Origin of the sequence: Haloarcula sp. CBA1122 (assembly GCF_009741785.1) — an archaeon.
GTDB lineage: Archaea > Halobacteriota > Halobacteria > Halobacteriales > Haloarculaceae > Haloarcula > Haloarcula hispanica.
In genome coordinates this window covers 1-50,292 of the sequence record NZ_WPCB01000024.1, presented here as the reverse complement: position 1 = coordinate 50,292, position 50,292 = coordinate 1, and the positions used below count along the sequence as shown (strand labels likewise).

Below are 50,292 nucleotides of genomic sequence, written 5' to 3'. Positions count from 1 at the left end.
GCAGCGGTGGCGGCGGCAGCGAACTCACGGACACCGCCGAGCAACTGCTGGCCCGCTTTCAGCGCCTGCAAGCCGAGTTCGACGGCGTGGCGACGACAGCGGAGACGGTCCTCCGAGGGACCGTCGTGGACCGCGACGGCGAACTGGCGACCGTCGAGACGCCGCCGGGAACGGTCCGGGCCATCGTCGACACCGACGCCGAAGCCGGCGACACCGTAGAAGTCGGCATCCGCGCCGACACGGTGACGCTGAACGCACCACCCGCTGCGCCCGAACCGGCGGGAACGAGCGCGCGGAACCAGTTTGCGGGCACCGTCGAGCGTATCGACGAAGGTGACTCTATCGCGCTGGTCGCATTGGCAGTCGACCCGGACACGACGCTGTCGGCGGTGGTGACCGATACGAGCCTCGACAAACTCGACATCACCACGGGCGCGGAACTCGTCGCCTCGTTCAAGGCAACCGCGACCGTCGGCGTCATTCCCGCTATCGAACAGTCGGGGCCGGATGAGTCATCGTAAGCGAGTGAAACACGGTGACTTCGAAGGGGCGCCTCAGAGACCCCAGTTAGACGGCAGCAGCTCGGACTGGCAGGCACTACAGGCAACCATCCCATCGTCGTCGATACACTGTCGCCGTTCGCCACACAGGTCACATTCCGCGACCGTCCCGCGTGTATTGAAACTGCGCCTGTCCTGGTCACCGTTCGGGGTCATATCGAACAGTATTATGCGCGAAAGACGGATAAACGTTGGTCGGCAGGCCGTCACACGGGTTCTCCGGGTCGAAGGGCCTATCGAGCGAGCGGAAGCGAGTAACTCTTCTCACGTTCGATGACGGCGTCCCACGTCGCCTCGCACTCGCAACTCACCTGCTCGAACACCGACGGGTCCTGCCGGAGGTCGAAGTCTTTGATAGCGCGCTGGACCTTGTCGTCACACTCGCCGCAGTTGTGCGGGCCGCGGTCGCTGCCGTGGCCGACCGGGTCGGAGACGACGATGACATCCTCGTCTGCGGTCGACTCCAGCACGTCGGCGACCGACCAGAGCCACGGCGGTCGGTAGCCGCCGTCGTGGTACAGTTCCTCGACCATCGTGTAGCGCTGGACGTTACAGGGGTTCATCGACACAGTGTGACAGCCCTCGACGGCCGCACAGCGCCGTACGGACCGCTTCATGTCCTCGACGGCCTCGGCTTCCGAGAGGAACGGCGGTTTCATCAGCAGATACGCCTTGACGCCAGCGCCGGCCGCCTGCGCCGCCTCGGAGGCTTCCTCGAAGTCGGCGAAGTCGAAGTACTTGTTGACGCAGTCGTGGCGCACGCGGTCGGTTGCGGTCTCGAGGCCGACGGCTACGTCCGTCTCCAGGCCCACATCGACGAAGTCGCCGACTGTCTCCTCGTCGACGAAGTCCGGCAGCGACTCGACGACGATACGCTCGCGGTCCGCGAAGGTTTCGGCGATGGCCCGGCGCGTCTCCGCCGGCACCTCGCGCTCGTCGAGGAAGCTCCCGGAGGTGTAGATCTTGATGAGGCCGCTTTTGTCGTCGCTGTTCTCGCTCTCGTGGTCCAGACAGTGCTGGATCTGGGCCATGAGGTCCTCGTGGGCGACGCTGCCGCCCTCGACGCTTTCGGCGACGTAGCCACACATCGTACAGCCGCCGGCACGCGCCCACCGGCAGCCGCCGGTGTTCAGGATGATGGTCAGGCTCTGGTAGACGCCGTCCGGCGTGTTGTCCTCGTCGAGCCACACGCGGGTCGGCTCACAAGGGTCGTAGGTCGAGTCGTTGCGCGACCTGATGTCACGCATCACGGAGTTGTGGGCGTCCATGCCCTTGCCCTCCTCGTAGACTTCGGGACTGGGCTTGCTCATTGCGGCGAGGTAGCCGATGAGCGCGTAAAGCCGCTTCGTTACTGCCGGGATCGTGGGTCGGTTCGGTCCGAAAGTGCGCCGGAGCGGTGGGCCACGAGCCACGCCAGTCCGGCCAAAACGGCCCCGACAGCGTTGGCCACGAAGTCAGTACCGCTCACACCGCGTGACGGGACGAGCCCCTGTAGCAGTTCGACTCCCGCCCCGTAGCAGACGGAGACGGTCACGAGTGCCACAACTGTGGTCACATCGCGGGCCTGTCGACCCCACGCGAGCAGTGCCGCCAGTAGCCCGTAACTCGCCGCGTGAACCCACTTGTCCAGCCTAAAACCGAGGAGTGCTGGGACCTGCTCGCCCGCCCCTTCAGGAACCGGGAGAAGCGAGGTGACGAGTAATAACAGCGAAAACCCGACAGCGGGCAGGTAGCGGCGGAATCCCGACCAGTCCATACTGTCGGTACTCCCGTTCGGCAGATAAGTCGCGTGGTCAGGCGGCGCACAGTCTAATCCGGTGACCGGCAGAGACGGCCCTACTGCTCGTCGACGTGACGCATCTGGACGGCGATACCCCGCGTCGAGGACTGCATTTCCGGGCCGCTCATCTGGGCGCGACCGACGCCGAAGGCCGCGTCGCCCTGAATCACCACTCGTCACCGACGCGGATATCGTCGCTTGCGTCCGTGATTCCCGGTGCAAGCACCGAACCGTGGGGGACGAACGGCTCGATTTCGACCGTTTTGGTGTGAACGTCACTCTCGACCCAGCGGCGCGCCCCGGCGGTGGTCAGCGAGAGGACCCCGTACTGCTGGGCCAGCGCCGCCAGCTGTTCGCCGTCGGCGTCGTCGGCGCGCAGTTGCGGATACCGGCCCTGCGTCGACAGATCGTCGAACAGTTCGTCGCCCGCGCCTCGCCGAACTGGTAGTCCGCGACGGCGCGGATGGTGTTGTGTTCGCGCTCCCGCTTCGGATAGCGGTCCCAGCCTTCCAGTTCGGCAGCGAGGTTCCCCAGCGAATCCGCCGTGGTCGGGTGGTCGGTGACTGTGTAGGTGAACTCCCGGCCCAGCGAGTCGGCCACGCGCTCGCAGATGTCGCGGTAGCCTTCGCCGGGTACGTGGGCAATAATTTTCGGGTAGTCGGTGCCTTCTAAATACCGTTCAAGCACGCGGCTGACGAACTCGATTTCGGTGGCGGTCCAGTTGCCCGTCACCACGGAGTCGTAGTGCTGGGCGGGGTAGGTGAGTTCGAGTTCCTGGGGCACGACGCCGATGGGCGAGGTCATCGAGACGACGTGGGCGCGCCACTTGATCGCGTCGTGGTACTGCTTGTGGCTCTGGGAGTCGCTGTAGGGTTTGCGCGCGGAGCAGGGGACCAGCACAAGCGGGCGGTCGTCGAAGCGCGGCACGTAGCGGTCGGTGACGCGCTCGGCGAAGCGCTGGATTTCGACGCGGCGCAGCGAGTCGTCACTGGCTGCCGAGAGGTCGGCCCGCCGGATGAGCGGCGTGCGCTCCTCCAGGTAGCTGTACCGCTGGTCCAGTTGCCGGAACGTCGCGGTGAGCCAGTTGTCCTGTCTGGCCTGTCCCTCGACGTAGTCCCGAAGCCTACCGTCACGGATGCGGCGGCGGACGCGGCGGAGTTCCGCAGCGAGGGCGTTGACGTTGTGTTCGACGCAGTCCTCGCGGTCGAACTGCTCACGCGGTTTCTGGCAGGCTGGACAGGCACACGGGAGTTCGTCGAGGTCTTCGAGGAAATACGCCTCGTCGGTCGTGAGATACCGACCCTCAGTCCCGCGGACGACGGCGCGGTCGGGGTCCACGAGGTCCACGCCGGCGTAGACGAGCGTCGCGACGTTTCGCGGCGTGGCGACGCCAGGCAGGTAGAGCGCGGTGTCGGCGGGGATAGCCTCCCGGACGGTCGTGACGGCGTCGACGAACGCCGACGCGTGCCCGACGTAGCCGGGCGCGCCGGCGAGTACGTAGGCGTCACTGCCGTGGTCGGTCGCGGTATCGGGCGAGACGACGGCCGCGCTCGGGAACGACACGTCGGGATAGTCGACGGCGAAGGCCTCGGCGACTTCGTCCGGCGTGCCAGCGGGGAGTCCGCGGTGGGGCAGGACAGTGAGCAGCGAGTCGTCGCCATCGGGGGCGTCTTGCTCGGTGGGCCAGCGGCTTCCGGCGTCGTCGAGGACGTGCCGGCAGTCGCCCGGCGTTTCTGTGTCCACGTCGTCGACCAGCGCCGGCGTCGTCACGGAGTCGGCGAGGCGTAACTCACCCACTCGCGCGGCGCTGTCGCGCTCGTGGATCTCGAAGTAGTCGGTCATGCAATGGCGTCAGCCACGCGCGACCAACTATCTTGCCTTTGTACCAGCACCGGCCTCGGTGGCGACCGAAGGTACGTTCAAACGCTCCATACTTCGTCCCAGTCGACAGTTATGTAGCCATGATTATCGCGGACAGGTCGCTATCCGCTGATTAGCTGGGCCCTAACTAAATCTATAGGGGACGACTGACCGTTCGTGCAGCGACAGACACGACGAGACGTGTTGCTCGCCCTCTCGGGGACAGCCGTAGCGCTGGCGGGCTGTTCGACCGGCCTCTCCTCAGGGGACTCGGACGCGAGGGCCGCGTCACACGAGACGGAGCCGACACCGACGGAACAGGTCGCCGAGTCAACAGTGGAAAGCGGGCCCGCAATGTTCGTCCATCTCGATACACTGGATGCGATACAGTCCCGTATCGAGAACGGAGACAGCCCGTGGACAGGGGCCCACGAAGCCTTCATGGACGATGTCCGCGACGCGATGGCAGCGGATCCCGAGAGCGTCACGGACAACGGCGACGGCCACGAGTTCAAAACGAAAGGCCCCGAGGACCCCGGAGCGCGCAAGGACTACGTTGCCGCCATCAGGACAGGGGACAGAATACGGGACCTGGGCCTCGCCTACCAGTACACCGGTGCGGATCAATACGCCGAGAAAGCCGTCGAACTGCTGGACCACTGGTTCCTGAGCTCGGAGACCTATATGGCCCCTGTGAAAACGAACAGCATCGAGCAGTTCATTACGCTCCCGAAAATGTGGTGGGGCGCGGAACTCGTTCGCGGCCACGAGGCGTGGACCGACGACGGCGTCGGCACGGAGGCCGACCTGCAGGAGTGGGTCCGAACGTTCCTAGACGATGTCGGTCATAACATTCCGACCGAGATGGGGCAACAGAACATCTTCAACTGGCAGGAGATGACCCACGCCGCCGGGTCAGTGTATCTCCGGGATTGGGATCGCTTCCGTGATGCCATCCAACGGAACCGCGAGACCGGCTTCAACCAACTCCGCGAGGACGGCCTGCTGGAAAACGAGATTATTCGTGCGTCGAGTCTGGCGTACTCGCTGTACGCGGCGAAGGCACTGGTCACCGCCGCGGAACTCAGCCGACTCTACGCCGACAAACTCAGCGGCCCCACACTGTACGAGTACCAGAAGTTCGACGGTGACAGGGGTGCCATCGAACGTATTCTTGACGCCCACGCACCGTACGTGGCTGACCCGGAGGCCTGGGAAGCGATGGGCGAGGGAGCCCCTGATCGGTTCGTCAACAACGACGGCTTCCCCGCCAGAAAGCAGGAGGCTGCGTCCTCGCTGTACGAGGTGGCCTACTCGTACTACGAGAAAGACACCTATCTGGAAACGCTCAAACAGAGCGGCCAGCCGGTGAAGAACGTCCCGACGTACGTCTCGGCCCAGCAGGCGGCAATCGATAACCCCGACCGACCGCATCGCGACGAGCGCATCCTCGGCTGGACGACGTTCACGCACGGTGAGCGGTTCCGGCTTGACCTGTAGCGAGTCAATCGGACACCAGTCCCGGAAACGCAACCACACCACCACGCTTTGGATGCCAGCAGCCACAGTGCAGGTATGGATGTTGTCGTAACCGGCGGCCGTGGGAGTTCCGGGCGCTGGATCGTCGACCGCCTCGCCGGACCGCATGACGTGACAGTGCTCGACCGCCGCCTCCCCGACGATGGGGGGCATCCGGCCGTCGGGTACCGAGCGCTTGACCTGACGGACGCCGGGGGCGTGTTCGACGCGCTCACCGCCATCGACCCGGATGCAGTGGTCCACTGGGCGGCGATTCCGGTCGCCGGGAACCACCCGGGGGTAGACCTGTTCCGGAACAACACGCTGGCGGCACACAACGTGCTCTCGGCGGCCGGCCGCGTCGGCGCTGACGTGGTGCAGGGCTCCTCGGATGGCGCGTACGGCTTCTTTTTCGCCGAAGAGACACCGGTTCCTGACGAACTCCCGATTACGGAACAGCACGCGCTTAGGCCGGAGGACGACTACGGGCTCTCGAAGGTCGTCACCGAGGAAATCGGGAAGACAATCGCCCGCCGGGACGGCATCGCTGTGGCGTCGATTCGCCCCTCCTGGATACAGATTCCCGGAGAGTACCCCTGTCGGGACGAGGGGTACGTCAACGACCTCGCGGCCGGCGCAGGCAACTACTGGTCCTACGTGGACGTGCGAGACGTGGTCGACCTCGTTGAGGCCGCGCTCGCGGGCGAGGTTTCGGGCCACGAGGCGTTCAACTGCGTCGGCCCCGACAACGCGCTGGGCCGGCCGCTGGTCGAACTCATGCGCGAGCAGTACGGTACTGTCCCGGACGATTGCACGGTCGAAGGAGACGCTGCGGCGTATTCGACGGCCAAGGCCACGGAACTGCTGGGCTGGGAGCCGACCCGTTCCTGGCGCGAGGCGGCCGACGAGAACGTGGCCGTGCCGACAGTCTGACCGGCAGCGGCCGAGACAACTGCGCCGTCAGTCGCGGGCGTGCAAGTCGCGCAGGCGGACGCCGTCGGGAACACGGTCGAGCGCCGTCGCCGGCCAGTCGTCGTGGACCAGCGTGAAGGACACGTCGGGATGGAGTTCGACCAGCCGCCGAACACCGTCTGCTGCGGCCTCGTAGGCCGCCCGGTCGGTCCGGTCCGGCGTTTCCGCGGTCAGCGGATAGGTGTCAGCGAGTTCGCGCGGGTACGGACCGAACGGGGGCAGGACGCCCCAGCTCTCGTCATACTGTGCACTGGAACTGCCTTCCGTCAGCAGCACTTCCTCGCCCTCGACCGGGAGGCGCTCCAGTCGGTCCTGATGGCGTCGGACCTCGGGCCGGCGGGCGCTTTCAGTCGAGGTGTAGAAGAACGCGTCCTTCGAGACCGGGTCGGTGCGTTCGAGTTGCTCTGAGTGGTCGAGCAAGGCGCGGTAGCCGTCGAGCATCTCCGGATGACCACGGGCGCGGCTGTCGACCAGTTCCATGAGATTGCCCGAGCGGATCGCCTGCTTGACCGTCCGGATTTCGCCGTAGGTGACATGCAGGTTGTGTCTGGCGAGCAGCTCCTCGCGCTGGTCGGCGTCCATCGCGTCGAGTTCTGCCGGCGTGTGGTCGGTACAGACTGGGCAGTGACACGGGAAGTATGTCAGTTCGGACAGCAGTTCTGTCCCCTGAACCGTGAGATAGCGGTCGTCGCGAGCGTACAGCGCATACGCCGCCGAGTCGAACAGGTCACAGCCCAGCGCCGCTGCCATCGCAAACATCATCGGGTGGCCCGCACCGAACAGGTGGACCGGGCCGACCTCCCCCAGCCCGCGCTTGCAGGCCGCGACGACGTCGGCGAGGTCGGCATAGCGGTATTCGTTCATCAACGGGACGACGGCCCCCAGCGGAAACACGTCCAGTCCGGTTGAGACAGCGTCTGCGGCGGCCCGCTCTCGTAGGTCCGGGTACGTCGCACCCTGAACCGGTGCGCTGACGAGCATCTCGCCGGTGTCGACGGTGGCAGCGTGTTCGAGCCGCTTCTGGGTCGTGTTGAGTTCCTCGGTCGCCCGCTCGCGGTCCACGTCCGGCGGCGTCGGGATGTCCACCGGCGTCCCGATGTCAGAGCCAATTTCGTGCTGGAACTCCAGAATCTCCTCGGTAGTCACGTCGATGTCGCCGTATTCGGCGAGCTGGAAGGACCCCGAGTCGGTCATGATAGCTCCGTCGAACCCGAGCAGGTCGTGGAGGCCCTGCTCCAGCACCGGCTCACGGAGATCGTCAGAGCCATGCAGGATGTAGCTGTTCGTGATGAGTATCTCCGCGCCGAACTCCGACGCCAGCGTCGCCGGCGCGACCGTCTGGACGTGCGGATTGACCACCGGCAGGATGGTCGGTGTCTCGACGGTGACGCCGGCCCGTGGCACCGTTAGCTCGCCCAGCCGGCCCGCGGCGTCGTACTGGCGGACCTCGAAATTCGTCATTACACGTCGTCGTCGGTCAGCGCGCCTAAGGGTTGTGTTCCCCCGTGAGCGCAACCGTTCGAAATCGGGGGCAGCAGTGGACAGAGCGACGCGCCGGCCGGCACAGCGCCGCTATTCGTCGGGTCGGTCCGCCCCGCCGGGAACCAGTTTCCGTTCGGGTCGGTGGACGGTCCCGGAGTCCTCGTCGGCGACGTACGCCTGTGACGTCCGGAACATATCGACCACCTCGTCACGGGACCCGTAGGCGTCCTCGACAAGCCGTTCGAGCAACTCCGCCCGCGAAATCGGGTGGCCGGTCTGACGGCGGACAGCCGCGCGCAGTTTGTCCAGCCGGCGTTCCGTCTGTTTGTCGAGTTCGATCGATGCCATATGTTAGATGGTACCACCCCTCAGGTTTTCAAACTGTCGTCAGTTCAGCGCTCGAACAGGGCATAGTACATGATACCGACGGCAGACCGACTGTCACGGAGCGTCCCGTCGCGCACCGACTGGACTAGCGAGTCGAAATCAGCAGTGTCGACCCGGATCGATTCGTTGTGGTCGAGGTCCTGGTCGGCCGTGGCCGCACACCCGCGTGCGACGTAGTAGTGGAATACGTAATCGGTGTTGCCGTTGGCCGGTTCGCCCGTGTAGAGATGGTCGAGCGTGTCGGCCTCGTAGCCCGTCTCCTCGCGGAGTTCGCGGGCGGCGGCGACGGTCGGGTCGTCGTCTCCGTCCTCCATCGTCCCGGCCGGCAGGCCGCGGTTGACCCGTCGAACCGGCTGTCGCCACTCCTCAATGACGACCACGTCGCCGTCGGCGGTAAACGGGAGCACGATGACGCTCTCGCCGTGTTGCACGTAGTCGAACTCCTCCTCGGTTCCGTCGGGCAGGCGCACGTCCTCGCGGACGACATCGAATCCCGGACAGGCGTAGGCGGTTTCGGCACCGAGCGTTTCCCAGGTGAGTTCCTCGTCCATATCGGCAGTGTGGCCCCCACTGGCAAAACCGGCACGGGTCCACGAATATACAGGCACCAGACGGATACGACGTGGTGTGCTATGTGTAGTTGGAATGAGAATATCGACGTTCGGCCTCCTGCTCGGTGTCGTGTTGTTCGTCCTCCCGGTCCCCGGAACGTTCATCGCCGGGGGACTGGTGCTCGTCGCCGGCGCGCTAGCCCGCTGGGGCGGGCTCTGAGCGCAGGGGAAGAACTTACAGTTTGTCGGCGGCCTGCGCCTGCTCGGTCCGCCGCTCGGCCTGATCGAGGCGCTTCCGGGCCGCGTTCGATAGTGGGTCCGAAAGGTCGTCGTTGGCGTCCTCGATTCTGGTCGCGACGCGCTGGAGTCGGTCGGCGACGGCCTGGAGTTGTTTGTCAGCGTTCCCGCGGTCACCGGCCTCGGCGCGTTCCGTCGCCCGCTTGGCGGCCTCGACGACAGCGGCGAGTGCCCGTTCGAGGCCCTGGATAGCGTTCTCGGAGCCACCGCTGCCGCTGTTTCCGTTCTCTGTCCCGTCATCGTCGTCATCATCGTCGTCCACCTGGTCGGCGACCACCTGCCGCGTCTCCTCGGCAATATCGGCGAGGAACGACGCCAGCGACGCCTTTCCAGTTCGGGGTTCGTCGATTGTTGCGGCAGTCTCGGCTTCGGGGTCCGGGTTGACGCGGAACGCACCGATCTCGTCGTCGCTATCCCGGACTTCCGTCGTGTACGCGCCGCCGCCGTGGACGTAGACGGCATCGGGCTCCGAGAGCGGGGCGTCGTACAGCCGGCCCGCGAAGTCGTCCTCGACGGCCAAGTCGGTGAGGTCGCTGTCGGCTCCCGACGGATCGACTTCGAGGCGGGTCGCGTTCTCCCGGGCGACCAGGGGGAGTTCTCCATCGACTCCGGCTCGCGTCGGCCCGTCAGCCGACTCCGAGTCGTGGACCGACACCGTCTCGCTGTGTGGCGCGACGCCGGCCCCGTTGACGGTGAACCGGTGGTCGCCTTCGGGCACGTCCTGGACCACGGCCAGTCCAGAAAAGGTCGGGACGGCCTCGGGGTCGCTCTCTAGCAGGGCGACGGACTCGACGGCAGTGTCCTCGGTCGTCAGTCCCTCGTCTTCCGGTGCGTCGTCGTTCGAGACGGCTTCCGAGAGGCTGGCAACGACGGTCCGTATCTCCGCCGGTGCCCCGATGGCGTCGTATCGTTCAGCCAGCGCCGCCCGGTGGTTGGGCTCGGAGATGTCCGCGGCGGGGTTCTCGTATCGCGGCTGGTTCCAGGGTGCGCCCGTCGTCGTGATGTGGCCCGAGACGACGTCCTCGGCGAACTGGGGGACGGCGAACTCGAAGCTCAACTGCGGGCCGGTGAAATCGGCGATGTGCTCCAGTTCGCTGCTCGGCACGAGATCGTACTCGATGTCCGGGTCGGCCTCGCCGCGGTCAGTGTGCTGGAAGACGAGCCCCGTCTCCCGCGTCGGCAGGTCCGTCGGTGGTTGGGTGAGACTGTCGAACGAACGGATCGTGAGCGACTCCGAAATGAGGTCCTCGCGGCTGACCGACGGGAGCCGCTCGTGTTCGTACAGCGGCGCGCCCTCGTACTCCGGAACGAGGTAGGGGAGCCGGGACCCCTCGTCGCGCGGGAGCCCGTAAGCGACGGGGATCTCCGCGAGGTCTTCGATGGTTTCGACGGCGCTGTTCGTGATGTCCGCGAACCGGTCGCCCTCCGGCAGCCGGGTGAACCGGTCGCGAGCGTCGTTGACCGACAGCGCGCTAGAGTGTGACCCCAGTTCCGAGAGGATGCGTGGGACCATCTCCGGGTCGGGGTCGAGGAACTCGTTGTTGGGTACCTTCCGGGAGTGCGAGCTGGCGACGTACAGTTGCGGGTCGCCCGTCCCCGTGTCGACGAACACATGCAGGACCTCCCAGTCGTGCCAGTGGAAGTTCGTCGTGAACTGGTCGAACGCCGAGTAGAACCAGAACTGGACGACGGCGAGCGACGAGTTCTCGTACTCGACAACGTTGTAGAACGCCGTCGGGTCCGGCGGCTCCCCGTCGGTCATCCGCTCGTGATACCCGTCGAAGGCGTCGAACCCGTCGACGACGGTTTCCCCGTCCTGTTCGCTGGTGTACGGACGCGGGTCCGTCGGGAACCACGGCTCCGCCTGATCGAAGTACAGCGTCGGCGCGAACCGGCGCGCGAGTTCTTCGGCCCGTTCGCCCTCGACTGTCGAGGCCGCGTCGTCGCTCCCGCCTTCGAACGCCGAACAGCCGGCGACGGACGCGAGGCCGGCTCCGGCGACCGTCTGCAGAACCGCACGGCGGGACAGCGCGCCCCGGTCAGTCATCGATCCCTCGTCGCTTCCATACGTCGTCCGACAGCGCGACCCGTCGCTGTCTCCGAGCCCAATGATCCCATACACTATTCAGCGAACCGCGGAGGAAAACCCTTCTGGCAGTCACCCAGTGTGCCCCGTCAGTACTGCTCGAACCCGTCCGTATCGAGGTAGTTGTGCGCGACCGTGATCGAGTGGTCAGCGTGGAGGGCCTTCGGCCCGAGCGAGACGCGCTCGTCCGCGCGGTCGGCCAGCAGCGTCGCTTCCTCGTCCCGGAAGTCGTGATGGTCCGAGAGGACGAACACCGGGTCCGACGGCGGTGCAACGTCGACGATGGGGTCGCCGTCCTCGTGCAACTGGACGACGGTTCCGCGGCTCGCCGCGTCGTCGAGCGTCCCCTCGAACCCCCGTCGCGTGAGCGACACGCCCGGCGAGGTTTCGACTGGGATGTGGCCGATAGCTTCCTCACGCTCTTCCAGCGCCTTGCGGATCAGCGCCGCCGTGGACCGTTCGTCCGGGTTCAGTCGGCGGAGGTCGCTCCCCTCGAACGTGACGGTGTACTCGTCCGCCAGGATCAGGTGGACCCGCACGTCTTCCCGGATGGCATGGCTCAAAAAGAACGCGCTGGTGACACACCGACAGAGCACGTCGAGCCGGCCGGCAGCGCCGGCCAGATCGTCGAGCGAGAACTCCGGCGTCGTCGGGGCGTCGTGACCGATGATGACGAACTGACGCATACCGGTTCGAGGCTGGTCGGCGACTTACGTGCATCGACAGCCGAACGACACGCGGCCAGATCCGGACAATGAACCACCCGGACGCAGGACTCACAGTTCGGCAACCGAGGTGAACAGCCGGTTGGCCCAGTCGGCCTCCGCTCGCGGCGTCGGCCCCTCACCGCCGTGTTCGATTGCCCGTGCTTCGCGACGGACGACCGGCGTATGTGTGTCGTGGGTCGAGTACGACGACGAGAGCCACGTCTTGACTGTCTCACGGACTGCGCTGGCGGTCGTACGGGCCGCGTTTCGCAGGTCGGTGAGCGCCCCGGTAAGCATCGGCAGGTCGTACGGCGAGTTGGGGCCGTAGCCGTGGCGGTGGTACTGGAGCGATTGTGTCCCGATGTCGACGGTGAGGTGTCCGCACTCCGCGGTAAAAACGACGCGACGGCGGTCAGGCACGTTCGAGTGGTGCTGTATTGTACAGGTGACATCCTCGGCCGTCACGAACGAGACGGCGATGCCATCGAACGCAACCCCGTCTGCGGCCGTGTTACACTGTTGGATGGCGACCGAGGCGTCGTCCGCGGGATTGCCCGCCGCGCGCAGCCCCACGTATATCGGATGAACGATGCCCTCGCCGAACTCGCCGCCGGGGAGGTCGAGCACCCAGTCCCCGCGGCCCGGAACCGTCGGGTCGATGTCCTCCGCCCAGTGAACGGCGACGCTGTGGAGCCGCCCGAGGTCGCCACGCTTGATACGCTGAAGTGCGGTCTGTAGCGGCCGGTAGTACACCTGGTTGTGGACGACTGTCGCCCGAACGCCAGCCCGGTCTGCAGCAGCGGTAAGCCGTTCGAACTCCGCTCTGGTGGCGACGAAGGGTTTCTCGACCAGCACGTGGACCGACGCGTCGATACAGGCCATCGCGAGGTCGAAGTGGGTCTGCAGCGGCGTACAGACGTGGACCCAGTCGACCGCTTCGGACGCCACCAGCCGCTGCAGGTCGGTGTACCCAGACACGTCCCATGCGGCAGCGACGCGCTCGGCTCGCTGTGAATCGATATCGGCGACCGCAGTCAGGACTGCACCGGGAGTCGTCTCGATTGCGGCCTTATGCCAGTGTGCGACATCGCCCAAGCCGACGATTGCGGTCCGCAGCATAGTTCGTGTTTGTGAGCCGACAGGCATACGCTCTGGCATGTGCCAACGCGGGACAGATGTGGCCCTGAGCGACCAGCGTGTCGCAGACTGAACCGTCGCGTGGTCGAGTGTGGGAAACGCGGTGTCGGCAGTGTTGGGAACGGTCTGACCGCCGTCAGTTCGCGGTCACGACCCTAAGCTCTCCCCCGCCGTGCCTACTTCCGACTGCGGGTCAAAGCGATGGTATGCCTATGTCAGAGTTCGACGAATTCGACCACGAAACGCACATGCAACGCGCCTTCGAGCTGGCCCGGACCGCTGTCGACCGCGGCGACCGGCCCTTCGGGTCGGTACTCGTTCGTGACAACGAGGTTGTGATGGAGGCATCGAACCGCGTCCTCACTGAATCGGACGTGCGCCGCCATCCGGAACTCCAGCTGGCGCACCGAGCAATGCAGGAGTTTGACCCGGACGAGCGGGCAGAGACAGTGATGTACACGAGCACCGAGCCGTGCCCGATGTGTGCCGGCGGGCTCCGGTACGCCGGCCTCGGCCGAGTCGTGTACAGCGTCGGCAGCGACGAGATGGGTGAGTTCAGCGGCCACGAGGAGTCCGTCCGCTCTGGTGAAATCCTCGCCGGCATCACCGACGTCGCCGGGCCGATATGTCACGAGGAGGGACTGGCGATTCACGAAGACTTTGACTGGTAAGGCCACGTCAGCACCGGTTGCGGGAGTCAAATGACTTATTATGTGTGTTTGCTAACTAGTGCTATGAATTCACTTGACACACCGGTCGAGCAGGTGATGACCAAGCCAGTGAAGACCGTCGACCGGGAGCTTGCCGTCCGCGACGTTTCGAAGCTCCTTGCGTCCGAAGCGGTCGGGTCTGTTATCGTCGAAACCGAGTATGGACGAGGTATACTCACGAAAACGGACATTATCGCCGGCCTCCGCGATGGGATGGACCCAGATACGACGCCAGTTGGTGATCTGATGACGACGCCGGTCAAGACGATTGACCCCGGTGCCCCGCTAGAGGAAGCCATCGATACGATGGTCGAGCACAGCATCAAGCGACTCGTAGTCGACGGACAGGCCGACGGCGTCGGTATTCTCACGACGACAGACGTGATGCAGGAACTGTCGCCCGACCTAGACCGTGTCGTTGAGATGTTCGCGGAAGGGTGACAGCCCGAATCCGAAAAGTCGGGGCTATAGAGACGCAGTCAGGCGGCTCCATCTCAAATTGAGTTCCAAGAACGCTACAAACCCCGTCTGAGCGTCCAGAAAGGGTTTACCGGGAGCGACGAATCGCTGCCCATGCGCAGACGTGCCCTCCTCGCGTCAGTCCCAGGTGCGCTGGCCGGGCTCGCCGGCTGTTCGTTCGGGACCCTCGGCTCAGACGAGACCGCAGACGTAACGCCCGCACCACGCCCGACACAGTCACCAACCGACGCGAACGACAGCGGGACAGAGACGCCGACAGATAGCGGAGACCCGCCCCGACCCGAGAATCCGACGACCGTCATCGAACTGGAAACCGGGCCGCGAACCTATGCCCTCAGTTCGCCAGGGCTCCACACCGCCGACAGGGCGCGAGTCGGGCTCTGGTTCGACCAGACGGCGACCGACGACCATCCGGCCACGCTTCGGGGCTGGCTCCAGAACAGCAACGAGTTCGAGAACACGTTCAGGGTCAAGTGGATTCCAGGAGTCGGACAGACACACAGCCGCCAACCCAGCGGCTACGACCACGAAGCGCGCCTCCATCTCGCACCCACGGACAACAACGACCTCGCCGACGAAGTGCCCTCACTCGGCCGAACAGACGAGGGATACTGGCGCGTCGACGACGTCGGCCCGTGGATGCCAGAGACGTACCGGCTAAATCCCGGTGAACGGGTCAAGCTGGAGTACGCCCTCGTCGGCGAACCGGGCCAGTCCGGGCGGCCGACCGGCACCTACGAGTTCCGCGGTCAGGCCGGGTCCCTCTCGGTCTCCGTCTGGGACACGCGAAGTCCCGGTCCGGAAACCGATTCCCGGTTCGCCGGCCGCTCGCTTCCGGTGCTTCCCGGCGACGGCGACGTCCAGTGGTTCCACGACGCCGACAGGACGACCCCAGCCTTTGTTCGGCCCAGTACCGAGCGCGCAAAGCTTGATACGCAAGTCGGCTTCGAGATGGTCAACAACAGCCACGAGCGACTGCAATGCGGCCACTGGGACCTCTACAAGCTCGTCGACGGCGAGTGGTTTCACGTCGCACCAGCAGCCCACACCGCCGACTGTCGGCTCCTAAAACCGGGCAGTCAGGAGCAGTGGGGCCTCCGGGCGTTTAACGGACCAGCTGTCGGTTGTGGTACCGGCGACTGCCATTGTGATGGTCTCACACAGGGCTATCTCGGCGGCGGCGAGTACGCCATCGTTGCTGGCTACGGCCACGCGACGAACGAGAGTGCTGCTCTGGTTGCGCTAGTCGGTGACCGTGCTGCAGTGACCCCGACTGACGGCGTGCCGACGGCGCGCGACGGCGATACCGTTAGGGTGACGACCGACCGCCACGGCGACGGCGAACGGCCGGCCGACGCGACGTTCACGCTGACTCGCACTGACAACGCGAGCGAGCGGGTCATTGCCGAACAGGTGATGGCACACGGTCGGTTCGCTATGTCCGACGGCGGGCTTCGCAACGCCATCCCGTTCCTGACCGACGATGTGAGCCGCGTCGTCGTCGAAACCGACGAGCATGCTGTGGACGGCGTACTCGGGTACGATACAAGTCGTCGGCGGTTCCGGTTCCGCGGGCAGGCGTACGAAGTCACCCGGGGCCAGAGCGGTGGGTGACAGTCGATGCGGAGAGACGGTTCTGTTGCTCCTCAGTAGGAAGTCGAAAAATGGGGCCGGCGCGAATGTCGAACACGGGAAGACGGTCGCTCATTTCGTTCGCGCTGCGACTTCCCTGCTCGAATTCTCGGAGCCATTTCCTCACAACGGACACTCGTCGCTGTCGCTCCTCGTGATTGCGTTGCGATAGAAATGGGCCGGCGCGACGCGGAACTAACCGATTTCGTAGGATGCTCATACTCGGTTCGCTGTCGATTCGTCGTTGATGGGTCAGTTGGTGTCATTGGGTGAACTCCAGTTCGTTGATGAGTGGTCTGCGGCGGTCCTCCATCCGGTTGCGAAGCCGTCGCCGCCGCTGTTCGGGGTCTGCCTTGTCGTAGTGGTCTTCGATAGTACTCACCGAGGAATTGACGCGCTCCGCTACGTCTTCCGGCGGCCATCCTCGGTTCAGGTGCCACGTAATCGAACCCGTCCGAATCTGATGCGGGGACCGGCTCGACGGGCACTTGCTGGCGTGGGCGTACTCGTTCCAGTCGCACTTCTCGATGTCCTTCTCGTGAGGGCACATCCCGTAGCTGCACGGGAGCGTGGCGAGGTAGCTCCACACTCGAATGGTGTTGGTCGTCGGCCGCCCCTTCGCGCTTGTCAGCAGCGGCTGACGGCCATGCTCGTCCCGCACATCGTACCGACGGCCGTTGATGTACGCCTCCAGCGCGTCGGCCGTCTCTCTTGGAAGCGCCACCGGACGCTCACCGCGGCGCTTGTTCTTCAGCGGGGTGTCCGTTTCCGGTCGGTGGCGAAACTCGACGTAGGGGCTACTTCCCAGCTCCGTGTCCCGCAGGTCCAGGGCCCGCAGGCCGCCCTGTCGAGCGCCAGTGTTCCACGCAAGTTCAAGGAACGCGTGTTGCCGAGTTCCGTAGTCTCTGTCGCTCTCACGGTAATAGGACAGCAGTGCGGCTGCTTTGTCGGCAGCAAGTTTCGTATCGTTTGACCGGTCCTCTGGGTCAAGGTCAGGAATGCGGATTTTCTCTGATAGACCTTGGTCGACCGCTTCGAGGTCTTCGAGGAACTCGAAGAGCATCTTCAGCGTCCACATCTCGCCTTCGAGCGTGGCCGGCGCGATCTCCGCGCTCCGCATTTCGTAGTACTCGTCGAGGTCGTAGCCACGCAGTTCCCCGACCGTCTCTATACCGACGGAGTCGCACCACTCGACGAAGAGCTTCAGCCGGTACTCCCAGCCGTGAACGCTCTTCTCCGTGGAATCTGACCGACGGCGTCGGAGGTAGCGCTGGCAAGCCTCGCGGGGAGATAACTCTGTAGGGTCGCCCCGCCGTCTACCGCCGCGCGTCATGCCTCTAACTCACTCAGTTCGCTCTGGTCGTCGGGGAGCTGACGACGAACCTGCGGCTGGATGTTACGGAAGTCGTCGGCCCACTCCTGCATCTCGCTGCGGACCGCTTCGACCTTCTCGCGCAGTTCCTCGACGCTGTCAGCCGAGACCTTCGCCTTCATCTTGTCGCGATTGTTGCTGTCACCGCCGCGAGTAAGCTCGACTGTGAGGCTGTAGGCGTCAGTCATCCGCGACCACCACCTTGCCGCCAGAATCGTCGGCGCTGGCCTCCTCTCGCTGCTCGTCGTGGGCCACGCGCTTCGCCTTCGCGTACTCGCCGTCCGTGCCAGCGTCGTAGTACTCCGTACGCACTTCTCGAATTGCCTCGATCTTGTGCGGCGGGAGTTTGACGCGGCGGTCACGCCACTCGGTGAGACGTACCCAGCCGCTTTCGAGCGTCTGGTAGTCCGCGACGTAGACGACGCCCTGGCCCCGAATCTGGACCATTGCCGGCGTGTACTCTGGGTGTAGTGGCAGGTCTTCGGGGTCAATCTTCTCGCCGTTCATGGGCCGTCCTCCGCGTCGTCGTCAGTCTTTTGCTGGCCGGCGTCGTCGTCTGAGTCGGGGGCTCGAAGGCTACTGGACATAGTTTACGCGGCCCCCTCGTTTCGACGCTCCTCGCTGTTCTCATCCACGCACAATACCGTGTCTTCGCAGCTGAACGGCGTCGTGTCGTGCTCGCGCAGCACTTGACGCACGTACTGCGATGCGTTCATATCGTACTTATCCGCTTCTCTGTCTATCTCATCCGCCATTTCTGGCGACATGGAAACAGACATTGTCAGAAATCGTGCCATGCATTAGTGACTTACTAACCACTATAGGCTTATATCTTTCTACTAGCTCTAGTTTATTCGTATAGGAATCATACACCAGTATGATACTGCCTTAGTTATTTACTAACCAATAATGCGATACTCGGGAGACTGGATGGTGCTCGCTGATGACCGAATCTTGGAATACGTCAGGGAGAACCAGACCGCCGGATCTACACAAATGGCCGACAGTGGATACGTTCGGTATTCACAGTCCTATATCTCGAAGAGGTGTAGAAAACTCGTGGAACATGGTCTACTAGAGCATTACGGGAATGGAGTGTATGGAATCACCGAACGTGGTGAGCGGTATCTGGATGGTGAGATAGACACCTCCGAAGATGTACCAGATGAAGTTGAGTCACACACCGACGACGGCCCCAGCGCAAGTGAGAACCACGAGCAGGCGTGAATGACACTGAGAAAATCGGCTTCTTGGATGAATCAGGTGGATGAGCGTATCATGGAGTGGATTCGTGAGAATGGGTTTGCATCACCAGGCATCCTCTCACGAGAACGTGGGTTCGATGTCTCTTCCGGCTATATTCGGGACAGGTGCAAGTGGCTTCAGTACGCTGGACTGCTTGCACCCGTCAGTGGCGATTTGTACGATCTGACGAGTGAGGGCATTCTGTATCTGAAAGGCGAGCTCGATGCGAGGCACTGCCCGCGGCCGACTCCAAGCAAGGTCTTCGAGGATCGGTATGCAACACCACCAGACTGGGTGGAAGCCCGTGGAAGATTTCGTGTCCATCTATAGAAATATGAGACAAGTTCCACCAGGCGAGCAGCCGCGCATTACCGACCTTTCGTCGATACAAGCAGAGAACTTCAAATTCAGGAATACAAGCTTTCTCTATGATAAAGACCTGCCGTATGATATGTTAAAGTACCAGTCCCGTGAAAGACTACGGCATCGAATCTGGAACGTACGGAATGGTGATTTAAGAAAGCTGATGCGACGATTTCCTATCAATCATAGTCTCTGTGAGCAGTGTGCTGGCTGGATGCACGCCGTAGCCGGTCGTCACTTTTTCCCTGATGCCAACCACCGGACTGCCCTGGCGCTTCTCAGAAAACTACTGAAAGACAACGGTATCGTCCCAGGTCAGTGGCCGCCACAGGTCCTACGCGAAACAGTCATTCGCTCACACAAAGTCCGGAAAGAAATTAAGGATATCAGACTGGATACGCTCTACAGACGGGACCGGATGTTTCTCGTCTGGATACTGTTCTTCAAAACGGTTCTCAGAAGTCCAACCGAAGAACGATAAGACAGCTATTCGTCGTCTTCAGGCGATGCAGCACAGGCTTCGTACAGTTCCTTGTTCTCCCGAACGTCACGCGCCATGTCGCGTTCGGACTCCCAGTTCATACTCATCTTGGTTAATTAGTTAGCAATTCAAAGGTATATTCTTTTGGGTACGCCACATGGCATACTACAAAATGGATCACAGCCGCCCCACTTTCTCGCTCTCTCGCAGTTTCGCCTCGGGCGTGTGCGTCCCGCGGTAGTGGTCAGGGAACGTCTGTAGACCGTCCCAGCCGCTCCAGTCACAGACTATCATAACGTCCAGTAAATGAAGGCTCAGCAAGATTAGGCGGTATGCACAACATCCACGTCGGTAAGTTCCAGAAGGGGCTCCTTGTCGAAATCATTCTTGTTGTGGGTAATGAAGGTGCCACCCTCAGTGTGTGCGGTAGCCAGATTCAGGAGGTCCGCGGAGTCAAGAGTCACGCCTTGGGACTGTAGTTTCTCATCGAGATAGGCGGCTTCGAGTGCGGTGTCCGACGTGAACGGGAGTATCCGGTCAAGACTTGACCGGAGATGCTGTTGCTCTTGAAGCATATCGCTCCGACTGTCGTAGCGCTGAAACGACTCCCACGCGACGTGAGAGGGGATTGTCCATTCGTCGGTACGGTACTGCTTCAAATGCTCAACCACCGCTTCCTCGGAATTTCGAAGCTTAACCAGAATATCTCTGTCGAGAACAATCATCTACCGGCGGTCCTCCAGCGATTCATTCAGCCGTTCGCGGGCTTCGTCCATTTGCTCGATCTCTTTCTCGTCGACAGAGGGAAGTGACTCGGCTATTGCTTCTACGTCTTTCTCGCTTCGACTGAGTCGGTCCAGAAGGTCGTTGAAGCTTTCGTCGTCCCGCTTCAGGTCACGCAGTCGTTCTTTCACTTCGTCGGTGACTCGGATAGTGCTCATATGTATACGTTGTGTACAAGAGGTTGGTATCTCTTTCGACGCTAGAGCCATTCGCCTTTCTCGTACTCTCGGCGTTGATGACAGTCAAAACAGAGAGTCTCAAGATTATCTGGCTGGTTGGCTTCCTCGAATGAATCGCACTCTGATTTGGGCTTGATGTGGTGGACGTGCAGGTCTTGCCCATACTTTTCTTGATGGCTTTTACGTGAGATGCCACAGTCAGAACACTGGTACGAGTCCCGCTCTATGATTTTTAGCCTTTTTTCCTGCCACTGCGGCCCGTAGTATGGACCTGTGGTTAGGAATGGCCACCGGCTGAACGTCTTTGGCTCATCACGCCGAGCGTCTACGTACAGAAACCTATCTTCTACATTCATGAGGTCGTGGCGGCCAAGACCACGGTCAATGCCGCGTTTAATGCAGTAGAGGACCATCTCCCGCTGTGTATCATCACGGGGGATTTTCAGAAAGCAAGGATTCCAGATACCGCCGTCATCCAACTCATCTAACAGAGAATCGTGGTGTTGCCTATCTCCAAAGACAGACTCACCATTTCGATAGACGAACTGAACGGCCCGAAAAAGTGCTTCTCGTTCGTTTGACGACAGCAGAATCTTAATCATACAGTCTACAATCCGTATAGTTCGGTTCGGTCTAGCGCCCGATTGATAGTCGGGCGCGATGTATTCAGTCGAGAAGCGGCTTTCCGCTTTGACAAATCGCCTTTCTGAACCATTTCTAACGCGCTTACCACCTCATGATAGTTGTCACCTTCGACAAGCAGCCCGTCATTCTTCGACATTCCAAGCGGTGCGGGGCCGTGGTGATAGTCGTCGTTTTGCTGACGCGCCGCGATACCTTCCTTCGTCCGTTGCTGGGCCATATTCGCTTCTAGTTCCGCGAACACGCCGAGGAGTTGGAACAACGCCGTCTGGTAAGGGTCGCTCTCGTCGGGACGAAGTGTCAGCCCTTCACTGATGATGTGCAGCTCGACACCAGCGTCTTCGAGCCGCGACGCCGTTCGCTCCAAGTCGGAGATGGACCGACAGATACGCGAGATACTGTGGACGACCACAGCCTCGATCTCCCCGCTCTCGGCATCATCCATCATCTGCTGGTAGTCTGATCGGTCCGTGTCGGTACCAGTGGATTTGTCTCGATAGAATCGGAGACTCCCCAAATCTGCGCCGAACTCTCCCTCGGCGTACTCCTGTGTCGACTCTAGTTGTCGGTTGAGACTCTGGTCCTGCGTACTCACTCGGCAGTAGCATCCGATGTCACCCATACACTCGTACACCCACGCTAAGCATATAAAAGGTAGTAGTTACGTACAGTCTGTACGAGAACGGTAGTTTATGAACACTTCACCCCCCGGGGGGTGATTTTTATAGATACGCGCGGGCGCGTTCTCCGGCCCAGGAATTATGTCGGTTCCACTCGTGTAAATGTCGATGTCAGAGAACTGCACCAACCAGACTGGTCGTAAGCGTACAACTGGAAAGATCGGGGTTCCACCTAATGAGGCTGAGCAAAATGATTGAAGCGATTCCGGGCTCCGTGATAGGAGTGGCTGGTGTCGCACTTCTGTACTCGGGGGCAAAGGTCACTGATGCGATTCGCTCAGGAAATCGGCGAAGCTCAGATGGGACCTTCGCCAAGAACAGAACTACTCAGGTTGACCGGCTTCTAAAGTTTGCGGCTATCTTGGTAGTATTAGTTGCTGCAGCAGCCCTATTCAACTTCATCTAGAAGCCGTTCTATATTCTGGTGTCTGGCTCTCCCCACAGAACCGGATACAAGCATATAATAGAGGTACTTTAATTGCATTATTTTGAGACTGATGGGTTATCCCTCTGTTCTCCGGTCACTGGAAACCGAGAAGAGGAATTGAAGAATGGGAAATGCAGTTAGAATTAACAATGCAGTGTTTCGTCCCTGAATCAGATAACCAGCACCTGCGAGGAGTAAGAAAATAAGCCCGGAGGTATACTTTAACCAGCGGATAGTTATCGCCTCGGATAGTTCACTTACAAGAATTCGCACGTCAGAGGTATGATCCAATTCGTCCGTTTCCTTTTTTGGTATCCTTAGATCTGCATCATCGATTGACGAAATATTGTCTATGACCTTGCTGAGGTTCTCAACAAAGGTTTCGTCCAAGATTTCTTCTTGCTTCTGAGGGTCTGAGTCTTCCAATAGCTCAATGTATTCATAAATCTGATATTTGTATGCAGGGTGTAAAAGAGAGGTAGATTTACTCAAGCTGTATTCTCTGAACTTTTTAAGATAGCGGACTACATCTTCGTAGTCGCCATCTTGGTACGACTTAATCGATAAAGAAAGGTAGTGTAACAAAACATCCCTAACCGTGATGTCGTACTGGCTCTTCCTCTGCGATAACAACCTATATCCGGCAAAAACCAGTATAAATGGGACTATTATCCCAATCAGTGAAACAGAATCTTGTAAGTCTCCATTTCGGGTTCCAATGTTAAATTCAGTCAGTATGAGATTTATTATTACGGCGAGAGTGATCCAAGTGAACCCCGCGAGAACAGGTGTACCTACTGCGAAGTTGAGTGTAGTAAATTTATTTACTTTGTTTTTGTCGTGGCTGTTTTCATTGGCAAATTTTTCTATGTCACCCATCATATTCTATACTCTTTAGCATTAAGGAGTTATCTGGTACATAAAAGAGTGTATATAGGTGAGACTTTGAGAATGCAACAATATCAGGACCTTATCCGAGAAGCAGATATTGCTCAAGATAGACTATCTGAGTGCATTAGAGCCACTTTCCGTAGGCGACTATCATGATAAGTAGAGCGAAAGCACCTATGCCTCCAAAAACGTCCATGGTTCGGATGGCATTTCCGAATATTACGTATCCTGAAGCTAACATTCCCTTCTGAAGGGCAATTGCACCACCTATTGCAACGCACAACAGGAGAATGTAACTGGGAAGTCCACTTGGATCAACTGACATTCAAATATATCTGACTCATTGTTTGCATATAAATCGTATACCCGGGTTAATTCGCCTACTTCCGGTACGTGCTCAATATAGAGGGAGATATCCGACGTTCACCCGAGAACCGGACACTCAGAAAACCTCGTCCCACGGGATTTTGTGCTGCTTCCCCATCGAGTGACCCGAGCGGTTCCATCCGCCCCGATCTTGGACGAGGTTATTCACCGTCGACGGCTTCATGCGCGTGATTCGGAGCACGCCGTCCGTCTCATCGAGGAACACAAACGCATACCACGCCGTCGCCTGTGCGTCCGATGCGATGAGAGAGCGCGTCTGTCCTTCCCAGACGCGAAAGCGACCATCGCCGGGATACCTGTTGCCGACTGTCGTTGATGTCGATTTGACCTGGTATTTTGTCGCCCTGCTGGGGTGTCTGAGGTCCCACCAGTCCGGGTCAAGCGATAGGCCCTCCAAGCCGTACACCTCAGCCACGATCTCCTCGGCAACGTCGCCAAACGACTTCGACCGCTGTAACCGCTCCTGTCGAGTCCGAGGGAGCGACCGGATATCGATGACTTCCGTCACTCGTCACCACCGCCAGCCGCCGCCTCGAAGCGTACTATCTCTGCTGGACGTAGTCCTAACCGCTTTGCCAGCCACGCGATTCCCAGCCGGGAGAGCGCCGCACCGTCGGTGACCGCCAACGTGACACAGAACCAGATGAGAGCGCCCAACTGCACCCATGTCAGGTCAGGCATCGCTCTCACCTCCGTCCGTTGCCTTCGGTGGGTAGATACCTTCGTCGACGAGCGCCCGGCGGTGTGACCGGACATCCTCGACGAGTCCGGCGTCGTCGATCCCTTCCTCACCTCGGAGAACACGGACGGCTTTCTCTGCGGTTTCGTGGGCCGCTTGCGCCTCGTTGCGCGTCTCCTCGACGTAGCCGACCACGCGGCGGCCGACCCAGCCCGTGATACCGACCACGAGCATCGATGAAACACTGACCGCCCATGCCGCTGCGGTGTACGGTTCAACCATCAGCATCCCTCCAGATTGCCACGCCGCCAACGACAATGGCGATGAGTAGCAGCGTTCCGGGCACACCAAGTGTACCGGTCAACGCACCGAATACCTGCCCCAGTAGCCGTGCTACCGTCATCGAAGCACCACCACCGCAACGACCGCGAGGGCTGCGAGCGTTGTCTGTGGGGCAGTCAACGGCCCGACCGCCGGCAGCGTCGGGAACCCGTCAGGTAGCAGGGCAGGCGGAGACTCTGGCCCGGTGTTCTCAGGCGACGGGTCACTGCTTCCGTCAGGCGGATCGCCGTCACTGATGGGTGGGTACGTGGGTTCGTCGTTCGGCTCATCACCGGAGTCGGGTACACGCTTCTCGTAAACGTGCATCGTTCCGTACGTCGTCGTCTGCTTGTCCCACGACGGGCCGCCAAGCAGCTGCACACCGAGTTCGTAGTCGCCCGGAATCAGGTCGAAGTTCTCCTGTAGCCTCTCCCACGGAACCCGATTCGAGATTGTAGCCGTCTGTCCGGCTTCAATCGTCTCAGTCTGACTCTGGACATGGGTATCACCGAATGTCCAGATGACCGCTGCCTCTCGTTCCTTGAACGAGGTGTTCGTCACTTCGGCCTGTAGCTGTGGCTCGTATTCCTGCCGTCGGTCGACACGCGGATCGTCGGGACTGTACACAGCGAACGAGGTCGTTCCGACTGATTCCAGTACGAGCCCGCCGTCTGGAATACCGCCAGCGAACGTCACCATTCAGATCACCACCAGCAGCACGACGGCTAGAGCGAACCCCAGCATCACCTGCTGGGTCGTTCCGCCAAGCGCATCTGCGATATCGCTAATCATCTCTGTCAGTCGGTCACCTGTCGTCGGCAGGGCCGGGTCCTGTGCATCAGAGTGAACGGTTACCTCCGCCGCCCGCTCTTCTGCAACCGTGTCATTCGGAACTTTCAGCACTTCCGCGGTGACACTGTGTTCTCCACTACCCAGCGTCACTCGCTTGGTCACCGTCTTCGGGGCGCTATTGCCGTCAAGGCACTTCGTTTCTCGATGGACTTCTTTCCCGTCGACGTAGATGATGACTGGCGTCCGCCATCCAGTGTTGAACTGGAGTATCCCGCTCTGACACGTCCCATCCTGCGGGGCAATAATCGAACTCTCGTTTCCGACTGTGACGGTCACGGTGAACGACTTATCTGGGCGGGCCTCGCTCGGTACGTCTATACTGTCGATATACGGCTCTGATTGGTCGATGTTCAGGTTCACCATTATCCTAACATCCCTCCGAAGTCTGCCCCGGTCCCAGCGTACAAACCCTTGATCTCGACCGGGTCGAGAACGATCTCAGCGCTGTCATCAAGCGGGCCGATAGGCTCCTGTAGTGGGTTCCCATCAGCATCGATAGCCGGTGAGAACCATGTGTACTGAACTCCGTTAGGACCACCGTCCCGGCGCGCTACGCCCATAAACTGGCTGTACGTCGTAGCAAGACACGGGAGGTCACCCTGTGCGCTACCGTCGATAGCGGCCGCTGTCGGGAACACACCAGCCGACATCACCCATTCAACTTCGGGTAGTGGATTCCCGTCTGGATCCACCACCGAAACTCTCACCGGCCGGAATGCTGCGGGAATAAGTACCCCACTCCGGTTGGTGCTGGTGGCGTGGTCCCGAGAACGGGTGACCCGTGGCCGGTCGAGGGAGACGGTGACCGTATCCGCTCGGTCACCGGGCCGACGTGGACGGGGCCGTATCGTGTCGGTCGTCGCACCAGCTGCGACAGTCGCCGCCCGTTGCGGAGCTGGACGCTCCGTGCTCAGTGTTTCCCCGTCAGCAGCGGTTCCCGTCCTCGCCGGGATTGGGCGCGTCTGGCTTCCTGCGGTTGTCCCGGCCGGTGCTTCAGTGTACGTCGCCATCGGATTACCTCATCCCGATACCGACCTGCGCGACGTTGTGGGCCTTCAGGAGTTTGTACAGGTTGTTCGCCCCGCTGTCCTGTATCGTGTCCTCGTGACTTGCGTCCTGACCGCTTTCCTCCCGAATCCACAGGTCATGGGTCCCAATGATTGCATCGTTGTTGCGGTTGTTCCGATACTGCGAACTGGCAACGACATTGTCGGTCGTGGTGTAGTTTGCGTAGTTGTTGTCGGGGTTCACCATCCCGCGGCCGTGGTGTGTGCTTCCCGACTGCGTGCCGCTCATCGCCGGGAGGAAGTTTGTCCACTGCCTCTTTTCTCTATTATCGTAGTCACCGTCGTAAGCCTGTGCGTGCCATAGAGTCGCGTAGTTGCTTTCCCGGTTGGCCGCCGAATCGAAGTCCCACGTCTTCGAGAGTTCAGCCATTCCGATGGCGATATCTTCGTCGTTACCGTCGCCCTCGTTCCGTTCCGCATAGAATACCCATCCAGACTCTGTATAGTCCAAGTAGTAGCTCACAGAGTGAGACATGGACATACGCTCACCACCACGGTCGTCGGGGGCGTACGCCATTGGATCGCCGTATCCGTCGCTTCCAGTCTTTTGTGCGATATCGTTGGCGTAGCGGTCTTCCCATGTCGTGTTCGCGGTATCCCACGAGGGACCGGATTCCATGGTTATGCCACCGCTGTATCTGTTATCTCGGATTTTGAGACGGTGGTTCTCGCCGTTCGGCGTCTCCAGCACGAACCACTCACCAGCAGTGAGCGGAGTCGCACCGCCGTTGGCCGATGTGTCGATGATACTCCAGCCACTGATACTGTCGATGTTGTCGCGGAGTGCCGCGAGCGCTTCGCCCCAGGTAACTGCGTTTGGTCCTGTAAACGTCATTTTACTTGAGTGCCAGCACGTTCAGGGAGGTACTGGCGTCTCCCTCGGTCATCTTCCGATACCACAGCTTTGAGGCACCCAGTCCGCCCGGCGGAGACAGAGAGAACGGCGCGTCCGACGGGGTCAGGGGGATGAACCGGTCAGCCTTATTTGTCGCCTTGAACGCGACAACTATCGGGGAGTCAAATCCGTAGACGACGACGGTATCCGCGGCGAAGTCCCACGAAACCGTCTCTTCGTCGGTATCGTCAACCGGAACGCCGGGTTCGCTGTAGTACACCGCTTCCGAGTCACCCGAAACGTTCTGGTCGATGTCGTCGCCCCGCATCTCCATCAGCAGGGCCGCCAGCAGCGCGTTCGTTTCGTCTTCAAAAGCCTCGTACAGCACGTTCCTCGGTGCGCCGGGGAAGTACTGTTCAAGCAGATCGTCTATCGGCGTATCTGTCCCGATGAGTCCGTACCCGCTCATATCGACTGCCCCCGAATCAGTGCCAGCACGGTCGCAGCCTGCACCAGTGAGGTCAACAGCGACGAGAACGGCGCTATCAGGTCGGCTACTACCCGGGCCTTCTCCGCAAGCCCTGCAAGCACGTTCCCGCCGCTGTCGCACGGGCAGCCAGTATCGGTACTGCTGCTATCTGGGTCGTCAGTGTCGTGTAGAATCACCATGTGTTGGAACGGTGGCCCGTTAGGCCACCATGGTCTGGGTCACCTTTCGCCGGAGTTCAGCAGCCTCTTCATCCGGTCGAAGGGGCCGCTGATTCACCGGGATACTCACCTCGACGTTCTCCGCGTCGGCTGCCTCGACGGCCGTAGCGAACTCTGTGTCGAAGAACAGCAGGTCCATGTTGAACTTCGGCGGGAGGACACCGCGCATCCCGCTGTTGCGTCCGTCCCATGTGATCTGGCGGTCCGTCTCCGGCGAATCCGGGTTCGAGAACGCCCATGTGATACTGTCTTCGCTCTGAAGCTCCTGCGAGACGTTGCCCTTCCCACTGTTGCGCTTCTGTATCTTCGTCAGCCCGTGGCGCATCACCGCGTAGAAGGCGACTGAGATATCACCGTTTCCGGTCGTCTCTTTCAGCTCTGCCGACGCAACGAAATCGCCGTCAGTTCCGAACGTGCCAGTGTACTGCGTGTCTGTGCTGTCAGTAATGAGCGTATCCGGGTCACCGTCACCGTCGCTGTCGAAGTAGCCGATAAGCGAGGCGTCAGTCGTGTACTCGCCGGCAGTCACGTCGTCCATGTAGTCGACGATCGGGGCCTCGGGAGTGAGGTCGACCGTAGTAGTGTCACCCCCTGCTGCCGTCGCTGTCTGTTTGCCGACGAGTGCCACCACCAGCGGCATCCCGACTGGAACCTTCCAGACCTGCGTGCTCGGGACCTTCGTCGTCGCGACGATTCCCTCTGAACCGGGCTGGTAGCTCTTGAAATCGAACATCTCGGAACCGAGGTAGACCGTCTTCCCCGGCCGTGCGTTGGCTCCGCTCATGGTCTACCGGTTGTCCACCTGCATGGGGTAGTTGAAGAACAGCGTTGCCGGGTCGACCACGTCGGGGCCGTTCACCAGAAGCGCCAGCTCGTCAGCGTCTTCCAGCGTCAGCCGCCCATTCGGAACTCGGTCACGGAGGAACCGAACCCGGCGGCGCTGTGCGTTCTCGCCGGACTGCTGATCCTTCAGCGACAGCGTGTTGAATGGAGAGACGGCGAACTCGCTGATGACCGTCCACGAATCCAGCGGGTCGTTCGGTTCCCGATAGCCGAAGCCGATCTTCGTCGAGCGCGAGACGTTGCCGCCGTCCTTTGCCTCAACGTCGAGAATCGCTGGCGATCCCTGTGCGATAGAGATAGCGATTCCCTCCGGCACGTCCCAGGTCGTGATCGGCGTCGGCGTACCCGCGACGTTCTCCGAGACTGTCGCGTACTGGAGTTCCGTGCTGAGTGTTTCGTCGGTCATCAGTTGGCCCTCCGTGCAGCGTCAAAGCTCTGGACACCGAGCATAGCGAAGCCGATTCCGATACCGATAGCGAGCATCCCGAGCGAGCCCCGAAGCGGGCCGACCCATGCTGCCGCAATGAGCCCGAGCCCGATGAGCGAGAAGGCCCCACCGGTGACCATCGATGCAGAGCCAAGGTCTCCCTCAAACACTGCATTCGATACGTCCACCAGTCGATCCTCGATGTTGATACCTCCTGCCGACATCAGAACGGGAAGCCCTGCCGCCGCGCTGGCACCGATAGCAGCGTTCCGTTCAGAGACTTGTAGTGCCATGATTCAGATGATGAAGTAGCCCGCGATGATTGCAGCCCCGAACCCGCCCACAGCAGCCATTCCGATGGGCGTTTTCAGGAACTCGACGATACCATTGGACCCGGAGCTACTGGGTGACCCACCCGACTCCGAGTTTCCGCTTGTGCTGGTCGAAACCATGCGACCAGTAGTTGCCGCGAGGGATGATTCAGTATTTGTTTGTTGACAACACCGATAGCGAATGGCCGCGAGAAGTCTGTACGCGCTATTTTACGCTATCGTAGGTGCGCCGGAATCTCAACCGGCCCTCGGATGGTCGATGATGCTCCAGCCACATCTTTGTACGTGAGGAACTGGTACGCGTTCGGGTCCATTTCGGTCACCCGGTGTTTGTCGGGGATACTCACCTTACTGAACTTGCTGTCTTCGTGGTCTCCGTAGGCGAAAATCAGGTAGTTGTCCGTCTGTGTCCAGATCTGATCGTGGACTTCTTTCGCCTTGTGAGCGGCGAGTACTAATCCACAGTTAGCGTGGGTGACGTGCCACTTCACGAGGTGCTGAAGGACTTCGGGAATATGATGTGCGGACATCCAGTTGTGTGCCTCATCGAGATAGAGGTAACACCGCTTGAGCTGGCCGAACGCTCGAAGGTACTCGTCGAGGACATCTTCAGTGAACGGGTTCTCTCGAATCACCTGCTGAGTGTTGCCGCGCATCCAGTGGTCGAGCACGTCACCGGGATTATCGGGAAACACCGCACCCGGTGGCCCATGTTCGGCGTTCGGATCGATACAGATGTAGCGCTCTGTCTGGGTCAGCAGGTGCTCGAATAGCACTGACTTCCCCGAGTTCTTCTGGCCGAGGATGACCGAGATTTCGCTCAGGTCAATATCCATCGCTTGCTACTGCCCCTCGCTGCCGCTGTACTCGCCGGGTTCCGGTACGTCGACGTCAAGCTCATCGTACAGCCCGCGCCGGGTGAGTACGTCGTCAAGCGTAGCGATAGCGTAGGCTGTCGCCTCCGGCCTCGCAAGCGCGTACTGCGAGAAGAGATGGATGAATGTCTCAGGACCAAACTGGTCCTCCGCGCGTTGTGGGTCGAGGCCGAACATCGGAGCGAACCCCTGTAGCTTCGCCTCGATCTGGTCGACTGTTTCCTCATTGTCGACGAGGGCGGACCATCCCAGTCCGCGAAGATCTTCCTCTACCTCGTAGAGTGTCCGGGCCGTTGCGCCACTGTCGTCGGCAACTTGTTTGAGTCGCTGCGTTCGTTCTTCGGGCGATTCGTCTGCCTGACTCGCTACTAACGCGAGCTGCTGAATGATTTCCTGCATGATTACCAGGTACTGCTGTCTTCAAAATCGAATTCGCTTTTTGCGCTGTTCTCGCTCTGTTCTGCTCTGTGTTCGGCGCGAGTGTCGCGGCGATCTCGGCGGCCGTCCTGACCGCGTACCGCTGTCACGTCGTCGTTGAATTCAGGAGCGTCTTCGCTCTGTTTCCGGTCAGTCTCAACCGGGTCAGTATCTCGATGGCGACGATAGCGCATCGCTCGGCCCCCAGCGGTTCCCAGCATCGATAGAGCGAACATCGCTGTCGGGCCGACATCGACATCGTGCTCGTCGCACATGGCGATGAACAGCTCTGCATTGGCCGCTTTCTCCTGTTCAGAGAGTTCCCAGCCCTCCCAGTCAGTCATCGTCGCGGTCATCGAGAAGGGCATTCCAATGAGGTGCTTCACGACCGTCTCATCAACTACCATGCCGCTGGCCTGCTGGGTTCCCGCTGGTGAGTGGTCACCGCCGGAGTCGGGTTGTCCCTCGGCACCGTCGCCGCTCTCTCCTGACTCTTCCCCGAAGGCATCAGCGAACGTCTCACGGACTTCCTCGCGGCGCTGTCGTTCTCCCTCGCTATCTGCTTCCGCTACGATTTCGTCTGTTGAACGGTCGCTATTGCCGCGTATCCGGTCCAACAGGCCACCGCTATCCTCGCTGTTCTCGCTACTGTCGTTCTGCTCCTGCTGTTCTGGTTTCTCAGCGTGTTCGCTATTCTCGCTCTGATTCGCTGGTGACGCCGACTCACTCGGTTCGAGGTCGTCTGGTGACAGCCCGTCTAAGTCGACACCGCTGGGTGGTTCTACTGCTGTTCCTTCGTCGTCTGGCGCTCCTTCAGGGGATAGCTTCTCTTTCCCCTCGTGACCGACGGAGATAGCGTCTGTCTGTGTCTCTGTGCTGGCGCTCGTACTCTCTGAGTTTGTCACTGTCTGGGTTCCTCCCTCCGGTTCGCTATCGTTGCCACTGTCGACGTTCTCGCTCTCACTGAGTGCGAGTGTATCTGTGAGAAAATTCTCTAATTCTGCCTCCTCTACACCGACAATTCGCCCGTACCCGTGTTCCCCAGCGAGACGCTGTTTCTCGCTGTACGGTAGCGCCTCTAATTCCGCTACTGTAGAAGGATCCGCGGGTTGGGAGCTGTCTGTTTCCTCACTGGCGGCCATGCGGCCGGCGATAGTGGCACTACTAACAAGGGTGCTCGCTTGTTGTCAACAACAGAGAATAGAGAAACGGGTTACTTTGACTGGCGTTCAATCTGAGACAACTTGTCACGAATCGCATCTCGTATCAAATCAGATCGGCTGTGGTATCCGGCTGCTATGTAGTTCTCGTCTATGTTTTCGACCATTGACTCGGGCATCGATACACCGGTTGTATTTCGAGTCATAGTCTTTGATGGGGCTATATACAAAATAAAACCTGTTGCTTAGTTAATAATTAACTAAGCAAGACGGATATCACGCATCGGCAGTTTGGTTCTGAGTTCCACCCTTACGTGAGAACGGTCGGACGTGGACAGCGGTGTAGTCGCTTGGTGGTATCCCGTTCTGAAGATGGACATACCCGCGTTTCTCAAGTCGGGCAAGAAGGCGCTGTGCGTCTTGTTGGTCGATACTATCGACAGCCTGAGCAAGTGCACGCTTCGCGCTTTCTCCTCGGACAATGCCGTTATCAGTGCGCTTCTCGCAGAGCGTCCGGTAGGCAATGGCAAGTTCTCGATTGTCCGGGTCAGCATATGGTTCAAGCCCTCCATCAGTCTCCGGCTCCGAAACGCGCTGACGAACGTATTCCTCTAGATCGGCGCTCATGTTGTCGACCTGTTCCTTGTACTGTTCTTTCAGCGTGGTCGACAGACGGAAGGTGATTTTGTCACTCCCATCTTCTTCGTGAAGTTGGCTTCCACCAGTCATGTCTGACTAGCCACCTCCTCGTAAGACGGGGCCGAATCCCCATACGGCGCGGTGACGGACGCCGATGTTGGTACGTGTAGGACAGCCCCCCGTGGGGTCGCCAGAAGGTCACGCGCTAGGGCGGGCGTGCGCGCCTGTGTCATCGGCGGCCCTCCATCTCGTCACGGGCAGAGCGGAGTAGGTTCCCGATGGTTCCGGGCGAGCGACCGGAGAGTCGGGCGTACTCCCGAACCCCGAGCCTTCCGAGGTCACAGGTCAGGTAAGCGTCGAGTTCGGCAGGAGTGAGTTGGTTGAAAGCGGTCGGTTCGTCGTCGAGGAGGAGCCATGCTGGTGGTGATGGGTACTCGCGGCCGGTGTCGAGATGTGCGACGACGATCTGCCCGCGGACCCACTGCCACCACAGCGAAGCGACGTGGGCACACCATCCGCCGTGGTACTGGTAGCCGGCGCAGTCGCAGTCTGCGACGAGTGTGCGGCCCTGTAGCGCCCACAGCACGCGGTGAGTGCTGTCGCCGTCGCTCAGGTAGACGACACGCTCGGCGTTGTTGATAGCGCCGCCTCGGTCGTTCTCGGACTGTGCGCGCTTCCACGCCGTCGACAGCGTCCAGTCGTCGGGCATCGACAACGTCGACGGGCCACCAACAGACTGAGGCAGGTCGTCGCTCGCTTGCCAGCTGCGGCTGGCACGGCTCATGGACGACACACCCCCTCGTCTAGCGCCGGGCACGGCTGTCGTGGTGATTCGATGTAGCCGCCGCAGTAGTCGCAGATGGACAGCTCGTGAGTCCGCGGAATACTCACAGTGACCACCCCGTAGAGCGGCCGCTAACTGTTAGGAAACCCGGGAAAAAGGGTTTGTATGGTATGGGCCGGCGCGAATTCGAATCGCGGTTACGGCCACCCGAAGGCCGAAGGATACCAGGCTACCCCACCGGCCCGTGCGATAGCAATCGGATAGAAGACAGGGGCAGTTTTAACGGTTGCGAAACAGCGAGAAGCGGAGCGGTTTCACCGGCGGCCCGCAAGCGGGAGGTATGGACCGCCACGACGAACGCATTCCGACGGAGACGTTCGCCACCTGTCTCGACAACATGCCCCAGCCCTGTGTCGACCTCGTCGTCGAGTACGAGGACGGAATCGTACTCACACGACGTCAGAACGAGCCAGCCAAAGGCGAGTGGTTCTGGCCGGGGAGTCGCCTCTGCAAGGGGGAGCGACTGGACGACGCGGCGGCGCGCATCGCCCGAGAGGAGCTTGGCCTCACATCGGTTGCGACGGAACAGCTCGGTGTCAGCGAACACTTCTGGGACGTTTCTTCAGTTGATGGCGTCGACTCCCGGCACACGGTACCAATTGTGTATCGAGCCGTCCCCGACAACGGGGCCGAAATAGCACTCGACGACCAGCACGACTCGTATCGCATCGTCACAGAGGTTCCGGCAGACGCGAACCAGTACGTCACGGAATACTTCGAGCAGTTCGATATCACCCAGTAGCGGGTGAACAGTGCTGTTTTGAGGACGAATACGTGTTTCATGAGTAGTCAGGCTGTACGAGACTAGCAGGCAACTGAACAGAAGATTGATTACGCGTCGCAGTTACTCACTAACTGAGTAACTATGACCATCCTCATCACTGGCGGCGACGGCTACGTCGGGTGGCCGGCCGCACTGCGAATCGCGGACCGAACGGACGACCGAGTGCTGCTTGTCGACAACTTCGCCCGAAGAGAGTGGGTCGAGGACGTCGGCGCGACGAGCGCGACACCGGTCGCCAGTATCGACGAACGCCTCGACGCGGCTCGCGAGGTCCACGGGCTGACGAACCTCTCCTTCGTCGAGGGCGACCTCGCCGAGAAGTCCTTCGTCGACGAACTGCTGACGGTCCACGAACCCGAGGTCGTCGTCCACACCGCCGCCCAGCCCTCCGCGCCGTACTCCCAGATCAACGGCGAGCGGGCGAACTACACCCAGCACAACAACCTCCAGGCGACGCGGAACCTCCTGTGGGGGCTCGAGGAACACGACCTCACTGACACCCACTTCGTCGAGACGACGACGACGGGCGTCTACGGCGCGCCGGAGTTCCCGATTCCGGAGGGCGGTGCGGCGATGGAGAACCAGAGCGAGCGCGACGACGTGCCGTTCCCCAACATGGGCGGGAGCTGGTACCACGCGACGAAGGGCTTCGACGCACAGAACATGCGCCTGGCCCACACGCAGTTCGACATCCCGATTTCGGACGTTCGCACGGCCATCGTCTACGGGACAGAGACCGAGGAGACCCGCGAGGACGACCGGCTCAAGACCCGCTTCGACTTCGATTACTACTTCGGCACGGTCACGCACCGCTTCTGTGCGCAGGCCGTCGCGGGCTACCCCGTCACCGTCTACGGCAAGGGCGAACAGCGCAAGCCGTTCATCTCGCTAGAGGACGCCGTCGAAGGGCTGGCTGAAGTGGCGCTGACCGACCCTGACGAACGTCCTGACGGACTGACGGTGTACAATCAGGTCACGCGCGCCATCAGCATCGTCGAAATCGCCGAGACGATTGCCGACGTGGGCGGCGAGTACGACCTCGACGTCGACGTCGAGCACTTCGAGAACCCCCGCGACGAGGACGAGACCCACAAGATGGAGATCGAGAACGACCGCTACGACGACCTCATCGGCGGCCAGTCCCAGTCCTTCGAGGACGGCGTCGGCGACATCTTCGAGACGCTGACGCGGTACGCCGACACCATCGAAGCCCACGAGGACCGGTTCCTGCCGGGCGTCCTGAGCGAGGACTGACGATGGACGTGCTGGTCACCGGGGCCTGTGGCTACATCGGCAGCGCGCTGATTCCACTGCTCCGAGAGGACGACCGCGTCGACGACATCGTCGTCTTCGACGACCTCTCCTCGGGGTCGCCGCGAGCGCTGCTAGGGACACTTGGCAACGGGCTCGAATTCCGCCGTGGCGACGTCCGCGAGTACGGCGACGTGGAGAGCGCCATGCGCGGCGTCGACCGCATCATCCATCTCGCTGCCATCACCGGTGCGTCGAGCACACACGAACGCCACGACGAAACCTTCGCCATCAACTACGACGGCACCGAGAACGTCCTGACTGCGGCCGGCAAACTCGGCGTCGACCACGTCGTCTTCGCCTCTTCGTGTAACGTCTACGGCCGCGCGACCAGCACCGACATCGACGAGACGGTCGACCCGGATCCCATCAACCCTTACGCAGAGACGAAACTGCAGTCCGAGACGCTACTGCAGGAGTACTGCGAGGAGTTCGATATGACTGGCACCGCCCTGCGAATGGCTACCAACTTCGGCCACTCGCCGGGCATCCGGTTCAACCTCGTCGTGAACTACTTCGTGTTCCGCGCGCTCACCGACCGCCCGCTCACTGTCTACGGCGACGGCTCGAACTGGCGGCCGTTCATCCACGTTCAGGACGCTGCCCGCGCCTACGCGGAGGCGGTGTGCGATCCCAAGTCCTGGGACGAACCGGTGTACAACGTCGGGTCGATGGAATCGAATTACCAGATTTCGGAGATTGCAGACATCGTCGCGGACGAGGTCGCTCCAGTCGACGTGACCTACCTCGAAGACGAGCATCCCGGTCCGTCGTATCACGTCAACTTCGACCGACTGAGCGGGACCGGCTTCGAACCATCGTGGACGCTCCGCGAGGGCGTCCGCGACCTCGCGGAGAAATTCACCACCAATGCCTGAGACAGAACCCACAGACAACACACCTCACATCGCCGTCACCGGCGGTGCGGGCTACATCGGCAGCCGCGTCATCTACGAGCTACAGCAGGCCCACCCCGACTGGGAGATAACTGCCATCGACAACTTCTATCGCGGTACCGTGCGGTCAGTCGGCGATGTCGACATCGAACACGTCGACATCCGGAACCGAGACCGTCTGGAGGCGGCGCTAGACGGGGCCGACGTTGTGATGCACCTCGCCGCGGTGTCGGGAGTTGACGACTGTGAGGAGAAACAGGACCTTGCCTACGAGGTCAACGTCCAGGGAACCGACAACGTCGCCTGGTTCTGTCGGAAGACTGGCGCAGCGCTGATTTTCCCGTTCTCGATGGCCGTCATCGGCGACCCACAGGAGTTCCCGATTACAGTCGACCACCCCCGAGACCCGCTGAACTGGTACGGGCGGACGAAACTGCTCAACGAGCGTGACATCGAGACGTACGCCGACGGCACGTTCCCGGCCCACCAGTTCATGATCTCGAACCTCTACGGCAGTCACGAGATAGACGGTCAAACCGTCTCAAAGGGGACTGTCATCAACTTCTTCGTGAACCGCGCGCTCGCCGGCGAGACGCTGACCGTCTACGAGCCAGGGACGCAGTCCCGGAACTTCATTCACGTCAAGGACGTGGCCCGGGCGTACGTCGACAGTTGCGAACGGCTACTGGAGCAACTGGACCGCGGCGAGACCGGCGTCGAGAAATACGAGATCGCCAGCGACGAAGACCCGGGCGTTCACACCGTCGCCAAACTCGTCGAGGATATCGCCGCCTCGGCCGCCGACATTGATGCCGACGTGGAACTGGTCGAGAACCCGCGTGGCGACGACGAGACGCTCGTCGATTCGTTCCCGGTCGACACCGGCCGAACGACGGACGTACTGGCTGGACGCCGGAACACGACGTAGAATCGGCGATTCGAGCGGCGCTAGAGTCGGCAAACACGTAGACGGCGAGTCCCGATGGATTTATTCGCCAGACCGGAAAGAGAAGATACATGAGCGATACGCCCGGGGCGGGAGCGGTACTCGATGACCGGCCCGAGCTACGAGACGCGACAGCGGCGGTTCTGGCCGTCGACGACGAACAGGACGGCTGGACGTTTGACGACATTCCCATCGATTCGGGCCAGTTCGGTGAACTCGTCTCCGCGGGCATCGTCGAGAAAGACGGTGACGAGTACCGCGTCGCTGATCCCGACGCCGTGCGGGCCGCACTCGACGGCAAATCCGGGGTCGGCAGCGACAGCGAGAGCGGGACGGCTCTCGGTGACGCGCTGCGGTTTGATTTCGACGCGCGAGCAACTGGCCTGCTCGTCGCTGCTCTAGCGGTCGTGTTTGTCGCCCGAACGTACGTCATCGGGTCGATCTACCGCGGCGACGACATCGTCTTGTCGAGTAACGATCCGTATTACTACAGGTATCACGTCGAGCAGGTCGCGGCCAACGCCGGCGGCGCGGCCGATTTCGGAGCGCTCTCCGTGATTCCGGATGTAGTAACCAACGGGGAGCCACTCACGATCGCGACGCTCTGGTGGGTCGCCAGCCTCTTCGGCGGGAGCAAAGCAGTTATTGGCCACGTTCTCGCCTGGTATCCGGTCGTGTCGGCACTCGTCACGGGCGTCCTGCTCTATCTACTCGCGGTGCGGGTGTCCAGCGATCGGCGTGTCGGTCTCGCATCGGTCCTCTTCCTGGCATTTATTCCCGGCCACGCCTTTCGGACGAGCCTGGGTTTCGCAGATCACCACGCCTTCGACTATCCCTGGCTGGGACTCACCGCGCTTGCACTCGTGGTCGCGCTAACGACGGCCACGAGCCGAACGTCGCTTCGTCGACCACAGCCGTGGATCGCCGCGGTCGGTATCGGTGTCGGGATTGCCGGACAGGTACTTGCGTGGGAAGCCGGGCCATTGCTTGTCCTGCCGGTCTGTCTGGTGGTGCTTGGACAGACACTGCTGGATGGCTCAAACGACCGGTCGGCACTGGTCAGGAACGCGCCGGTCCTTGCCGGCGTTAGCCTCGGCGCGATACTCGCCTGGAGTGTTCATACTGTCACCGGCTGGCAGACTGCGCTCGTCGCTAGCACGCCAGCACTGCTGACGCTGGGCACTGTCGTCGTCATCGCGACAGCAGAAGCGGCCAGGCGATTCGGTGGCATTGCCAGACAACTGGCTGTGGTCGATCTCGGGCTTGGCATCGTCACCATCCTCGTCTTTCGTTTCGGCTTCACAGAACAGTGGGCCACGTTCGACAGGCGGCTCGATACGCTGTTTCGGTCCGACGCGATCGCCGAGACGTACGGACTGTTCAGCGCAGACGCCTTCGGCTTCCTGTTCCTGCTCGGCCTGACACTGTTCCTGGCACTCCCGGCGATGGTGTGGGGCATCGACCTCGCTCGGAACGACCGGAGCGGCTGGCTCGTCGCCAGTAGCTATGCCTGGGTGCTGTTCGCTCTCGCCGTGATTCAGGTCCGTTTCGTCGGCGAACTGGCCCCGTTTCTCGCACTGTTCGCCGGCCTCGCGTTCGTCTGGGCCGCCTCGTGGGTCGATCTCGCCCGACCGGTGCTGACGACTGGCGACAGCGACCTACGGGACGTACTCGTTCCCGACACCCGGGCAGTTGCGTCGCTGGTCGTACTGTTCCTGTTGTTCGGGGTCCTCGGAATGGTGCAGGTGCCGGTGAAGACGAGTCAGGTGCTCGTCGAGGACGGGACATACGACGCGGCGACTGCAATCGAGGCAGACGCCGCCGATCGCGGGCTCGAATACCCCGAAAACTACGTCCTCAGCCGCTGGGGACAGAACCGCGTGTACAACTACTTCGTCAACGGTGAGTCACGGAGCTACGGCTACGCCCGCCAGAATTACGGTCCGTTTGTCGCAGCAACGGACCCTGATGAGGCCCACAATCGGATTTCCGGTCGAGTCGGATACGTCGTAACGACAGAGATGGAACTAGAGGAACCGAGCACGATGTACGCTCGACTACACCAGCACTTCGGAAGCCAGAACGGAGATGTGGACGGACTGGCCCGCTACCGGCCGCTCTTCACGAGCGAAGACGGGAGCCACAAGGCGTTCGCGGTCGTTCCCGGTGGAGAGATCCGGGGGACTGCAGCCCCGAATTCGACCGTCTCGGTCGTAACGACAGTCGCTGTCTCGGACAGAGAGGTCGACTACGAGCGCCAGACGACAGCCGACCGCAACGGTGAGTTCACTGTTACCGTCGCAAACCCCGGGACGTACACCGTGACGACCGATAGCGGAAGTGAAACGACTGTCGAAGTCACAGAACGGACAGTGTACGACGGCGGCAACGTCACTATCGAGTGATTTTCGGAGACAGACACGCTGTGGTTCTGAAGCGAAAGGACCATTGTACCCACCGAAAGAACAGAGAGTGTGCGCGTCTGGGTTCGTGCCGGCATCGTACTTGTGCTGTGTCTGATGCTCGGTGGACTGTTCGTCCACGCGGCAGTTACAGAAGAGCAGCGGTCCCCGTATCCAGATGCTGCGGACCTTTCGACCGGGTACGAGTCGTACGTCGGACAGCACCTCATGGTGTTTGGAACGGTGACAGAGACCGGCGATGGCGGAATGGCAATCAGGGCCGAAAGCGACGGGACGGCAATAACGCTCAGGGTCACTGGGACGGAAGCGGCCGTCGAACCCGGTGGCGTCGTTCAGGTGTACGGAACGCTTGAATCGAATCAGACGATAGCGGCCGAGCGCGTCGAAGTCGTCAACAGCAGTCGGTGGGCGGAGTTCTACAAGTACGGTGCCTCGGCTGTCGGCGCACTCGGATTCCTGCTCCTGTTCTTCCGGTATTGGCGAATTGACCGAGAGACGTGGACGATGGAGGCACGCAATGGCTGACCTGCTGACTCACCTGCTCGTACCATACATCCTTTTGACGGTCGCGAGTTGGCGCATCGACTGGCTCAATCAGCATTGGGTCGTCGTTGGGATGGGCGGTGCGGCGATTCCCGATCTGGTGAAAGTCGGGATCGTGGTGGACGGGAGCACTGTCGAAGCGTTTCTGGGCATGCCGTTCACTTATGCGCCCCTCTCCACACTCGGCGGAGTCCTGCTACTGGCCGGTGTCATCACCGTCGCATTCGAGAGACGCCACTGGCGGCGCGTGTTCGGACTCGTGACGTTCGGCGGCCTCACGTCGCTGCTGCTCGATGGGATGCGGGTGTACGCCGACGGGCGAGCGAGCGCCTGGCTGTATCCGTTCACGAACTGGCGGCCGCCGACGCCGAGCCTGTACGTGTCTTCGGACCCGACCGTGCTCGTTGTGACGCTACTCGCTGCCGGCACGGTAGCCGTCGTCGACAGGCGAATACAGGCAGGTTACTGACCGCGCTACCAGGTCAATCCTTCGTAGGTGATGCCGTCGCGCCGCTCGATGATGCGTCGACCGTCAACGACGACGGAGTCTGCCATTTCGTCGAACGCAGCGTCGAGCGCTGCGAACTCGTCCCAGTCAGTGACGACAACAGCGCCTGATGCCCCCGCGAGAGCGGTTGCGGCCGAGTCGGCGTACTCGATGTCGGGATAGCGTTCGCGCATATTCTCGGTGGCAACGGGGTCGTAGGCGACGATTTCCGCGCCACGTTCTTTGAGTCCCTCGATGACCGGAACCGCGCGCGTGTTCCGGATATCGTCCGTTCCGGGTTTGAACGCCAGGCCGAGAACGGCGATGCGTTTGCCGGACACGTCGACGTGGTCGTCAAGTAGGGAGAGGAGGCGCTTGGGCTGGTCGTCGTTCAGTTCTACGGCCGCAGAAAGAACAGCAGGGTCGTAGCCCTGTTCCCGTGCCGCGGCGATGATGGCATCCGTGTCCTTCGGGAAGCAACTGCCGCCCCATCCCACCCCGCTCCGGAGGAACTGTTCGCCGATGCGGTCGTCGAGTCCGATGGCATCGGCCACCTCGTAGGCGTCGACGCCGAACTCCTTGCAGATGTTCCCGATGTCGTTGATGAGGCTGACTTTCGTCGCCAGAAACGTGTTGTTGGCGTACTTTATCATCTCGGCCTCGGCGATACCGGTTTCGACGACCGGCACATCATCGTCAGCGGCCTCGCGAAGCGGTTCGTACAGTTCGTTGAGAAGCGCCGTCGCACGGTCGTCGTCCGTCCCGAAGACGAGTTTGTCGGGGTTCAGGAAATCCGCCACGGCCGTCCCCTCGCGCTGGAACTCGGGATTGGACGCGACGAGGAAGTCCGTCCCGCGTTCGAGACCGGCGTCGGCGATACGGGGGGCGAGCCGGTCCTCGGTCGTGTTTGGGACGACAGTCGACTTCGTGACGACGAGGTGTGGATCCGTTGCCGCGTTCTCGGCACCGGCCAGCGCCTCGCCGACGGATGCCGCACCGGCTTCCATGAACTGGAGGTCGATGCTCCCGTCGTCGTTCGAGGGCGTCGGGAGCGCCAGCATCGTCAGTTCAGTATCGAGGATCTCGTCGTAGTCGGTACTTGCCCGAAGTCGACCGCCGCCGTGTTCGGCGACGAGTTCGTCGAGGCCAGGTTCGTGTATCGGCGACCGGCCGTCGTTGACCGTGTCGACGATGTCCTCGTCGATGTCTATCGTTACCACTTCGTGTCCGAGATCCGCAAGACACGCCGCGACCGTCGTCCCGACGTATCCGCTCCCGACAATACTGACGTTCATCGGGCGGCAGTAGTCGAGGGGCGGATATTATAATTCGGATCTTATAATTCGACAAGAGTTTTATCGGACGGCCAACGAATTGAGATATATGAAAGCTGTCGTACTCGCCGCTGGTGAGGGGACCCGTCTCCGCCCGCTGACCGAAGACAAGCCGAAGGGAATGGTAGAGGTCGCGGGGAAACCGATTCTGACCCACTGCTTCGAGCAGTTGATCGAACTAGGCGCTGACGAACTGCTGGTAGTTGTCGGCTACAAGAAGCAGGCCATCATTAATCACTACGAGGACGAGTTCGAAGGCGTCCCGATCACCTACACCCACCAGCGCGAACAGAACGGCCTCGCACACGCGCTTCTGACCGTCGAGGAGCACGTCGACGACGACTTCATGCTGATGCTCGGCGACAACATCTTCGAAGCGAACCTCCGAGATGTCGTCAACCGGCAGGCGGAGGAACGTGCCGACGCCGCTTTCCTCGTTGAGGAAGTCCCATGGGATGAGGCCGGGCGGTACGGTGTCTGTGACACCAACAAGTACGGCGAGATCACCGAAGTCGTCGAGAAACCGGAGGACCCGCCGTCGAACCTAGTGATGACCGGGTTCTATACGTTCACGCCGGCCATCTTCCACGCCTGCCATCTGGTACAGCCCTCCAACCGCGGCGAGTACGAGATCAGTGACGCGATTGACCTCCTGTTGCACTCCGGGCGGACGATCGACGCGATCCGCATGGACGGCTGGCGGAACGATATCGGCTATCCAGCGGACCGCGACCAGGCCGAGAAACGGCTGCAGGGCGAGATTGACCCGGAAATGGCTGCCGAGAACATCGCTGCAAGCGAGTGAGAGGCCAACACAGGATAGCCTGGTCAGTAACCAGTTGAGATCGACATTGTGATAGCCCATACGACTGCGCTGGCACGTTCGTCGTGGGTGCGTCAGTACGCAAACAGCTCTCGTGCAATACTGTCTCTCAGTAGCACACCGTCTATTCAGGGCGGTTTGATTACAGGAACTTCAGTATTTGAGTCCCGGGACGCAGGACTTATCCCGGAACTCGGCAATCACACTGATAATGGATAGTGGCTGGCGGTACCGGGTCGCAAGTGTAGCCGGCGTCGTCGTGCTGACAGCGGCCGCCGTCGCACTTGTTAACAACGCTACCATCCAGTCGATAGCGACAACCATCCCGGTGTTCAATCGGCTACCGACTGACCCCCCAACTGGGTCGGAGTTCACGTTTGAACTGTTGGTCACAATCGCAGTCGTCGTTAGTGTGTTCCTCCCACTGTACAAACCCCGCCCGCGAAGAATTCTCGACGCTATAGCACTGGCCCAGAAGCGGGTGCTCGTAGCAGTTCTTGTTCTGGCGACAATCGGCTACTTCGACTACACGTACCGATTGCCGCGCTTGACGGTCGTGTTAGTAACTCCCTTATTACTGGTCGCACTGCCCGCATGGTTCGTGTGGATTCGCAAGCGGCCGTCGTCAAACGGCGAACGAACCATCGTCGTTGGGGACGACCTCAAGGTGATAGAAGAAGTGGCAAGTGAAGTCGACGGGACGCTTCTGGGCTATCTCTGTCCAACGAGTGTCATTACGACAGTCGAACGGACCGAAGCCATCGCTGACGGCGGAACTAACACCAGTGGGTTGGAACGGCTAGGTGGCCTCTCGCGAATCGAGGACGTACTCGTCGAGTATGATATCGATACTGTTGTGCTGGCGTTTGAACATGCCGACCGGGCGGAGTTCTTCGGCGCTCTCGACGCCTGTTACGAGTACGGTGTCAACGCGAAAGTCCATCGCGACCATACAGACTCTGTGTTGACCGCCAGCGGTGGCGTCGGAACCCTGATCGACGTGGAGATCGAGCCATGGGACATACAGGACTATATTCTCAAGCGCGCGTTCGATATCGCGTTTGCATCGGCTGGGCTGGTCGCGCTATCGCCCGTGATTATTGGCATTATACTTGGGATAAAAGCAGAAGACGGTGGCTCAATACTGTACCAGCAAGACCGAACAGCAGTTTTCGGAGAAACCTTCTCCATCTACAAGTTCCGGTCGATGATCGAGAACGCCGAAGACGAGACCGGCGTGAAAATCAGTGACGAGGATGCGGGTGGGATCGATCCACGCGTGACATCGGTTGGCCGAGTGCTGCGACAGACGCACTTGGATGAGATCCCACAGCTCTGGTCGATACTACGGGGAGATATGAGCGTCGTCGGCCCACGGCCAGAACGGCCGGAACTGGACTCGGATATCCAGAGCGGTGTCGTTGACTGGCAGAAACGATGGTTCGTCAAGCCAGGCCTGACCGGGCCTGCCCAGGTTAATCATGTGACTGGAAAAGAGCCGAGCGAAAAGCTACGATACGACCTCGAATACGTGCGTGACCAGTCGTTTAGCTATGATATGAAGCTTGTTTCAAGGCAGGTCTGGAGCGTTCTTATTGACCTCGTGATGGCATACAGAAATCGGTGAGAACTAGCAGGCCATTGTACGACCCACTTGCTCCAGTATCGGCCGGAGTACACCGTTCGTAGTGAACTCACGTATCTCCGAAAAACGCTCCAGCAGAGGGTATCGCGGCACAAACCCTGGGAAGCATACGAGTTATACACTCTATGCACGGTGCTGTCACATCTTAAGTTGCGCGACCCTAGAGAAATTCTGCCCCCACCTCTGTAGCCTGCTCTGGAAAAGCGAGCCGCTCCGGTTCAACAACAGCTAAATTAGTGGCAACCCCGATCCGGTAGAGCTCTCAGAGAGCCGCAAATAGCCAGCTACGCGCTGCTCACTCGACTGTCACGCTTTTCGCCAGATTCCGCGGCTTGTCAATGTTCCGCCCCAGCAACGCAGCCGTGTGATACGACACCAGTTGCAGATGCGTGTTCGCCAGCACTGCAGCGGCTCGCGGATGGGTCTCCGGAATCTGGAGCACATGGTCGGCGTACCGTTCAACGTCGCTCTGTCCGTCCGTAATCGCGACCACCGGCGCGTCCCTTGCTTCGACCTCTTTGACGTTCCCGATCGTCTTGCGGGTGCGCTCGTCGTCACCAGTCACGATAGCGAACACGGGCGTGTTCTCGGTCACCAGCGCCAACGGGCCGTGTTTCAGCTCACCCGCAGCGAAGCCCTCGGCGTGCTTGTACGTAATCTCCTTCATTTTCAGCGCGCCTTCGAGCGCCACGGGATTCTGATACCCGCGGCCGATGAAGAAGTAGGCGTTGGCGTCTTGATACAACTCAGCGACCTCCTGAGCGGCAGATTCGTCGAGAACCTCCTGAACGTGGCCGGGGAGGTCGCGGAGCGCGCTGATGACCTGCCGGGCGTCGCCGGTTGTGGACGTTCCGAGCGCGAGCAGGTTCAGCGCGGCCAGTTGTGAGGCGAAAGTCTTGGTCGCGGCGACGCCGATCTCCGGCCCAGCACGGATGTACAGCGCGTGATCGCACTCGCGGGCCGCGGTAGAGCCGACGACGTTGGTCACGGCCAGCGTGCGCGCGCCACGGCGGCGGGCCGCCCGAAGTGCCGATAGCGTGTCCGCGGTCTCGCCGCTCTGTGTGACGCCGACGACGAGCGCGTCACCGATGGGTGGCGTGGCAGTGGCGTACTCGCTTGCGAGGAACGCCTGGGCGGGGATACCGGCTTCGCGGAACAGTTGCGCGCCGTGCAGGGCGGCGTGGTAGGAGGTCCCGCAGGCGACGAACTGGACGCCGGTCGGGGAGAGATCTCCGAGGTCGCCGATGTCGACCGTCCCGGCGAGTTCGTCGACGCGGCCGCGGAGACACTGCCGGAGCGCGCGCGGCTGTTCGTGAATCTCCTTGAGCATGAAGTGGTCGTAGCCGCTCTTGCCGGTCTCCTCGGGGTCCCACTGGATAGTGTCGATGTCTTTCTCGACGACATTGCCGTCGATGTCAGTCACAGTCCACCCATCACCGTTGAGTCGGGCGAACTCGCCGTCAGCGAGATAGACGACCTTGTCGGTGAAGTCCCGGAAGGCAGGTACGTCACTGGCCAGATACGTCGCATCGTCGTCAATGCCTAACACGAGCGGCGAGTCGTTCCGCGCGGCGAACACCGAGTCACAGCCGGCGATGACGACGGCGACGGCGTAGCTGCCTTCAAGTCGGCTGACCGTCTCTCTGACAGCGTCTTCGGGGTCGGCTCCGGCGTCCAGCGCGTCCTCGATGAGATGGGGGACGACCTCCGTATCGGTGTCAGATGTGAAGGTGTGGCCGGCGCTCACGAGTTCGTCTCTCAGGGACTGGTAGTTCTCGATGATACCGTTGTGGACGACTGCGACCTCACCGGTGCAATCCTGATGGGGGTGGGCGTTCTCGTCGGTCGGCGGGCCGTGCGTGCTCCAGCGAGTGTGGCCAATGCCGACCGAGCCCGAGAGCGTCCGTTCCGACAGCGCGTCGCGCAAGTCGGCGATTTTGCCGGAGTGTTTGCACAGGTCGATGTGGCTGTTCGCCAGTGCGACGCCAGCGGAGTCGTACCCGCGGTACTCCAGTTTCGAAAGGCCGTGGACGAGCGTATCGAGCGTCTCGTCGCCGCGGCCGACACAGCCGATGATACCACACATCAGCGGACCACCTCCGCGCCCTCGCGGACGGTTCCATCGACTGTCACGCCAGTGGCGAGCCGAGCGTTGGGGCCCACGAGCGATCCGGAGACGAAGCTCACGTCACCGAGTGCAACAGCACGGTCGGCGATAACGGCACCGAGCCGCTGTTCTTCGAACACTTCCGTGCCGACCTGGACATCGGCCGGGCCGCCGGGGACGACCGTATTGACGCCCAGGTTCACGTCCTGACCGGTGACAGTATCGACGAGGGTCGAACTCGGGTCGACACGCGTATCGGCGTCGAGGACGGTGTGCTGGACGACGCTGTTGGCCCCGATAGTGGTGTTACGGCCAAGCGCGACGTTCGGACCGATGACAGCGTCCGGTCCGACCTCGCAGTCCGGGCCAATGACGACCGGCGACTGGAGGGTCGCCTCGTCGTGAACGCGTGCGGAGTTGTCGACCCATACCTGCTCGTCGCGGGCCGATTCGACGACCCGACCCCGCGCCAGTACCTCGCGCGCGACGGTCAACAGGTCCCACGGGTATGTCGCGTCGACCCACATGCCGTCGACCTCGACTGCCTGAATGCGGTCAGATTCGAGCAGGAGTTCGATAGTGTCGGTCAATGCCAGCTCGCCGGCGTGCCGCGTCGTTTCGTCGATAGCCTCGAAGATGTCGCCGTCGAAGGCGTACACGCCGCCGTTGATGAGCCTGAACTCGTCGTGTTGGGGCTTTTCGACGATGTCGACAATATCGCCGTCCTGTACCTCGACGGCACCGTACCGACTGGTGTCCTGTCGTTCGATGACAGCGATGCTTGTGTGCCCAGTCTCCGCGTAGGAGGTATCTACCGACTCGATAGTGGCCGCGTCGACGAGACGATCACCGTTCATCACCAGAACCGGGCCGTCGACGACGCTCCGCGCCTGGAGGAGCGCGTGCCCGCTACCGAGCTGTTTCGTCTGGCTCACGTAGGAAATAGGAGTGCCACGGTACGTCGGCCCGAAGTGGTCCTGAACGCGGTCGCGCTTGTAGCCGACGACGGCGACCAGCTTCTCGATGCCTGCCTCGACTAGTGCGTCGAAGACGTGTTCGAGGATCGGACGGTTCGCGGCCGGAAGCATTGGTTTTGGCCGGTTTCGCGTCAACGGCCGGAGGCGAGTCCCTTCACCCGCAGCGAGGACCACAGCCGTATCGATGTGCATACCTGTTGCAGACGGAGGAGGGGCTTCAATATGGCGGCCTTACCGAGATTGGTCGGCGTCTACTCGCCACGCATGTCCAGTTTGTGGCGTCGAAACCGAACGGGAGGGAGCGTCCGAGACAGTCGGTCCTCGCGATGCTTCACTGGTTCCGGGTACGGACTACTGCTCGCCCATCCGCTCGCCGGCGACCCGACGGCCCTTCGTCGTCAGATTCACTTCCGTCCGCTCCCGGAGCACGCTTATCACGTCGAGTTCGATCAGTCGGTCGAAGATTTCCTCGGTTTTCTCAACGTCAATGCCGACGAAGTTGGGAATGTCGAACGGCGACACGCCGGAGTGCAGCGCCATGATTACCCGCTTCTCAGTCGAGCTCAGGTCCAGATCGGCCTGGTTCTGTTCGGCGCTCTCTTCGAGCATCGTCCGGAGGACGGTTGCGTGGAACTCCTCGCCCGCGAGATGTGTTTCGACGCTGATGTCGTCCTCGCTGTGCTCGACCTGAATGACCGTCCGTTCCTCGCCGCTGACCTGCTTCTCTTCGACAGCGAGGTCACCGATGTCGGCGCGGTCGATGACAACGGCTTGCCCGTCAGCCATCGCGAGTTTCAGCGCCTCGTCGGTCACTTTGAGGCGACCCTTCGTCCACTCGGCGGACTGGACGACGCCGCCTTTCAGTGCAGGGTGTTGAACCAGCACGATTGCGCCGTCGAGACTCGCCCGGTAGAAGTCGGTCTCGAACGTCCCGTGGTCCGATGCCGACACGAGGATAACGTCCTCGCCGACGTAGAGCGCGACGTAGTCGGAGACGCCGGCGCTCTGCTGGTTCACGTCGAACCGGTCGGCGATACGGTCGATGTCGGTCAGTGAAATCTGTCGCTTGTCGTCACCCAGCAGGGCGACCCGCTCGGTGGTAAGGATAATGCGACAGTTTCGCCACTCGGCGTCGGTGAGGCGCTGGCCCTGTGAGACCGCCTGAAGGAACTGCCCCTTCGTATCGGCGATCTTCTTTTCGGTGTCGCTCATACCCCGTACCGGCCTCTCGTACACTCGTTGACCGCAGGACTCAATATAAGTTCCGTCGCCAGTGTCGAAAGTGAGAACGGCCGACTGCACTGGTGAGCCACTCACAGCGGAATCGTGCACAATTAGATAGGATATTTTTTGAGTACGGCGGTGTACTGTCAACTGATGACACGGGGTGACGAACCGGATCGGGGCCAGTCCCAGACGGGGCGAGAGACAGTCGAACCACCGGACTGGTTCGTCGAACAGGCGAACGTGACGGACCCGGCCGTCTACAACCGCTTCGAACGGGAGTGGCCCGATTGCTGGCGCGAGGCCGCCGCGTTGCTTGACTGGGAGGTTCCGTTCGAGACGGTGCTCCGTGGAACAGACGGGCCACCGTTCGAATGGTTCCCCGGTGGCCGATTAAACGCCGCATACAACTGTCTCGACCGACACCTCCCCGAGCGGAAGAACCAGCTCGCACTGGTCTGGGAGGGGCACCTCGGCGAGTCCCGCACCTACACCTACCTCGAACTGTACCGGGAAGTCAACGCCTTCGCCGCGGCGTTGCGCGAGCGCGGCGTCGGCCCGGACGACGTGGTGACGCTGTACCTGCCGATGGTGCCCGAACTCCCGGTCGCGATGCTGGCCTGTGCGCGCCTGGGTGTGCCACACAACGTCGTCTTCGCCGGGTTCTCCGCGGACGCACTGGCGACGCGAATGGAGCGAGCGACTCGGAGTACCTCATCACCTGCGATGGCTACTACCGCCGCGGTAGCGCCGTCGCACAAAAGAACAAGGCGGATAACGCGCGCATCGCCGTCGACCACGACGTGTCGGTCGTGGTGCTCGACCGGCTGGGCCGTGATGTGCACTTAGGCGACGACTACGACGACTATCACGACCTGCTGGCGGCCCACGAGGGCGAGGAAGTCGAGCCGGTTTCGCGGGCGGCGGACGACCCGCTCTTTCGCATCTACACATCGGGGACGACCGGCCAGCCGAAGGCCGTCACCCACACGACCGGCGGGTATCTCGCACACGTCGCCTGGACCGCCCGGTCGGTCCTGGATATCAAGCCCGAGGACACCTACTGGTGTTCGGCCGACATCGGCTGGATTACCGGCCACTCCTACATCGTCTACGGCCCGCTCGCGCTCGGACGACGACGATGATGTACGAGGGGACGCCGGAGCTACCCCGACAAGGACCCA

Annotated in this window: 59 protein-coding genes, 1 tRNA gene and 3 pseudogenes; 19 read left to right on the top strand and 44 right to left on the bottom strand. The window is 61.4% G+C overall.

Features of this window, described 5'->3' with window-relative positions:
* The coding region (locus tag GJ630_RS11310; protein ID WP_191449911.1) for a TOBE domain-containing protein at window positions 1-521 on the top strand (521 nt) is incomplete at its 5' end.
* A gap of 272 nt (window positions 522-793) precedes the next feature.
* Here GJ630_RS11310 and GJ630_RS11305 read toward each other — a convergent pair.
* The 3 genes and pseudogenes from GJ630_RS11305 to arcS all read right to left on the bottom strand — a co-directional run bounded on the left by GJ630_RS11305 (window position 794) and on the right by arcS (window position 4,182).
* Window positions 794-1,870 carry an archaeosine biosynthesis radical SAM protein RaSEA gene (locus tag GJ630_RS11305; protein ID WP_191449910.1) on the bottom strand — a complete coding sequence of 359 codons (1,077 nt, stop codon included), beginning with the start codon at window positions 1,868-1,870 and terminating at the stop codon, window positions 794-796.
* A 38-nt stretch (window positions 1,871-1,908) separates the two neighbouring features.
* Window positions 1,909-2,316, bottom strand: a complete 408-nt coding sequence (locus GJ630_RS11300) for a VanZ family protein (protein ID WP_191449909.1) — start codon at window positions 2,314-2,316, stop codon at window positions 1,909-1,911.
* Window positions 2,317-2,396: 80 nt separating this feature from the next.
* Window positions 2,397-4,182, bottom strand: a pseudogene (arcS, locus tag GJ630_RS11295) (archaeosine synthase subunit alpha).
* Window positions 4,183-4,554: 372 nt separating this feature from the next.
* Here arcS and GJ630_RS11290 point away from each other — a divergent pair.
* Together GJ630_RS11290 and GJ630_RS11285 are read left to right on the top strand one after the other, a co-directional pair.
* A complete protein-coding gene (locus GJ630_RS11290; RefSeq protein ID WP_197427646.1) occupies window positions 4,555-5,700 on the top strand; it encodes an alginate lyase family protein in 1,146 nt (381 codons plus the stop codon).
* A 75-nt stretch (window positions 5,701-5,775) separates the two neighbouring features.
* On the top strand, window positions 5,776-6,651 hold the full coding sequence (locus GJ630_RS11285; protein WP_014039482.1) for an NAD(P)-dependent oxidoreductase: 876 nt from the start codon (window positions 5,776-5,778) through the stop codon (window positions 6,649-6,651).
* A 27-nt stretch (window positions 6,652-6,678) separates the two neighbouring features.
* On the opposite strand, the gene tgtA is transcribed toward GJ630_RS11285, so the two are convergent.
* The 3 genes from tgtA to GJ630_RS11270 all read right to left on the bottom strand — a co-directional run bounded on the left by tgtA (window position 6,679) and on the right by GJ630_RS11270 (window position 9,110).
* Window positions 6,679-8,151 carry a tRNA guanosine(15) transglycosylase TgtA gene (gene tgtA / locus GJ630_RS11280; RefSeq protein ID WP_191449908.1) on the bottom strand — a complete coding sequence of 491 codons (1,473 nt, stop codon included), beginning with the start codon at window positions 8,149-8,151 and terminating at the stop codon, window positions 6,679-6,681.
* Between the two features lie 111 nt (window positions 8,152-8,262).
* Window positions 8,263-8,520 (bottom strand): hypothetical protein, encoded by a 258-nt coding sequence (locus GJ630_RS11275; protein ID WP_014039480.1) that lies wholly within the window; start codon window positions 8,518-8,520, stop codon window positions 8,263-8,265.
* Window positions 8,521-8,564: 44 nt separating this feature from the next.
* Window positions 8,565-9,110 (bottom strand): NUDIX hydrolase, encoded by a 546-nt coding sequence (locus GJ630_RS11270; RefSeq protein ID WP_064287544.1) that lies wholly within the window; start codon window positions 9,108-9,110, stop codon window positions 8,565-8,567.
* A 94-nt stretch (window positions 9,111-9,204) separates the two neighbouring features.
* Between GJ630_RS11270 and GJ630_RS20345 the strand changes: the two genes are divergently transcribed.
* Window positions 9,205-9,330, top strand: coding sequence for a hypothetical protein (locus GJ630_RS20345; RefSeq protein WP_255355512.1), 126 nt, complete (start codon window positions 9,205-9,207; stop codon window positions 9,328-9,330).
* Between the two features lie 15 nt (window positions 9,331-9,345).
* Here the strand turns inward: GJ630_RS20345 and GJ630_RS11265 are convergent, their stop codons facing one another.
* The 3 genes from GJ630_RS11265 to GJ630_RS11255 form a co-directional block, all read right to left on the bottom strand.
* A complete protein-coding gene (locus GJ630_RS11265; RefSeq protein ID WP_191449907.1) occupies window positions 9,346-11,454 on the bottom strand; it encodes a hypothetical protein in 2,109 nt (702 codons plus the stop codon).
* Window positions 11,455-11,582: 128 nt separating this feature from the next.
* Window positions 11,583-12,179, bottom strand: coding sequence for a tRNA (pseudouridine(54)-N(1))-methyltransferase TrmY (gene trmY / locus GJ630_RS11260; RefSeq protein ID WP_014039477.1), 597 nt, complete (start codon window positions 12,177-12,179; stop codon window positions 11,583-11,585).
* A gap of 90 nt (window positions 12,180-12,269) precedes the next feature.
* Window positions 12,270-13,319, bottom strand: coding sequence for a Gfo/Idh/MocA family protein (locus GJ630_RS11255; protein WP_191449906.1), 1,050 nt, complete (start codon window positions 13,317-13,319; stop codon window positions 12,270-12,272).
* A gap of 224 nt (window positions 13,320-13,543) precedes the next feature.
* Between GJ630_RS11255 and GJ630_RS11250 the strand changes: the two genes are divergently transcribed.
* From GJ630_RS11250 to GJ630_RS11240, 3 genes are all read left to right on the top strand, one after another.
* Window positions 13,544-14,008 carry a nucleoside deaminase gene (locus GJ630_RS11250; protein ID WP_165896242.1) on the top strand — a complete coding sequence of 155 codons (465 nt, stop codon included), beginning with the start codon at window positions 13,544-13,546 and terminating at the stop codon, window positions 14,006-14,008.
* A 63-nt stretch (window positions 14,009-14,071) separates the two neighbouring features.
* Window positions 14,072-14,488 carry a cyclic nucleotide-binding/CBS domain-containing protein gene (locus tag GJ630_RS11245; protein WP_121303808.1) on the top strand — a complete coding sequence of 139 codons (417 nt, stop codon included), beginning with the start codon at window positions 14,072-14,074 and terminating at the stop codon, window positions 14,486-14,488.
* Between the two features lie 132 nt (window positions 14,489-14,620).
* Window positions 14,621-16,141 (top strand): hypothetical protein, encoded by a 1,521-nt coding sequence (locus GJ630_RS11240; protein ID WP_191449905.1) that lies wholly within the window; start codon window positions 14,621-14,623, stop codon window positions 16,139-16,141.
* A 280-nt stretch (window positions 16,142-16,421) separates the two neighbouring features.
* Here GJ630_RS11240 and GJ630_RS11235 read toward each other — a convergent pair whose 3' ends face one another.
* From GJ630_RS11235 to GJ630_RS11220, 4 genes are all read right to left on the bottom strand, one after another.
* Window positions 16,422-17,492, bottom strand: coding sequence for a tyrosine-type recombinase/integrase (locus tag GJ630_RS11235; protein WP_191449904.1), 1,071 nt, complete (start codon window positions 17,490-17,492; stop codon window positions 16,422-16,424).
* Window positions 17,489-17,719 carry a hypothetical protein gene (locus tag GJ630_RS11230; RefSeq protein ID WP_004964236.1) on the bottom strand — a complete coding sequence of 77 codons (231 nt, stop codon included), beginning with the start codon at window positions 17,717-17,719 and terminating at the stop codon, window positions 17,489-17,491. Before GJ630_RS11230 ends, GJ630_RS11235 begins: the two co-directional genes overlap by 4 nt.
* Window positions 17,712-18,038 carry a hypothetical protein gene (locus tag GJ630_RS11225; RefSeq protein ID WP_191449903.1) on the bottom strand — a complete coding sequence of 109 codons (327 nt, stop codon included), beginning with the start codon at window positions 18,036-18,038 and terminating at the stop codon, window positions 17,712-17,714. The genes GJ630_RS11230 and GJ630_RS11225 overlap by 8 nt, the downstream gene beginning before the upstream one ends.
* A gap of 83 nt (window positions 18,039-18,121) precedes the next feature.
* On the bottom strand, window positions 18,122-18,328 hold the full coding sequence (locus GJ630_RS11220) for a ribbon-helix-helix domain-containing protein (protein WP_225308127.1): 207 nt from the start codon (window positions 18,326-18,328) through the stop codon (window positions 18,122-18,124).
* A gap of 112 nt (window positions 18,329-18,440) precedes the next feature.
* Between GJ630_RS11220 and GJ630_RS11215 the strand changes: the two genes are divergently transcribed.
* Complete coding sequence (locus GJ630_RS11215) at window positions 18,441-18,758, top strand: MarR family transcriptional regulator (protein ID WP_151147134.1); 318 nt, start codon at window positions 18,441-18,443, stop codon at window positions 18,756-18,758.
* 1,185 nt (window positions 18,759-19,943) lie between these two features.
* Here the strand turns inward: GJ630_RS11215 and GJ630_RS11205 are convergent.
* The 4 genes from GJ630_RS11205 to GJ630_RS11190 are packed head-to-tail and all read right to left on the bottom strand — an operon-like array spanning window position 19,944 to window position 21,846.
* On the bottom strand, window positions 19,944-20,345 hold the full coding sequence (locus GJ630_RS11205; protein WP_191449902.1) for a type II toxin-antitoxin system VapC family toxin: 402 nt from the start codon (window positions 20,343-20,345) through the stop codon (window positions 19,944-19,946).
* Window positions 20,346-20,561, bottom strand: a complete 216-nt coding sequence (locus GJ630_RS11200) for an antitoxin VapB family protein (RefSeq protein WP_191449901.1) — start codon at window positions 20,559-20,561, stop codon at window positions 20,346-20,348.
* Window positions 20,562-20,602: 41 nt separating this feature from the next.
* On the bottom strand, window positions 20,603-21,184 hold the full coding sequence (locus tag GJ630_RS11195; RefSeq protein WP_191449900.1) for an HNH endonuclease: 582 nt from the start codon (window positions 21,182-21,184) through the stop codon (window positions 20,603-20,605).
* A gap of 5 nt (window positions 21,185-21,189) precedes the next feature.
* Complete coding sequence (locus GJ630_RS11190; RefSeq protein WP_191449899.1) at window positions 21,190-21,846, bottom strand: recombinase family protein; 657 nt, start codon at window positions 21,844-21,846, stop codon at window positions 21,190-21,192.
* Window positions 21,847-22,079: 233 nt separating this feature from the next.
* On the opposite strand from GJ630_RS11190, the gene GJ630_RS11185 reads away from it, so the two are divergent.
* The gene (locus GJ630_RS11185) at window positions 22,080-22,310 is read left to right on the top strand and encodes a hypothetical protein (RefSeq protein WP_191449898.1); all 231 of its coding nucleotides are present in this window, start codon (window positions 22,080-22,082) and stop codon (window positions 22,308-22,310) included.
* A 96-nt stretch (window positions 22,311-22,406) separates the two neighbouring features.
* On the opposite strand, the gene GJ630_RS11180 is transcribed toward GJ630_RS11185, so the two are convergent.
* From GJ630_RS11180 to GJ630_RS11075, 23 genes are all read right to left on the bottom strand, one after another.
* The gene (locus GJ630_RS11180; RefSeq protein WP_191449897.1) at window positions 22,407-23,213 is read right to left on the bottom strand and encodes a hypothetical protein; all 807 of its coding nucleotides are present in this window, start codon (window positions 23,211-23,213) and stop codon (window positions 22,407-22,409) included.
* Between the two features lie 133 nt (window positions 23,214-23,346).
* Window positions 23,347-23,547, bottom strand: coding sequence for a hypothetical protein (locus GJ630_RS11175; RefSeq protein WP_191449896.1), 201 nt, complete (start codon window positions 23,545-23,547; stop codon window positions 23,347-23,349).
* Window positions 23,548-23,664: 117 nt separating this feature from the next.
* Window positions 23,665-24,117: a hypothetical protein gene (locus GJ630_RS11170; RefSeq protein WP_064287530.1), complete on the bottom strand. Its 453-nt coding sequence runs from the start codon at window positions 24,115-24,117 to the stop codon at window positions 23,665-23,667.
* Window positions 24,114-24,290 (bottom strand): hypothetical protein, encoded by a 177-nt coding sequence (locus GJ630_RS11165; RefSeq protein WP_155120721.1) that lies wholly within the window; start codon window positions 24,288-24,290, stop codon window positions 24,114-24,116. The genes GJ630_RS11170 and GJ630_RS11165 overlap by 4 nt, the downstream gene beginning before the upstream one ends.
* Entirely contained in the window at window positions 24,283-24,570 is a 288-nt protein-coding gene (locus tag GJ630_RS11160) for a hypothetical protein (protein WP_064287529.1), read from the bottom strand. Before GJ630_RS11160 ends, GJ630_RS11165 begins: the two co-directional genes overlap by 8 nt.
* Window positions 24,563-24,691 carry a hypothetical protein gene (locus tag GJ630_RS20340; RefSeq protein WP_256369592.1) on the bottom strand — a complete coding sequence of 43 codons (129 nt, stop codon included), beginning with the start codon at window positions 24,689-24,691 and terminating at the stop codon, window positions 24,563-24,565. The genes GJ630_RS11160 and GJ630_RS20340 overlap by 8 nt, the downstream gene beginning before the upstream one ends.
* A complete protein-coding gene (locus GJ630_RS11155) occupies window positions 24,688-25,308 on the bottom strand; it encodes a hypothetical protein (protein ID WP_191449895.1) in 621 nt (206 codons plus the stop codon). The genes GJ630_RS20340 and GJ630_RS11155 overlap by 4 nt, the downstream gene beginning before the upstream one ends.
* Window positions 25,309-25,824, bottom strand: a complete 516-nt coding sequence (locus GJ630_RS11150; RefSeq protein ID WP_191449894.1) for a hypothetical protein — start codon at window positions 25,822-25,824, stop codon at window positions 25,309-25,311.
* Entirely contained in the window at window positions 25,824-26,111 is a 288-nt protein-coding gene (locus tag GJ630_RS11145) for a hypothetical protein (protein ID WP_101349220.1), read from the bottom strand. Before GJ630_RS11145 ends, GJ630_RS11150 begins: the two co-directional genes overlap by 1 nt.
* 364 nt (window positions 26,112-26,475) lie before the next feature.
* Entirely contained in the window at window positions 26,476-27,363 is an 888-nt protein-coding gene (locus GJ630_RS11140; protein ID WP_129756003.1) for a hypothetical protein, read from the bottom strand.
* A gap of 1 nt (window position 27,364) precedes the next feature.
* On the bottom strand, window positions 27,365-27,832 hold the full coding sequence (locus GJ630_RS11135) for a hypothetical protein (protein WP_064287525.1): 468 nt from the start codon (window positions 27,830-27,832) through the stop codon (window positions 27,365-27,367).
* Window positions 27,829-28,032, bottom strand: a complete 204-nt coding sequence (locus GJ630_RS11130) for a hypothetical protein (RefSeq protein ID WP_129756001.1) — start codon at window positions 28,030-28,032, stop codon at window positions 27,829-27,831. Before GJ630_RS11130 ends, GJ630_RS11135 begins: the two co-directional genes overlap by 4 nt.
* 19 nt (window positions 28,033-28,051) lie before the next feature.
* Window positions 28,052-28,855, bottom strand: a complete 804-nt coding sequence (locus tag GJ630_RS11125) for a hypothetical protein (protein WP_191449893.1) — start codon at window positions 28,853-28,855, stop codon at window positions 28,052-28,054.
* 3 nt (window positions 28,856-28,858) lie between these two features.
* The gene (locus tag GJ630_RS11120; RefSeq protein ID WP_058992723.1) at window positions 28,859-29,320 is read right to left on the bottom strand and encodes a hypothetical protein; all 462 of its coding nucleotides are present in this window, start codon (window positions 29,318-29,320) and stop codon (window positions 28,859-28,861) included.
* Complete coding sequence (locus GJ630_RS11115; protein ID WP_058992725.1) at window positions 29,320-29,634, bottom strand: hypothetical protein; 315 nt, start codon at window positions 29,632-29,634, stop codon at window positions 29,320-29,322. The genes GJ630_RS11120 and GJ630_RS11115 overlap by 1 nt, the downstream gene beginning before the upstream one ends.
* Before the next feature lie 3 nt (window positions 29,635-29,637).
* A complete protein-coding gene (locus GJ630_RS11110) occupies window positions 29,638-29,793 on the bottom strand; it encodes a hypothetical protein (protein WP_154021006.1) in 156 nt (51 codons plus the stop codon).
* 95 nt (window positions 29,794-29,888) lie between these two features.
* On the bottom strand, window positions 29,889-30,509 hold the full coding sequence (locus tag GJ630_RS11105) for a hypothetical protein (RefSeq protein ID WP_058992728.1): 621 nt from the start codon (window positions 30,507-30,509) through the stop codon (window positions 29,889-29,891).
* Window positions 30,510-30,515: 6 nt separating this feature from the next.
* Entirely contained in the window at window positions 30,516-30,947 is a 432-nt protein-coding gene (locus GJ630_RS11100; protein WP_058992730.1) for a hypothetical protein, read from the bottom strand.
* 2 nt (window positions 30,948-30,949) lie between these two features.
* Window positions 30,950-32,107: a hypothetical protein gene (locus tag GJ630_RS11095; RefSeq protein WP_191449892.1), complete on the bottom strand. Its 1,158-nt coding sequence runs from the start codon at window positions 32,105-32,107 to the stop codon at window positions 30,950-30,952.
* 71 nt (window positions 32,108-32,178) lie between these two features.
* Window positions 32,179-32,304, bottom strand: coding sequence for a ribbon-helix-helix domain-containing protein (locus GJ630_RS20585; RefSeq protein ID WP_371727430.1), 126 nt, complete (start codon window positions 32,302-32,304; stop codon window positions 32,179-32,181).
* 97 nt (window positions 32,305-32,401) lie between these two features.
* The gene (locus GJ630_RS11085) at window positions 32,402-32,854 is read right to left on the bottom strand and encodes a hypothetical protein (RefSeq protein ID WP_058992735.1); all 453 of its coding nucleotides are present in this window, start codon (window positions 32,852-32,854) and stop codon (window positions 32,402-32,404) included.
* A 139-nt stretch (window positions 32,855-32,993) separates the two neighbouring features.
* Entirely contained in the window at window positions 32,994-33,548 is a 555-nt protein-coding gene (locus tag GJ630_RS11080; protein WP_191449890.1) for an SWIM zinc finger family protein, read from the bottom strand.
* Window positions 33,549-33,719: 171 nt separating this feature from the next.
* Window positions 33,720-33,792: transfer RNA gene (locus GJ630_RS11075), tRNA-Pro, on the bottom strand.
* A gap of 96 nt (window positions 33,793-33,888) precedes the next feature.
* Between GJ630_RS11075 and GJ630_RS11070 the strand changes: the two genes are divergently transcribed.
* From GJ630_RS11070 to GJ630_RS11040, 7 genes and pseudogenes are all read left to right on the top strand, one after another.
* Window positions 33,889-34,350, top strand: a complete 462-nt coding sequence (locus GJ630_RS11070) for a GDP-mannose mannosyl hydrolase (RefSeq protein WP_014039475.1) — start codon at window positions 33,889-33,891, stop codon at window positions 34,348-34,350.
* A 123-nt stretch (window positions 34,351-34,473) separates the two neighbouring features.
* Window positions 34,474-35,646, top strand: a complete 1,173-nt coding sequence (locus tag GJ630_RS11065; RefSeq protein WP_050037528.1) for an NAD-dependent epimerase/dehydratase family protein — start codon at window positions 34,474-34,476, stop codon at window positions 35,644-35,646.
* A gap of 2 nt (window positions 35,647-35,648) precedes the next feature.
* On the top strand, window positions 35,649-36,581 hold the full coding sequence (locus GJ630_RS11060) for an NAD(P)-dependent oxidoreductase (protein WP_191449889.1): 933 nt from the start codon (window positions 35,649-35,651) through the stop codon (window positions 36,579-36,581).
* Window positions 36,574-37,568 (top strand): annotated as a pseudogene (locus tag GJ630_RS11055) (NAD-dependent epimerase/dehydratase family protein). Before GJ630_RS11060 ends, GJ630_RS11055 begins: the two are co-directional and overlap by 8 nt.
* Window positions 37,569-37,616: 48 nt before the next feature.
* Window positions 37,617-39,950 (top strand): STT3 domain-containing protein, encoded by a 2,334-nt coding sequence (locus tag GJ630_RS11050; protein WP_191449888.1) that lies wholly within the window; start codon window positions 37,617-37,619, stop codon window positions 39,948-39,950.
* 69 nt (window positions 39,951-40,019) lie between these two features.
* Entirely contained in the window at window positions 40,020-40,493 is a 474-nt protein-coding gene (locus GJ630_RS11045; RefSeq protein ID WP_151102891.1) for a hypothetical protein, read from the top strand.
* Window positions 40,486-40,980, top strand: coding sequence for a hypothetical protein (locus GJ630_RS11040; protein WP_191449887.1), 495 nt, complete (start codon window positions 40,486-40,488; stop codon window positions 40,978-40,980). The genes GJ630_RS11045 and GJ630_RS11040 overlap by 8 nt, the downstream gene beginning before the upstream one ends.
* 5 nt (window positions 40,981-40,985) lie before the next feature.
* Here GJ630_RS11040 and aglM read toward each other — a convergent pair whose 3' ends face one another.
* Entirely contained in the window at window positions 40,986-42,293 is a 1,308-nt protein-coding gene (gene aglM / locus GJ630_RS11035) for a UDP-glucose 6-dehydrogenase AglM (RefSeq protein WP_014039468.1), read from the bottom strand.
* Between the two features lie 88 nt (window positions 42,294-42,381).
* On the opposite strand from aglM, the gene aglF reads away from it, so the two are divergent.
* On the top strand, window positions 42,382-43,137 hold the full coding sequence (gene aglF / locus GJ630_RS11030) for a UTP--glucose-1-phosphate uridylyltransferase AglF (RefSeq protein ID WP_014039467.1): 756 nt from the start codon (window positions 42,382-42,384) through the stop codon (window positions 43,135-43,137).
* Between the two features lie 229 nt (window positions 43,138-43,366).
* Complete coding sequence (locus GJ630_RS11025; RefSeq protein ID WP_146417977.1) at window positions 43,367-44,782, top strand: sugar transferase; 1,416 nt, start codon at window positions 43,367-43,369, stop codon at window positions 44,780-44,782.
* Window positions 44,783-45,095: 313 nt separating this feature from the next.
* Here the strand turns inward: GJ630_RS11025 and glmS are convergent, their stop codons facing one another.
* The 3 genes from glmS to GJ630_RS11010 form a co-directional block, all read right to left on the bottom strand.
* On the bottom strand, window positions 45,096-46,886 hold the full coding sequence (glmS, locus tag GJ630_RS11020; RefSeq protein WP_014039465.1) for a glutamine--fructose-6-phosphate transaminase (isomerizing): 1,791 nt from the start codon (window positions 46,884-46,886) through the stop codon (window positions 45,096-45,098).
* A complete protein-coding gene (gene glmU, locus GJ630_RS11015) occupies window positions 46,886-48,076 on the bottom strand; it encodes a bifunctional sugar-1-phosphate nucleotidylyltransferase/acetyltransferase (protein WP_191449886.1) in 1,191 nt (396 codons plus the stop codon). The genes glmS and glmU overlap by 1 nt, the downstream gene beginning before the upstream one ends.
* 159 nt (window positions 48,077-48,235) lie before the next feature.
* The gene (locus GJ630_RS11010) at window positions 48,236-49,096 is read right to left on the bottom strand and encodes a CheF family chemotaxis protein (protein WP_014039463.1); all 861 of its coding nucleotides are present in this window, start codon (window positions 49,094-49,096) and stop codon (window positions 48,236-48,238) included.
* Window positions 49,097-49,261: 165 nt separating this feature from the next.
* Between GJ630_RS11010 and GJ630_RS11005 the strand changes: the two are divergent.
* Window positions 49,262-50,292: pseudogene (locus GJ630_RS11005) on the top strand (AMP-binding protein); the annotation flags it as partial.

Bases quoted from the DNA above. Each gene is read 5' to 3' on its own strand.
- GJ630_RS11220 (WP_225308127.1), bottom strand. From the start codon at position 18,328: ATGGCACGATTTCTGACAATGTCTGTTTCCATGTCGCCAGAAATGGCG.
- GJ630_RS11270 (WP_064287544.1), bottom strand. From the start codon at position 9,110: ATGGACGAGGAACTCACCTGGGAAACGCTCGGTGCCGAAACCGCCTAC.
- GJ630_RS11070 (WP_014039475.1), top strand. From the start codon at position 33,889: ATGGACCGCCACGACGAACGCATTCCGACGGAGACGTTCGCCACCTGT.
- GJ630_RS11060 (WP_191449889.1), top strand. From the start codon at position 35,649: ATGGACGTGCTGGTCACCGGGGCCTGTGGCTACATCGGCAGCGCGCTG.
- GJ630_RS11130 (WP_129756001.1), bottom strand. From the start codon at position 28,032: ATGGTGATTCTACACGACACTGACGACCCAGATAGCAGCAGTACCGAT.
- GJ630_RS11115 (WP_058992725.1), bottom strand. From the start codon at position 29,634: ATGGCACTACAAGTCTCTGAACGGAACGCTGCTATCGGTGCCAGCGCG.
- GJ630_RS11240 (WP_191449905.1), top strand. From the start codon at position 14,621: ATGCGCAGACGTGCCCTCCTCGCGTCAGTCCCAGGTGCGCTGGCCGGG.
- GJ630_RS11155 (WP_191449895.1), bottom strand. From the start codon at position 25,308: ATGGTGACGTTCGCTGGCGGTATTCCAGACGGCGGGCTCGTACTGGAA.
- GJ630_RS11190 (WP_191449899.1), bottom strand. From the start codon at position 21,846: ATGGGTGACATCGGATGCTACTGCCGAGTGAGTACGCAGGACCAGAGT.
- GJ630_RS20345 (WP_255355512.1), top strand. From the start codon at position 9,205: ATGAGAATATCGACGTTCGGCCTCCTGCTCGGTGTCGTGTTGTTCGTC.
- GJ630_RS11195 (WP_191449900.1), bottom strand. From the start codon at position 21,184: ATGATTAAGATTCTGCTGTCGTCAAACGAACGAGAAGCACTTTTTCGG.
- glmU (WP_191449886.1), bottom strand. From the start codon at position 48,076: ATGCACATCGATACGGCTGTGGTCCTCGCTGCGGGTGAAGGGACTCGC.
- GJ630_RS11125 (WP_191449893.1), bottom strand. From the start codon at position 28,855: ATGAGCGGAGCCAACGCACGGCCGGGGAAGACGGTCTACCTCGGTTCC.
- GJ630_RS11150 (WP_191449894.1), bottom strand. From the start codon at position 25,824: ATGGTGAACCTGAACATCGACCAATCAGAGCCGTATATCGACAGTATA.
- aglF (WP_014039467.1), top strand. From the start codon at position 42,382: ATGAAAGCTGTCGTACTCGCCGCTGGTGAGGGGACCCGTCTCCGCCCG.
- GJ630_RS11095 (WP_191449892.1), bottom strand. From the start codon at position 32,107: ATGGCCGCCAGTGAGGAAACAGACAGCTCCCAACCCGCGGATCCTTCT.
- GJ630_RS11160 (WP_064287529.1), bottom strand. From the start codon at position 24,570: ATGGTTGAACCGTACACCGCAGCGGCATGGGCGGTCAGTGTTTCATCG.
- GJ630_RS11235 (WP_191449904.1), bottom strand. From the start codon at position 17,492: ATGACGCGCGGCGGTAGACGGCGGGGCGACCCTACAGAGTTATCTCCC.
- GJ630_RS11100 (WP_058992730.1), bottom strand. From the start codon at position 30,947: ATGCAGGAAATCATTCAGCAGCTCGCGTTAGTAGCGAGTCAGGCAGAC.
- GJ630_RS11050 (WP_191449888.1), top strand. From the start codon at position 37,617: ATGAGCGATACGCCCGGGGCGGGAGCGGTACTCGATGACCGGCCCGAG.
- GJ630_RS11300 (WP_191449909.1), bottom strand. From the start codon at position 2,316: ATGGACTGGTCGGGATTCCGCCGCTACCTGCCCGCTGTCGGGTTTTCG.
- GJ630_RS11250 (WP_165896242.1), top strand. From the start codon at position 13,544: ATGCCTATGTCAGAGTTCGACGAATTCGACCACGAAACGCACATGCAA.
- GJ630_RS11180 (WP_191449897.1), bottom strand. From the start codon at position 23,213: ATGATGGGTGACATAGAAAAATTTGCCAATGAAAACAGCCACGACAAA.
- GJ630_RS11120 (WP_058992723.1), bottom strand. From the start codon at position 29,320: ATGACCGACGAAACACTCAGCACGGAACTCCAGTACGCGACAGTCTCG.
- GJ630_RS11065 (WP_050037528.1), top strand. From the start codon at position 34,474: ATGACCATCCTCATCACTGGCGGCGACGGCTACGTCGGGTGGCCGGCC.
- GJ630_RS11085 (WP_058992735.1), bottom strand. From the start codon at position 32,854: ATGACTGGTGGAAGCCAACTTCACGAAGAAGATGGGAGTGACAAAATC.
- GJ630_RS11025 (WP_146417977.1), top strand. From the start codon at position 43,367: ATGGATAGTGGCTGGCGGTACCGGGTCGCAAGTGTAGCCGGCGTCGTC.
- GJ630_RS11285 (WP_014039482.1), top strand. From the start codon at position 5,776: ATGGATGTTGTCGTAACCGGCGGCCGTGGGAGTTCCGGGCGCTGGATC.
- GJ630_RS11080 (WP_191449890.1), bottom strand. From the start codon at position 33,548: ATGAGCCGTGCCAGCCGCAGCTGGCAAGCGAGCGACGACCTGCCTCAG.
- GJ630_RS11165 (WP_155120721.1), bottom strand. From the start codon at position 24,290: ATGCCTGACCTGACATGGGTGCAGTTGGGCGCTCTCATCTGGTTCTGT.
- GJ630_RS11205 (WP_191449902.1), bottom strand. From the start codon at position 20,345: ATGATTGTTCTCGACAGAGATATTCTGGTTAAGCTTCGAAATTCCGAG.
- GJ630_RS11110 (WP_154021006.1), bottom strand. From the start codon at position 29,793: ATGGTTTCGACCAGCACAAGCGGAAACTCGGAGTCGGGTGGGTCACCC.
- GJ630_RS11010 (WP_014039463.1), bottom strand. From the start codon at position 49,096: ATGAGCGACACCGAAAAGAAGATCGCCGATACGAAGGGGCAGTTCCTT.
- GJ630_RS11040 (WP_191449887.1), top strand. From the start codon at position 40,486: ATGGCTGACCTGCTGACTCACCTGCTCGTACCATACATCCTTTTGACG.
- GJ630_RS11245 (WP_121303808.1), top strand. From the start codon at position 14,072: ATGAATTCACTTGACACACCGGTCGAGCAGGTGATGACCAAGCCAGTG.
- tgtA (WP_191449908.1), bottom strand. From the start codon at position 8,151: ATGACGAATTTCGAGGTCCGCCAGTACGACGCCGCGGGCCGGCTGGGC.
- GJ630_RS11105 (WP_058992728.1), bottom strand. From the start codon at position 30,509: ATGGATATTGACCTGAGCGAAATCTCGGTCATCCTCGGCCAGAAGAAC.
- GJ630_RS11230 (WP_004964236.1), bottom strand. From the start codon at position 17,719: ATGACTGACGCCTACAGCCTCACAGTCGAGCTTACTCGCGGCGGTGAC.
- GJ630_RS11140 (WP_129756003.1), bottom strand. From the start codon at position 27,363: ATGACGTTTACAGGACCAAACGCAGTTACCTGGGGCGAAGCGCTCGCG.
- GJ630_RS11145 (WP_101349220.1), bottom strand. From the start codon at position 26,111: ATGTCGGCTGGTGTGTTCCCGACAGCGGCCGCTATCGACGGTAGCGCA.
- GJ630_RS11135 (WP_064287525.1), bottom strand. From the start codon at position 27,832: ATGAGCGGGTACGGACTCATCGGGACAGATACGCCGATAGACGATCTG.
- GJ630_RS11215 (WP_151147134.1), top strand. From the start codon at position 18,441: ATGCGATACTCGGGAGACTGGATGGTGCTCGCTGATGACCGAATCTTG.
- GJ630_RS20585 (WP_371727430.1), bottom strand. From the start codon at position 32,304: ATGCCCGAGTCAATGGTCGAAAACATAGACGAGAACTACATAGCAGCC.
- GJ630_RS11290 (WP_197427646.1), top strand. From the start codon at position 4,555: ATGTTCGTCCATCTCGATACACTGGATGCGATACAGTCCCGTATCGAG.
- glmS (WP_014039465.1), bottom strand. From the start codon at position 46,886: ATGTGTGGTATCATCGGCTGTGTCGGCCGCGGCGACGAGACGCTCGAT.
- GJ630_RS11175 (WP_191449896.1), bottom strand. From the start codon at position 23,547: ATGTCAGTTGATCCAAGTGGACTTCCCAGTTACATTCTCCTGTTGTGC.
- GJ630_RS11275 (WP_014039480.1), bottom strand. From the start codon at position 8,520: ATGGCATCGATCGAACTCGACAAACAGACGGAACGCCGGCTGGACAAA.
- GJ630_RS11305 (WP_191449910.1), bottom strand. From the start codon at position 1,870: ATGAGCAAGCCCAGTCCCGAAGTCTACGAGGAGGGCAAGGGCATGGAC.
- GJ630_RS20340 (WP_256369592.1), bottom strand. From the start codon at position 24,691: ATGACGGTAGCACGGCTACTGGGGCAGGTATTCGGTGCGTTGACCGGT.
- GJ630_RS11200 (WP_191449901.1), bottom strand. From the start codon at position 20,561: ATGAGCACTATCCGAGTCACCGACGAAGTGAAAGAACGACTGCGTGAC.
- GJ630_RS11255 (WP_191449906.1), bottom strand. From the start codon at position 13,319: ATGCTGCGGACCGCAATCGTCGGCTTGGGCGATGTCGCACACTGGCAT.
- GJ630_RS11225 (WP_191449903.1), bottom strand. From the start codon at position 18,038: ATGAACGGCGAGAAGATTGACCCCGAAGACCTGCCACTACACCCAGAG.
- GJ630_RS11265 (WP_191449907.1), bottom strand. From the start codon at position 11,454: ATGACTGACCGGGGCGCGCTGTCCCGCCGTGCGGTTCTGCAGACGGTC.
- trmY (WP_014039477.1), bottom strand. From the start codon at position 12,179: ATGCGTCAGTTCGTCATCATCGGTCACGACGCCCCGACGACGCCGGAG.
- aglM (WP_014039468.1), bottom strand. From the start codon at position 42,293: ATGAACGTCAGTATTGTCGGGAGCGGATACGTCGGGACGACGGTCGCG.
- GJ630_RS11185 (WP_191449898.1), top strand. From the start codon at position 22,080: ATGAGGCTGAGCAAAATGATTGAAGCGATTCCGGGCTCCGTGATAGGA.